Raw genomic sequence first — 57,671 nt, 5'->3', positions numbered from 1 at the left:
CGACCAGTCTCATTAACCAACCCAATGAGCAGGGTTTGTAACCTATCAAGCGAACCGATCCAGATAGCGCCGGACATGTCTCATTAACCAACCCAATGAGCAGGGTTTGTAACACCGTGAAATGCGCTTGGTGCTGACCAATATTGGCGGTCTCATTAACCAACCCAATGAGCAGGGTTTGTAACTGGCGTTCGCCTAAGTCACGAGAGGCGAGGCATTGTCACCTATTTTGCGAGCGGTGTCATTTTCGGCCATTTTAGCACGTTGAAATCTCCCGGTTTTCTCTGGTTTATCTGAGATTAGCACTGCACCGCTCGCGTGGTTTCGGCAGTTAATCGCAGCGTTTTCGTCCAGCTCCAATTCGGAACCGCAACTTTTGCAAGTAGCGTATTGCGAGCCGCGAAGCCTTTTCTCGGCGACGTAGCCGCATTTGTGGCATGTCGCCGTCATTTTGCTGGTGATCGTTTCGACAGTTGATCCGGTTTTTGCCGCTTGTTTGCCTATCCATTCTTTCAGCGAGTAGATTGCGGCGATTACGCGATTTCTCCGGGCGGATTCGGGCAGCGCATTATCGACAGCTAAATCGTCTTTCGCCTTGGTTCTCGACATCGTACTGAGCGGCGTATCGGTTACCGCTAGAACGGCATAGCGCTCTGCCAGTTCTTTGGCGATGTGGCGATAGATTTCCTCCCGCCATTTCACGGCGTTTTGCCGGCATCCAGTATATGATCGGCGCAATGCGGCATCTGACTTTAGCCACGCTGCGTAACGCCTTGACTCTTCTTGGGCAAACACGCATTCACGCCAGATAGTCATCAAATGATTGGCGGCATCTACCGAAGGCCTATTTCTCAGCAATCCTTGGATCGACTCGCGCCATTCTTGCGGCGCCTCGTCTCGGTTATCCTGGTAGAAGGTGCGTAGCCAAGACAGCATTTCATTTCGGGCATCGTCTGCGGCTTTTTGGATTGTCTCGGCAGCTTCGAATTTGCTAACCAATTCTGCCGGAACGAAATATTCGGTTTTTTTGCCTGCATCATCGACGACAACGGCAACCCGTAGACGCCCGCCGAATTGCCGCCAGCCAAGATTAACCCCGGCAATGTTCCGCTTTGGATGCTTGATGTCAACCTCTGGCAGGGCAACAGTAAAGCAGGCGTGCCATTTGTATTTCTGCTTGCCGTCGTGCGGCACTTTGACGACTTCGACCGCCTTGATAACTCCGTCCGCTGGTATTGGCCGGTGGTAATTGATTTCGCTGAACAGTTGGCGGCGGAACCGCTTGCCTGCGTCGTCTTTTCCGGTAAAAGCGGTGAATGCGAATCGACCCTTGGTTTTATTGGTGGTGACCAGGTTGGTCAACTGCGCTTGCGAGTGACTGCCGGCCAGTAATTCGGTAACAGTCATCCCACCCTGAATTTGGTTGACGAATCGACCTGAGCCGTCGAAGGACTTGAAGTGCAGCCGGCCGCCGTCTTTGATTGCCTTTGATTTCGCTGTTTCGAATGACTCGATCACAGCGTTGTAATTTCCCCAAAAGCAACCGCTTTGCTGGCGGGCCAGTTTCACATTGGTCTTGTAGACTTCATTTATCGGTGCCTGAGATTCTTTCGGGATCGCTTTCTGAATGGCTTTGCAGATTTCCCAAAGCGCCTTTCGCCGGCCTAGTAGCTCGTCTCTTCTGGCGCGCAATTCGTCTGACGGCTCTTTGCTTCGGGTGGCAATGCGTTCAGCTCTGATCGCATCGTAAAGATTGTCAATCGGTTCCCGCAACGCTTCGATTTCGTCTTGCGCTGCGGCATATTCCGCCGACGTGGATCGGCATAAATCCTTAAATGACCGCTCTCTTTGCCGATCTATCTCAATCAGCCTGTTCCATAGATCGTTCATCCGGCGAAGCTCATCTTCGCAGTCTTCGGCGAAATTTTCTGGCGCCTTGAGGCTATATTTGTAAGTTCTAATCATAAATGGACTTTCAGATAAATATCACAACCAACGACGAATGACCCAGTTAATTTCCTTGAAATTAATCTTGTGACCAGGAATGAAGCTTTCGGTTTGCCCAGATTGCGCCAGGCCGGACGAACCAATGTCGCCAATGCCTTGCAGTCGCATGTTTTCGCGAGCAACGTCGAAGCCATCGGTATGGCGCACCAGAATCTCCAGGCGCTTTAGCGAGTCCGGCTCAATGTCCTTGGGAAAATACAAATCGCAGCGGCCGAATCCGCCAGCCCTGGCCACTCGGCCGCGAATTTGATGCAAGGTATTGAGGCCGAGCCGTTCCGGATGGACGATGACCACATGGCGTAGTCGCGGTAAATCGATACCGGTCTCGATCGCCGTGGTGCTGATAAGCAGGTCCGCGTGATTGTCGCGCATGGCCTGTACCGCATCCAGCTTATCAATGTCAGATAACTTGCCATGAATATACCGTACGCGTCCTGGAAATATCGTGTTCCAAAGTTTGAATGCGCCTTCTGCGGATTTACGGTCTTTGATCGACTGAGTGGACGATTCCGCCAAAGGATACACTGCTAAGGCTTGATGGCCGGCCAAAATAGTACGCTTAAGTGATTCGAACAATTGATTGCGATGGGTGCGGGTAACTAGTCGCGTTTTGATTGTTTTTTGGATGTGCGGTTTGGTTAAGCGCGAAACATTCATGCCGGCGAAGGTTACCAGAGCCGCTGTACGCGGAATACAGGTTGCTGTGCAGTTTAGGAAATGGGTTCGATCGCCAATTAATGCCTGGATTTGAGCGAGTCCAAACTTCTGCGATTCGTCACAGACGAGCAAGTTGATCAATCGGTTTTTCGGCATGCGATGCAAAAGTGCTGTGGTGCCGATTACAAAGCGGGCTTCAAAACCAGAATTTCCCTGACTTCCAATCACCAACGACGGCGCAAGGTCCGGCCACCATCCGGAAATCGCGTCCCGCGTTTGTACAGCGAGTGGTTGATTGGGACATAACCAAGCCACGGTGCCACCAGATCGGAACACCGCGGCAGCGGCAGCGGCCGCCACATAGGTTTTTCCGAAGCCTACGTCAGCTGACAACAGCCGGTTCATTGGAATATCCGAGCGCATGTCTTGGCAAATTTCCTCGACAACCATTCTTTGTTCTTCGGTCGGTGTCAAAGATGTTTCCGATAACAATCGCGCTGGCAGTCCGGATTCGATCGCTAATGCTGTATGGCTGTTTGGCGGCCTTTGCGCCTCGCGTTTCGCGCGTTGCAGTACATTCCATGTCGCCACCAGTTTTAGCAGCTTAACTGCATTGGTACCGATTTCAGGCGTCGGTGGACTATGAATTGTCCTTAACAAATCGGACAGTTTGGCGCCACCTTTGCCGGTGAGTACCAAGCCGACTCTTGCGGATTCTTCGTCAAGGGTCCAATTTAATTCATCTATCAACCTTTCCGCGCACATTGGTATTGCTTCGGGGAGCAATTCTTGCATCTGATCGAATACCTTTTCGGGTTTGATGACGCTGGTTTTTCCCGGATAGATTGGCATTATCCTGCCCACGTTAACCTCATTCAGCCACTGAGGATTTTTTAGGATAGGCAAACCTGAGAAATAACCCATCGTGCCAGTAACTACTATCGGGCGATTTATTTTCACAGCCACTATAGACAGATGGTATTTAGTGTTACCGAAAAAAGTCGCGCTAATTGAGCGATCAGCTATATCGACCAGTTTGAGGGTGAGTCTACTCGGTACAACGCCATTTGTGGCCGTATAATTTGACAATATTCCACGTACAACACAATCCTTTCCTTCTTGCCAGTCGGCGTACGAATCAACGATGGCCTGTTCTCGCAAATCAATATACGTCTTCGGTAGTAATAGTGGCAATTGCCATGTCGCAGAAATACCGAGTGATTTTAGTTTACCCAGTGTCATGGTTTTAATCCTCTTTCACTTATTTTGTCTGAGCAGGATTAATGCTCTCATGACTTAAGATATATGCAACTATTCAATATTTGTGTCTGTTTGTCTGATTCTGACAAGGCTGTTGCAAATTGAGCCGTGCTATTCCCGCCGCTTGTTGATCGGTTTACCCCATTGCGTATTTGTCCATCACGAGTACTTTGTGCTAGTGGGATTAACTTAATTTAAGCCTAGCGCCCCGGCCTTAAACTTCAATTTAACTTTGCGAGACACTAATGGATTCAAATACCCCTATTACCAGACGAAAAACACTTTCCATATTACTCCGGTCCTGGTGTGGCCTTTATAACCATATCAGTCAATGGAGTTTGCTATCAAATAATGTACTGTCCTTACATGATAACCAATGAACGGGCGAAAACAGACTATCACCCATTACAAATAAGACTGGTGAAATGTTTTGTGGGGAGTGTTAATAATGGCGATCCAATTTTTGAATGTGTTTCGTTATTCGACGGTTATGAAGGTGCTAAGAGATTGGTCTATTCTCTTATTAAAGGTGAGCAACCAGAACAATAAAACAGGGTTGCATAGTTTTGGTTTTGTATTAACGTGAAAACATTACTTAATCACTACAAGGTATCACTATATGGTTTCTCTTGCGAATCTTAAAACAGCTATTACTGATCGATTGAATGAAATGGTTGAATCGCGATTCGAGCTGATAAAAAAAGCTCAATTCCTGAGCGTTTTGGGTATCGATAATAAAACGACATCCGCCTATTACATTGGAGATTGTATAGAATCTGTCGCTGAACTGGTAATTAATGAACTTTGCACACAACTTACACGGCAGCATTCGAATGGAACACCGGCAAGAATTAGCGTTGACACCGGTCTATATAAAATAATTTCCGATCGATATAGCAATGCTTCTATTCGCGAGTATTATTTCCGCCACTCGGAAGGCGATCTGAATGAAGACAAAAACCTAGTTTCGGTTTATCTGTCATATGTCGATTTTGCCGGTATCACCCAATCAATCAAGGAGCAGATCAAAAACTTAGAAAGCGAAGGACTGTCAATGTTGGCAACAAGTATTGTCGATGAATTCGGATTAAAGCATTTTGACCGACATTATTCGTTTTATGCGAAAAACGGCTGGTTCATTTGCCAAACCTATGCGCCGAATTGGAATCATAGCTTCGATAGGAAATGCCATGATCGATACGGTAATATTCTTAACGCATTTCGATTAATTCTAAACGATACCGGTATCGATTTAGAGTCCAGTTTTGCGCAGTATGTTAGCGCTGTTAAGGGATTAACTTATTCATCTTCAAAGATTGAGTCTCGAACCGTGTTTGGTAAAGGCTCTTCGCTACAAATCGCCTGTTTTAAAGACAAGGTGGAGTATCGTTTCACCCGCAGCGCTTTTGAAGCCTTAACCGCTTTTTTAATGCTCAACGGTTTCGAGACTCAAGCGGCGGCGATCGTCGCCAGAATGAATACCTTGCAGGCGGCGTAAGATGGAGAAGGTGTATTTACCCGCCGAATTGGGCCGATTGGTTTCCAGAGGTAGCCAAGCAGAGAAACCCGGTTCGCTGGCCGGCTTACACGAGACACGGAAAGAAACACTATCGCAGTTTTTTACGCCGGCTTGGCTGACTCGCTACCTGTGGAACGTTATACAACCAGCGTTCGATGACCAACAGCGGTACCGCTTGCTCGATAACAGTCTCGGCAATGCCGGGTTGTTCCGGTTTGCCGATCCGAAACGCTTCCATTTATGCGGCTTGGATGTCGACGAAGCGTTGTTAAACCAGGTCATTCGAATCATCGACACCGCAAAATTCGAAACGGATTTCGTTGCCGCCGGTATGGAGAACGTAGAGCTAGACCGATTTAGCGCGGCGCTGATTAATCCGCCTTTCTCGATCACGCTATCCAGCCCGCATATGCACGCTTACGAAGGGATCACGCATTACGGGAAATACGGCCCCAACACCTCGGCTTTATCCCATGAATACGCACTCGCTCAAGCCCTAGCCCATTGCGATATCGTCGCGGCCGTGGTGCCGGCCTCTGTCATGGCCTTAGTCGAATCGATCCCGGCCTATCGTGCCCGGCTCCGAGCGGTATTCGTTCTACCCCGCGATACGTTTCAGGCTGAAAATGTCGAATCGGTGAACACGGTATTACTCATTCTCGGCTCGGAGGACCAACGCAATCCAGCGCATGGTCAACGCATTGTTCGGGAAACCATCACACCCGAATCGATACCGCCTTATTTGGAAAATTTGTCCTGCCGTACCTGTGAAGAGTTAGGGAAATCGACCTTCCCGATTCGTCCTGTGTTGGTGGAAAGTAGCAAGGCGGTCGTGACGACGCCGCTCAGCGACGATAAAACGGTGATCCTCGGTCGGGCTGGACGCTGGATTAAGCTCAAATTTCGCGATGGCGCCACCGAAGGCCGGGTTATGAATACCTTGTATCGGAGCCGTCTGTATTCGACAGAAACTCACCGCTATCCAAGATCGACCCGCTATGCTGGTCAATTTCAAATCAATTTAGATGTAATTAGCCTTCAGCCGGATCCTTTCCTGGCTTTGCGGCAGGTCTCGGAAACCATACGCGCTGCCGGCGGACAACCGATCATTTCAACGGAACTGATCGGCGGCCTGAAAGCGATTATTCGGGAAAACGCCAAGATGCAAATCCCGTTCAGTCGCACGGTGTACCGAAAAGGCACACCCCAATTTAGCGCCATTGCTGGCAAGATGGGTTTCATCGATCCCGCTGAACCGGTGTCGGTGGTTCGTAAAGGCGATACAGTTCAGGCAAAGCGAGAATCATCCGGGTTTGTGGTGACCACATCGCGCGGCGCCTTTACCTGCGACGAAGTGCGGTTTTTCGATTACTTTGTGCCGCAAAGCGAGGTAATCGACGCCGGTTACTGGGAAACGATTTATCCTCCGATCGCGCATAGCTTTCCCCGCGATATCGACCGGTTAAAAATCAAGGCCCAGGCATTAGGGATTGATCGCTGGTTAACCTGGGATTTTCAGCTAGAGGACTTATGCGAATTGGCGTTTAAGCCTCGCGGGGCGATCTGTGCTTGGCAAATGGCGCTTGGTAAATCTCGGCTGGCCATTTCATTGGCCTTATTACTGGAGGGAAGATCACTCATCGTGCTGAAATCGCGCTTAGTGGCCGAAATGGAAAATGAACTTCAAACACTGGGATTCAACGATTATACGATCATTCGGGAGCGTTCCGATCTTTCCGCACTTAACAAACTTAATGTCATCAGCTATGAACGCCTAAAGCGCCCTTTTGACCCACGCTATCCGAAATTAACCCTGGCTAAAGCCCTGAGAAAACGGATTAAGAATGTGATTTGCGACGAAGGCGGGCTACTGTCCAATCAATTTTCGCAGCAAAGTCAAGCGGTGTGGTGTTTGGGCGCCAAACGTCGGTATATATTCGATGGCACGCCGTTTCCTAACTATGTCAGAGAATCGCAAAGCCTGGCGGCATTCACCGCTGGTCAGGAGCGCGCCTATCAACCTTTTTCCTTAAAAGGCGGCTTTCTGGAGCGGCGCTTGTTCACCAGTGCGGAGTTTCAACCGACCGGCCGGGATGAATTCGCCAAACGCTATGTAACGCTGGAATGGGCAACCAACGAATTCAAGGATACTCACGAACGGGGCGCCAAGCGTGAAATACCGAAAATCAACCCGGCCTATCTCAACGATTACCGAGCCTGGATAGCCCCATTGGTTAAGCGCCGCGTGCAACAAGAACCGGACGTGGCCAAGTATGTTCGCTTTCCGGAACCTAGATTACACCCGCCGATTAAGGTCGATTGGGCAATCGATCATTTAGTACTCTACATCAAAACCGCTGAGGAATTCGCCAGTTGGTACCGGCAATACGCCAAGGCACAAACAGACCAACAGAAAGCGCTCAATTTAACCATGATCCTGGCACGGCTTGAGGCCTGTTTCAAGGCGGCCAATACCCCTAGCATCGTCTCCGGCTACGGCCGGGGTTTCACGGAGCTGACCACCAAAGAACTGGCGTGTATTGAACTGGTGAAACAGCAGGTCGAACAAAATTTGAGACCGATTGTTTTTGCGCGCAATCCTTTGGTGCTGCGCAGACTGTCAAAAGCGTTAGACCAAGCCGGGATTAGTCATTTGGTGTTTTCCGGGGAGGAAACCATCGACAAGCGGATTAGCCGGCTAAACGACCGCATCCGCAACGGCACCGACCAGGTCATGCTGGCCAGCTTGGGTGTCACACAAGACGGATTGAATTTGCCGATGCTCAATAGTGTCATCTTCTACAACCGCAGCTATAAGGCGAGAGAAGAAAGCCAAGCCATTTACCGATTAATTCGGCCCCAACAAAAATATGCGGTGAATTGTTATTTCCTGGAATTAACCGGCAGCATCGACGAGTACATGAGTCAATTGGTGTCGTGGAAGAAAATCGCCAGCGAAGCCGGCTTGGATTACGGCGATCAGGTCGACGGCGCCGATTTTGTGCATTTCGACGCCTTCATTTACCGCTTCATTAACTCGATTCCAGAACTAAGAGAAACCTTGGCTTGCATTAAACAGGCGGCGTGAGACGATAACTAAAAGCCCATCTATTTTTCAAGCACTGATTATGCGGCTGTTAGCTTGTACATACGGAGATATGAATTATGTTTTCTGTTAGTTATTATTTCAACCCTGACACTCCTCTATCAGACCTTGAAGTGAATAGCTCCCATCCTCATAGGGTGCTAAATGGCGGCGGCTCTGGCTGCGCAAATGATTATCCTGACGAGCTGTGGGCTCGCGCACAACAGCGTCATGCCGAGTTGCTATTGTTTGCCCAGAATTGCCAAAATAAACCGACAGTCCGCTTTGAATGGAAAAAGGGCTGGCCTGCTGGACATGTCGTTTGTGAAGGCTCGTTCTGCTCCCTTGATGGTCACCCCGATGAAATATCATTGCCTATAATACCGAGCGACAAAACACCAAGAGTCCGTATAGAAAGTTAATAATGAATGCTTTAAAACCATACAAAACCATTAATGAAATTCAGATAGTTCCTGATGAACATGGTCTAGCTGAAACCGTCTATATTCGGCTTTCTGGACTTTCTATGGCGATCACGGCTAAATGCCTTGAGATTAGAACGGACAAGCAAGGTAATATTGCCTATATTTTATTAGACCGGTTAATTCATAGCGATTCTGATATCGGCTTTGAACTGCGACAACCTGATCACGATAATATTTATTATGCTGTAAGTGGGTGTTATGTTAGCGAATTATGTAGGATTGATTAAAGTTAAACTTAAGACGTATGTATCTTATAGCGCATTGTCAGACCATTTTAGACGTCTGATATTAGACTATTCGCCTTTTCGCGCCGTTTATGTTGAGAATAATGATTCGATCGGTTGTCTTACCCCGTTCGCCGCCATCAAGGAAGCAAAGAATTGGAAGCTTGATGAAGAACGAATCTGGGAGACGGATTGTGGCGATTTCGATGTACGCTTATTTAGTTTCCTTATTAAACGGTTCTGATGGAATATCAATTATTAAACTCTGTATTTCTATATAAACTAATGAACGGCTAATGAAACTAATGGTTGATATTCTAATTTCGATTGCTATCGTTTTCGCCGCGTCCTTAGTCTTAGGTAGGCCACCGGAATGGCTGAACGACGCTGCAAATGATAATCCCGTATTAACGGCTACATTCTTGATCTGGTGTAGTTTCTGCTCATGGATGATGACTTTTGTGCCGAGTCGAAGTAATGATTAGGTATATCTATCCAGATGGCGGTGAAGGTTACGAGTACCAAGTTGGCGACTTGGTGATTGTAACTCCGGATCACTACAATCAAACCCGATGTGAAGCCGAAATTGAAGCGATAGGTGAAGTAGTTAGCCTATTGCCTTTTATTGACGAATGGAATCGCCACACTGGAACCTATCTTGTTAGGTCTCCAGTGTTTTACGGGGCTGATAAATGCGTTGGCTACCAACTTAGGCCTACCGCAGAAACCATAAAAGTCGCAGAATTAATTTTCGTTGACGTTAAAACTATCCCTAAAAACAATTGAGAATGAATCAGATCGAAGGCAATAGTATAGGGCAAATGCAAGAATTGGAAAATCTGGTCGAACGTGAAAGTACAGGCTTGGAATTTTGCCTTGGACGGTGGGTTGTTGTGGCTGGGGTAGAGCAAAACAACGAATCATTCTCCATAGATAATTTGAATATGGATAATGGTAGATGGATTGGCTGCATCATGCACGTGGGGTCGAATTATGTGGATGTTAAAGAACCTCATACCGGGGCACAAAGTTGGCGTACTCGACGTGTCCATTTCGGTGATGTTTGGAAAATTCTAATGCCGCTTGAAAACTGAGCCTCTTATGCCTTTTGCTCAGAAGATCGTGAACAGGTTCTTACGGGTTTAGATTACTCCCACCGCGTAGAATGAATGCCCCGTGCATCCTGCCATCTCAAAGGCTTCTTTGAACCGCTCGGAGACATAAAAAGCGGCTCTAGCTTCCATCAACCTAACAACTTCCAGGCCCTTGAGTTTCTCAGCCTGAAGCACCGGAATGCGAATGCCACGTACTTTTCCCACTCGCTCAGGAAGAAAATAATCAGGAGGATAAACATCGTAGTCCGAATGTTCCAAATCCAGCGCCCCCTCGACCAAGTTCACGATGTTGGCGATGGAATAACCAGGAATTTCCTTACCGTCCGGGCGCAACACATGTAACGGTAGCCATTGAATACCGCCGATACCGGCATTTTCCAGCGCTCGACGTAGACGGAGGGAGTAAATGGGGAAATGAAGATACGTCTGGAGAGCGTCGTCTGGATCACCATCATCTTCTGGAGTGCTTGCCTTTATCCAGGCGGCCTCATTCCAATCAGCTACTAGAGGTGTACCCCCCCCACAAATCCTCCTCATCAACGCCCATCAAATCTCCTTTGTCGGCGATATAAGGTTTAATGACAGTATTGTCATGACGAATTACTTTGTACCAATTCATTTGTTGATTCCGTTTCCTTTAACGATATCTGGATTTTTAAGCAACTCCTGTTTAAGCGCATCCAGCTCAGAACGCAAGGCCTTCTCATAGTTACTACCAGATAACCCCCGCGTCGCATCTTGTAGCCTTCCAACAATACCTTGTTAGTGAGGTCGTTAAGATTCATTCCAGCCTTGTCGAATATCTCTTTGAATTGTGCTGTGTAACCAGTCTTAATCGCTTTGTCAGTGGCGATATGGTGCAATTGCCCAATACCCTTAACAGGTTGGTGAAAAACCATATTTGAGACGCTAATTTTGCTCAATCGAACCAGTATTTAGTAGGAAAATAGCTTCATCGGCACTAAATATAGAGTCATTCAACGCCAAAAAAGAGTTTTTCACCAACCTGTTAATCACCCCGCCCGCAATCACTCCACCGAGCTTCACCTCTGGAGCGACCATAGTTGAACCAACATTGGTACCTAATCCCAGCATCTCTAAAGTTGCGGTCGTACTCGATTTTGCGGCCGTCTTCGGCGGTGACGCTCAGCAACTGGTGACCGTAGTCCCAGACGTAAGTCAGGGTGTGGCCGCCCGCGCCGGGCGTTTGTTGGGTCTTGACGTTGTTGTTCAGGTCGTAAGTGTACGTCGTGACCTGATTGTTGGCGTCGGTCTCGCTGAGTTTGCGGCCGAAGTCGTCATTGACGTAACTGACTTGGGTCGTCACCGTGTCGCTGGCCGATACGCCGCTGTCGGCGTTGATGGCCGTGCCGCCGTCGGCTGTGGTCTGGCCGGCCTTGATTTCCGTCAAATGGCCCAGGTTGTTGTAGACGGGGCGGATAGTTTGGTTGAAGGTGACGCTAGTCGGGTTTTGATCGACATAAGCCGGCCCGGCCACGCGGATCAAGCGGCCCAGGGCGTCGTAGCAGTTCAGGGTATCGCGGACCGCTTCCGTGGAGCCGGCAGCCGGGGTGTCTGTGGTTTTGACGATTTGCCCCGGCGCGTCGTAGTCGAACTGGCGAACTTGTCCCAGGGTGTAGCTGCCGACCTTGGGCTGGGTGACGCTTTTCAGGCGGCCATCCTGGCTGGCGTTCCAGTAACTGTAGAGCGTGCTATTGCCGTTGGGATTAGTGACCAACTTGACCCGGCCTGCGGCATCGAGCTTGCGCTCCACAGCGTGACCGGCTTTATCGTAAGCCTTGCTCCAACGGTTGACGGCGTCGTAATCAAAGCCCAGCGTGTAGTTGTCCGGGTCGGTGATTTGGGTCAGGTTGCCGGCCGCGTCGTAGCGGTATTGGCTGACGTGGCCGCCGGCGTCCAGAGTTTGCGCAAGGCGGCCGGCGCTGTCGTAACGGCGAAAGGCGGAGTCCCATAGCCGGCTTTGCCCGTTTTGGTTCAATACCAGTTCCTGGCCCGTCAAACGGCCGTCGCCGTCGTAAAAATAGTCGCGCGGCTGGCCGGCGGCATCAGTGCCGGTGATGGGCAGGTTATCGGCATCGTAACTGCTACTGACAGTCTGCCAGTCGCTGTCTATACCTATGATCTGCCGGCCCAGGCTGTCGAATTGCAGCGTGGCGCTGTCGGCCGGGTCGGCGGCGTTGATCACGCCGTCGCCGGTCTTGTCGCCCAACCGCGCGATCTGGATTGGATACAGGGTGCTGGCATCGTACGTGGTCGTGACGGTCGGTCCGGTGCCGCCGGTAAAGTTGCCCAGCGTGGCGCCGCCGAAGTCGCGCAGGGTTTTGCTTTGGGTGGGTTGGCCGGTGGCGGCATCGTAGTTGCGCTTGCTCCAGGCCGCAATGTCAGCCAGGGCCGGCGTGCTGCCTGCGGTCGGCACTTTGCCGGTTTTCAGTTTGACCGTGTCGGTCAGGTTGCCCTTGGCGTCGTATTTGAGCAGGGTCCAATTGCCCAGCGCGTCCTTGATCCGTTGCGGAGCGTTGAAGGCAGTGAAGTTGTAATATTCGGTGGTGGCGCCGGAGGGCTGGGTGATGCGGGTAACGTTGCCGGCGACATCGTATTGGTATTGGGTGCTTAGACTGGCCGGGTCGGCTTCGCTCAGGCGGTTGAAGGGATTGGCGGTATCGTAGCTGTAGGTATGGGCGGCGCCGGCTTCGTCGACAATGCGTAGCGGGTTGCCGTTGGCATCAAAGGTATGCCGGCGTTCGAAGCCGCGTTCGTTGACGGTGACGGTTTCGCGGCGAAAGTCCTGGTAACGGAAGGTGGTGGTTTCCGGCAGCAGCGTGCCGTTGTTATGGCGCTGGTGGCGGAACACCCGCCGTCCACGTAGTAGGAAAACCGCATGCCTTCGCCTTGCGGCGCGCTGGTGGTCTTCAAGGCATGGTTCAGGTTTTGGCCGTCGGCGCTGCTGTAGTAGGCATACGCGACCGGGGCATGCTGACTGGCGACGGCCAGCGGGCTTTTGTAGCTGATCAGGTTGCCGTTGCCGTCGTAACCGTACTGGTGGGTTGCCAGCACCGCGCCGCCGATGGCGAGCACTTGTACTTGGTCGATGTGATTCGTCGTGTAATGAAACGCCAGTTTACGTCCCGGACCGTCGGTCACTGTGCACAAATAGTTGCCGCAACCGGTGTTGTAAGCCAGGGCCAAGGTGTTGAGGTTGCGGTCCTTGATGGTCAGCAGCTTGGCCAACGTGCCGGCGTTGCTTTCAAAACCGTAGCGTAGGCCGTTCTTCTCGGTGACGCTCCAGCTGCCGTCGGCTTCGCGTTTCAAAGTGGAATACACGCCCGGTGCGGCTTGAAACGTGCTATTGGCTGGGACACTGCTGCCCGATAAGCGGAAGAAACGCTCGGCGCCGGTGCCGTCCAGCCAGCCGACCTTGATGTAACCGGATTCGACGCCGTAAAAGTTCAACTTGTGATTAAAGCTATGAGTCCAGCCGAAGCCCAGCGGGCCATCCTGGGGTTTACGACTGTTATAGTTGCGCTCGAATACCAGCGGCAAACCGCGGCCCGGCAGCGAGAGGTCGCGCTCCGCGTGGTACAGATTGCCGGTCGCCAGATTGACCGGGTCGCCGCCCCAGCTTTGCAGGGCGTTCAGGCCGTTGGACAGCGTGGTGGAGTTGGCCGGTAAATTGCCGAAGAAGTTGGCGGGCAGGTAGGTTTCGCGGGGGTAGTAGGTAGTAACCGGGGTGGGGAAGATCAATGGCTAACCGCCGCCTAGACCACCATCGATCATCGCGGCCATGTAGCTTTTACTTTGATTCTCAACCATGTAAACCCCGCCGTTCCAGGTTTTCGGCTGATTGCTACCATCGGTGTAGGCTATTTTTTCTTGGGTACGGTTACCGTGGCACCATCGGCGACGTAAGTCGTAATTTTCGTTTTATATGGATCCATGCTGCTATCCATCAACGTTGCCCAGTTACCGATATTCGCCGAGGTGAGCGTCACCAAGGGATTCGTGCCGGCCGATTCCGCGGCAAACTGCATGCCGCGCACCATGGACACCGCATCGGTACGAATCAGCTCCTGCCAGATGAAGTGTTCGTAAGCCGATGCGCTATAGGACAGTAGCTTGAAAGTAGGCCATGTTTCGGCCACCCTGGCAGCGGTATCGGTTGCGGTCGTATCCAGTTTGACTACACGGAAGAGATTGCCAAGTACGTCGATGTACGGTCCGCTTGGACTGACCGCAAACGGCAGGTCGAATAGGTAATCCACTTTGAGTCCGGCGGCGGTCAAGCCCAGGTGGACTCCGCTTTCGGCGCTGACACCGTTTAGTTCTCCCAAGTATCGGCTGGCATCCGTAACGTAACGCAGGTATTTCAACAAGGCGACGTGTAGTAACTCGCCTTCGGTATTGTCGTAAGCGGCGGCGTTGGCAGGCGTCGGCGCGGTAGGTACGGATTGAACGGTTTGAATTAGTTTGTCGACTCGTTCGCCGATTAATCTATCCGAGCCTTGGCGAGCATAAGCCATCAGCGCGTGATGGGCGCCGGCGATAACATTGGTGTAAACGGTTTTATTGGCGCAATGTTGATCGGGGTCTAGCGCACTGTTGGCGGGATCGTCATTGGGACAGAACGGTTGTTGCGAGGTGTCGTCCAGGATCACCTTCATAATCAGACGATGCTTGGTGCCCAAGGTGACTGACCCGTTACCGGTCGCTTGCGTCATACCTTCGACTTTTATGACCGGTTTTAGGTTGACCAAGTTGGGCGGTACGGCTAAATCGCCGTTCCAAGCATTCCAAATCGTTTGCGACGCGGCATCGGCCGGTATGTAGGAGAGCGTCAGGCGCTGATGGGCGATGGACGGTAACGACCGGTGTCAATGTCAGAAGATGACTGCACCATCTTATTGGGCTAGAACCACTTAGTGCAGTCAACTATTGAGCAAAAAAATATCAATAGACATCTGCACAGCGCGTCATTATGCTCAATACTTCTCTTGACAGAAGTGAGTATTTGGTATGGAACCCGAGTCCACTAAATTCACTGAACAGGGAGTGTTGACTTTATCTCAAGAACATTGGGAGTTGGCTCGTGAGCGAGCCAGTATCATTGGCCGACTCGCGGCCTTAGAAATCGTTGGACATCAATCAGCCGATGAAGCCGCCCAAAAATTGGGTATCTCCCGAAGACAAGTTTATGTCCTCATTCAAAGATTCCGGCAAGGTACCGGGTTAGTGACGGATCTTGCCCCAACACACACCAGTGGGGGCAAAGGTAAAAAGCGATTAGTCGAAGCGGTAGAAAATATTGTCTGTGAATTGATACGGAAAAAGTTTATGACTCGGCAAAAGCTGACTGTCGCGAAACTTTACCGGCGTATTAAACAGGAATGTAAGACTAGAGGATTACCGGTTCCCGCCCGTAATACGGTTGCCCTAAGAATAAAATGGTTGAATCCAGTGCAGGTGAAACAAGCACGGGAAGGAGCCGATGCTGTTCGATCTTTGTTGTCAGCCGGCGGTACGCCGCCAGAAATCACCGCCATTTTGGAAGAAGTTCAGATTGACCATACGGTAATCGACCTAATTGTCGTTGACGAACGCGACCGCCAGCCTATTGGTCGACCGTACCTGACCATCGCTATTGATGTCTTTAGTGATTGCATTGTCGGTATGGTTGTGACGTTAGAGCCTCCATCCACCGTTTCTGTCGGACTCTGTCTAGCCCATATGGTTTGCGATAAGCGTCCTTGGCTTGAGCAATTACAGTTAGAAGTCGATTGGCCTATGAGTGGAAAACCCGGGTCAGTTTATGTGGATAATGCGCCGGAATTTAAAAGCGAAGCGTTGCAGCGGGGCTGTGAACAACATGGCATTTTGCTGAGTTATCGTCCGCTAGGGCAACCGCATTATGGCGGTATTATTGAACGGTTGATAGGCACCATGATGGGGGATATTCATGAGCTCCCCGGTACCACCTTTTCAAATCCGCAAGCTCGCGGCGATTATGATTCTGAAAAAAAGGCCGCGTTAACACTCCATGAATTGGAACGCTGGCTAACGATAGCGGTCGCTTATTATCATGGTGAAACCCATTATAATGATCTACAAGAACCCCCGGCAAAGCGTTGGTCCAAAGGGCTTACCTTAAATGGCCCGCCGCCTGTTGTCACTAATGCAAAAGCATTTCTGATCGATTTTCTGCCGATTATCCGACGCTCCTTGACGCGTACCGGTTTTAGAGTCGACTACATTGATTACTTTGCCAATACGTTAAAGCCGCTAATTGCCCGGCGGAAGAAGGGCGGCACTATGTTCCTGATACGTCGCGATCCAAGGGATATTAGCCGTATCTGGGTATTGGACCCGGATAGTCAAAAGTATCTGGAAATTCCTTACCGCTCCTTGGAAAACCCTGCCATTACGTTGTGGGAACATCGTCAAGCCATCAAACGGTTGCGAGCTGAAGGTCGGGACCAAGTGGATGAAGTTTCTCTGTTTCGGATGATCGACCAGATGCGCGATATTGTCCACGATGCCCAAAAAGCCACGAAACGAACTAGGCGAAATAATGAGCGGCTTAAACACTTAACGCATTCGACAAAGAAAAGTAAACCCCAGATACCGCCTGATCCCGACCAATCGGAAATTAAGTCTGCCGTACCCTTCAGCGACATTGAGGAGTGGTAACGATGAAAGACAATTCTAGTTTAGACCTATCCCATTTGACCCCTTCCGCGCAGCGCTTGGCTCATCTCGCTTCTGCCGAGCGGATCATGCATACACGTGCTGAACGATGGATCGGTTACCCGCGCGCGGTGGACGCAGTCAATCGGTTGGAGGCGCTGTATCAATGGCCGGCGAAACAACGCATGCCGAATCTCCTCATTATCGGGACGACCAATAATGGAAAATCCATGATTGTTGAAAAGTTTCGGCGTCAACATCTACCCAGTTCAAGCCCGGACGCTGAGCATATTCCTGTTCTTTGTGTGCAAATGCCATCCGAGCCCTCAATACTTCGCTTTCATATGGCCTTGCTTGCCGCGATGGGGGCACCACTAAGATCGCGTCAACCTATCGCAATCTTAGAACAACAAGCACTGAGCTTAATGCGCCGTATCGGCGTCAAGATGCTAGTGATTGATGAACTGCATAATATTTTGGCTGGTAACAGCAACAGCCGGCGGGAATTTCTTAACTTGCTGCGGTTTTTAGGGAACGAACTTCGAATTCCCTTAGTGGGCGTCGGCACTCGTGACGCCTATTTGGCTATTCGTTCCGACGATCAACTGGAAAATCGTTTCGAGCCCTTGATATTACCGTTATGGCAAGTTGACAAGGATACCTGTTCGCTGCTGGCAAGTTTTGTGGCGGCATTCCCCTTGCGCCGCCCGTCCAATATTGCGACCGACGACATGGCCCAGTATCTTTTAGCTCGCTGTGAGGGCACGATAGGTGAGCTGGCATTGTTGCTGACCAAAGCTGCTATTGCCGGTATCGAAACGGGTGATGAGGCCATCAACCAAAGGACATTAGCATTAGCTGATTACGCCGGCCCGAGCGAACGCCGCCGGAAATTTGAAAGAGAGCTCAATTGAAATCGGCTCAACGATGGCCGATACATCCGATCCCCGTCGAAAACGAAGCCTTATCGTCCTGGCTGTATCGAGTTGCCAGGTGTTACCAAATGGACTTGGAACATTTATTGGTTTATGAATGGGGACAGGGGCAATTGCTGGATATCGATATTCTTCCCCCCATAGGTTTTCTTGAACTCATTGCCCAACGTAGTGGTGTAGCATTGGAGAGACTACGTTTGATGACGATGTCGGGCTGGGTGCCTTGGTTATTGGACAGTCTGGACCCTGATCCTGATTCATTCGACAGTTATGTTCATCAAATGTCGGTTTTATTTCCCCACCCAAAGCATCAGCACAGATTGATACCGAGATGGCGAGCTTGGTTGCCCAAGCAAACCTTACAGCGAGCCTGTCCTAGCTGTTTGAATGAATCAGTGGGTCACGAAACATTTAAGCTGATGTGGCAGTTCCCTTTATTTATCAGCTGTCCCATTCACGGATGCTGGCTGCAATCTTATATTGGTGATGGCCAGCTGAGTTCCTGGCATCAACCGGATGCGGCATTAATACGTGAAGCTAGTGGCGCGATCAAGACAATGGATAGGCGAACCGAGCAAGCATTGACGTGTGGGCAAGTTGACTTGCCTAGACGACCTGTACATGCCGGCATTTGGTTCCGGCTGTTACGGGCGTTAATTGAAGAATTGAGTATGCCAATTTATATCAGCAGACTGCAATCGAAAGACCTTGCAAGGATATGGGCAACATGTGGCCACCCTGTTCGAGCAGGGAAAACTCGCCAGTATCCATTCGAAATGTTAGACCTTACGGAGCAATTGCAGTTTTTGGAAGCCTCTGCGGTGGCAATGAGCATGATAGAAAACCAAGAAATAAATGCTCGGGGCAGTCTAGCCACCTTATTTTGGCCTGAACCGGATCAAATCGTTGATGCTGGTCATCCGCTGCCTGAGCCTTCGGAATTGACTGAGAAAGAAATTCACTATTGGCGGATAGTGGAAAGATCGTTAGCAAAGACTATTGACGAGGCTCGAAAAAACCCAGTAGTCGCAAAAGCGTTGTTTACGGTTCTGCTGTTTGGTCGTCAAGATGCCAAGACCATACGAACAATCCGAACACATCTAACCGCTTTTGGGATTCCCGCGAAATGGTGTCACAATAAACCAAATTCTTACCCTTTATAACACATAGATTATATTACGGGTTATATGACATTTTTTGACGGCACTGACGAAGTCTTTTAAACTGTCACATAAACGACCGTATAAGTGACAGGTGAAGAAATGCTAATTGGATACATGCGGGTATCAAAAGCGGATGGTTCTCAGGCATGCGATTTGCAGCGCGATGCACTCTTAGCCGCCGGCGTTGACCCCGCACACATTTATGAAGACCAGGCTTCTGGAAAACGGGAAGATCGCCCAGGTCTAGCCGCTTGCATCAAAGCATTACGCGAAGGGGATACGCTGCTGGTCTGGAAGCTGGATCGGTTAGGTCGTGATTTGCGGCATTTGATTAATACCGTGCATGATCTAACAGGCCGAGACGTCGGTCTAAAAGTTTTAACAGGTCAAGGGGCAGCCATCGATACCACGACCGCCGCTGGGAAATTAGTCTTCGGAATTTTTGCAGCACTTTCCGAGTTTGAACGGGAGCTGATCTCAGAGCGAACAGTCGCCGGTTTGGCTTCGGCTCGTGCCCGCGGGCGAAAGGGAGGACGCCCCTTTAAAATGACAGCCGCCAAACTGAGGTTAGCCATGGCGGCTATGGGGCAGCCGGAGACTGTGATCGGAAATCTATGTAAGGAATTGGGTATTGCCCGGCAAACTTTATATAGACATGTTTCACCCAAGGGGGAACTGCGACCAGATGGCGTGAAACTCTTATCTAATGGTTAGAAAATGGGTGGTGACTTCTCTTACCGGCAAAATCGGCCACTTTGCGACATTCACGTGGTTAGAATTTAAAGATTACGGACGTCAGGTTTTGGATATGGAGCGGACTTTACGAGTCTCCAAACTCTTTCTGTGTCATTTGACGCGCAATGGAGAACTTGGATATCAACTCAAAATCACAGCGGTTATTTGAGCTAGCATCAGCTAACCTACTGATTCATGGTAGATGACACCTGTTCTTCAAAGCGATCTCCACCAAATCGTTTGGCGAACATTCAAGACATCCCGCTGAGGCCGGATAACTCCCGGCACAAAAAACTTCTGATGCAATTCTTTGAGGTTGCGCCGATCAACTATTCCCGAAAATAACAGCAGTAATCGCCGCTCTGACGCCATTTTTCATAAGCGTGCCTCGACTAATTCTAAAAATAATTTCCGTTAAATTTACCTTGTACTAAATCGTCATTGAGCAATGAAGGAAAATTTCAACCGCCTTGTGGGTAAGTAGACTTTCAATAGACTTATTACGTTTTAAATTCCATTCGTTAAATACCCTCCTTGTGGAGGGCGAAATCTCCAAGGTCATCAGTTACTCTAACCCTTAAGAACATTGCCCTTATTTGACACTGGTTGAAGAGAAGCGATTACACCTTACTCCGTTTACTCGCTGCTCATCGAAAATCGAGGAGAAATGAATGATTCATATCGTACAGTATTTAAAAGACAGAGCGAGCTTGCAACTGAACTTGGAAGTAGCCGAAAAAATCTTTGTCTTAATAGGCCATAAGCTGGATTGCTGTTTGGGTGGTCTCGTATGAGCAATAAATCAGGAACTTCCAGCCAAATCATAGACCTGCCCCAAGGTGGCGGAGCGTTGCATGGCATCGGCGAAAAGTTTTCGCCTGACTTGCACACCGGCACCGGCAACTTTAGCGTGCCGATTGCGCTACCGGCCGGCCGCAACGGCTTCCAGCCCAATTTGAGTCTGGTTTACAGCACCGGCAACGGTAACAGCCCGTTCGGTTTGGGCTGGAGTCTGAGCATCCCTGGCGTGATACGGAAAACCTCGGACGGTTTGCCGCGTTACGACGACAGCCTGGATACCTTTTTACTGTCCGGCGCCGAAGACTTGGTGCCGGTCGATCTGCAAGCCAATCTGACGCATTACCGTCCGCGCACCGAAGGCCTGTTCGCCCGCATCGCCCATCATCGCGACGCCTCGCAAAACTACTGGAAAGTGGAAAGCAAGGACGGTCTGACCAGTGTTTACGGCACGTCGGCAAGCGCCGGCCGCGACCCTGCCGTGCTTGCCGATCCGGACAATGCCGGCCGGGTGTTTGCCTGGAAACTCAGCCGCACCGTCGACGTATTCGGCAATCGCATCGACTACCTTTACGAACGCGACGCGCAGCAAACGGACGGCCCGCATCGCTGGGACCAGCTTTACCTCTCGGAAATACGCTATGCGGACTACGGCGATCCGGCCAATCCGCAGTTCCTGGTTCGGGTGAACTTCGTTTACGAAGATCGCCCGGACCCTTTTTCCGAATACCGTGCCGGTTTCGAGATGCGCACGATACGGCGCTGTAGGCAAATCCGGATCTATACCCAAGCCGACCAAGAGCGCTTGACCCGCACCTATCATCTGAATTACTTGGACCAACAACCGCACGCGGTTTTGCCGCTCAATCAGGCTTCTTTGTTGCATCAAGTCCGCGTGGAAGGCCACGACGGCACGGCATCCGAGTTCTTACCGCCCCTGCAATTCGATTACAGCCGTTTTACCCCGGACCAGCAAAAATTTTTCTCGGTAACCGGCGAACTGCCGGCCGGCTCGCTGGCGCGGCCGGAATACGAACTGGCCGATTTGTTCGGCAACGGCCTGCCGGACATTCTGGAGATGAAAGGCACGGTACGCTATTGGCGTAATTTGGGCAACGGCCGCTTCGACAAGCCCCGCGAAATGGCCGAAGCGCCGGCGGGCTTGCAACTGGCCGATCCCGGTGTGCAAATGATAGATGCCGACGGCGACGGCCGTATCGACTTGCTGGTCAGCCGGGCCGGACTGGCCGGCTACTTCCCATTGCGTTACGACGGCTTGTGGGATCGCCGATCGTTCCGGCCTTACGAATTCGCGCCCAGTTTCGATCTGGAAGATCCCAACGTCAAACTGCTTGATTTGACCGGTAACGGCGTGACCGACGCCATTCGTTCCGGCACGCGGCTGGAATACTTCTTCAACGACGCCGAAAAGGGCTGGCACGATAGCCGGTCGGTTGAACGCAGGGCACTGGCAGACTTTCCTAACCTTGATTTTTCCGACCCACGGGTCAAATGGGGCGATTTCAGCGGCGACGGCCTGCAAGATGTGGCGGTGGTTTACGACGGCCATGTCGCATACTGGCCCAATCTGGGCTACGGTAACTGGGGCAAGTGCGTCGTAATGCGCCATAGCCCCCGACTTCCTTATGGTTACGACCCGAAGCGCATCCTGATCGACGACATCGATGGCGACGGTCTGGCCGATTTCATCTACGTGGACGACCGCAAAATATTGTTGTGGATCAACCAGGGCGGCAATGGCTGGAGCGATGCCATCGAGATCGGCGGCACCCCGGCAGTCAGCGACATGGATGCCGTGCGGCTGGTCGATTTGCTAGGCAGTGGCAACCGCGGCCTGCTGTGGAGCCGGGATGCCGACGGTAGCCATCGGCCGCAGATGCATTTTCTGGATTTCACCGGCGGCAGCAAGCCCTATTTGCTGCAGGGCATGGATAACCATCTAGGCGCCATCACTCGCGTCGGCTACCTGCCATCCATCCATTTCTATCTGCGGGACCAACCGCTGCCGGCTACGCGCTGGCGAACCCCGCTGCCGTTTCCGGTACAGGTGGTGGCCAGGGTCGAGGTGATCGATCAGCTTTCGAACGGGAAACTGACCACGGAATACAGCTACCACCATGGCTATTGGGATGGCGCGGAACGGGAGTTTCGCGGTTTTGGCAGGGTCGACCAGCGCGACAGCGAAAACCTGCAGACGTTTCACGCCGGCGGCCTGCATGCAGGGCAAGCGTTCAACGCCGTCGCCAGCGAGCGCTTTTCGCCGCCGCTGGAAACGCGCACCTGGTTTCACCAGGGCCCGGTCGGCGACGAATTCGGCGGCTGGCGCGAAGTGGATTTCAGCGCTGAATTTTGGCCCGCAGACCCGCAAGCCCTGTCGCGGCCAGCAGCGATGACCGCAGCGCTCAACGCTCTGCCGCGCCGCCGCAAGCGCGACGCCTTGCGGACCCTACGCGGCAGCGTGCTGCGTACCGAATTGTATGCACTGGACGGTAGCGAACGCCAGCATCGGCCCTACACCGTCACCGAGGGGCTGCAAGGGGTCCGCGAAGAAGCCGCGCCGCCGGCCGGCGATGCACGGCGAGCGATTTTCTTCAGCTTTGCCTTAGCGCAACGCACCACCCAGTGGGAACGCGGAACCGAACCGATGACGCAACTCGCCTTGATGGGAGAGTACGATCAATACGGCCGCTTAAAGTCGCAATTAAGCGTGGCGGTGCCGCGCGGACGGGATTACCGGCTTGCTGCTGCCACGGCGGAACCCTATCTGGCCAGTTACAGCGAAACCGACTACCTGCAACGCGACGACGCCCAGCGCTATTTGATCGACAAAGTCGCCAGGACCAGCAATTACGAAATCATCAACGACGGCAAAACTACGGCGTTCGCGCTTTGGGAAGCGGTGAAAGCCGGCAGCGCAGGTAAAAAATTGATCGGCCAAGCCTTGAATTTTTACGATGGTCCCGGTTTCCAGGGCTTGGCATTCGGCCTGCTGGGCGATTACGGCGCTTTGGTGCGTTCCGAAAACCTGGTTCTGGACGATGCACTGCTGGCCGAACTGTACCGCAGCGGCGACAGCGTGCAAACTCCGCCAGAGTTTCCGTTATATCTGAAACCCGGTGCGCCGGCATGGACGGACGAGTACCCGACGGAATTCCGCAAATTGGCGGCGCAGGCCGGTTATCTCTACCGTAAAAGCGGCGCTGGGGCGATTTCCGCGCAGGGCTATTTCGTCATCGCAGCCCGCCATTTGTACGACTTTCAAGTCAGTGGATCCAACGGCAAGGGCCGGGGGTTGCTGGTGCAGCAACACGACCCGCTGGGCCGGCGTACCATTGTCGCTTACGACCGTTATAGCTTGCTGCCGGAACGCGTGATCGACCCATTGGGCTTAAAAACCGAAGCTAAATACGATTACCGGGTATTGCAGCCGGAACTGGTCGTTGATGCCAACGCGAATAGCCGGCGCTTCCTCTTCACGCCGCTGGGATTACTCAAGGCCTCGCTGGTTCAGGGAAAATCCAACATCGCGGAAGGCGACCGCAAACGGCCCAGCATCGAGCTCAGCTACGACTTGCTGGCGTTCAGCGAACGCGGCCAGCCCGTGTCGGTGCGCAGCAAACAATATCAGCATCACGACAGTGACCTCGATGTGCCATTGCCGCAACGCGACGAAATTATCGAAACCGTCGAATACTCCGATGGCGTCGGCCGCTTGCTGCAAACCCGGGTGCAAGCGGAGGAAATCCGTTTCGGCGATGCGGCTTTCGGCGGCGGCATTTTGCTCGCCGATCAGAACGACGAGGCCGGCAGCAAGCTGGAATTTGCCGGCGTCCGTAACGGTGATGCCAATCATCCCAATGTTTTAGTCAGCGGCTGGCAGATTTACGACAACAAAGGCCGGGCGATCGAAATATACGAACCGTTTTACAGCCAGGACTGGCAATACGCCGCGCCCGGCGAGGCGCAACTCGGGCAAAAAGCCGTGATGATTTACGACCCGCGCGGCCAGTTGATCCATACGCTAAACCCGGACGGTTCCGAGCAGCGGGTGATTTACGGCATCCCTGCCGATCTGGCCGATCCCGAGCAATTTGCGCCGACCCCCTGGGAAGCCTACACCTACGACGCCAACGACAACGCCGGCCGCACCCATGCCGCTTCATCGCAAATCTTTCAAAACCATTGGAATACCCCGGCCAGCATCGTCATCGACGCCCTGGGCCGCACCGTGCAAGCCACGGCGCGCAACGGCGCCAATCCGCAAACCGATTGGTATGTTACCCGCTCCAGTTACGACATTCGCGGCAATCTGCTCAGCGTGACCGACGCGCTGGACCGGGTAGCTTTCCGCTACGGTTACGATTTGTCCAACCGGCCCTGGCGCAACGACAGTATCGACGCCGGCTTGCGGCGCACAGTGCTGGATGTACTGGGCAACCCAGTCGAAAGCCGCGACAGCAAAGGCGCGCTGATCTTGACCGGCTACGACGAAGGCAACCGACCCAATCGCCTGTGGGCGCGCGATGGCTTTAATCAAACGTTGACCCTGCGGCAAGTGCTGATCTACGGTGACCGGCCCGACTCGGGCTTGAGCGTGGATGTTGCGCGACAGAAAAATCTGCTCGGCAAACTATATCAACATTACGACGAAGCCGGACTGGTCAGTGTGCCGGGCTACGATTTCAAAGGCAATCCGCTCAGCCAAAGCCGGCAAACCCTAAGCGATGCGGTGTTACTGAGCGCTTACCAAAACGGCGCTGAGCGCAACTGGGCCATCGACGCCTATCGCATCAACTGGCAGCCGCCGGCTGGCGTCACACTGGCCGCCCATGCGCAAACCCTGTTGGACGCCAGCGTCTACGAAACCAGCTCGCGCTTCGATGCCTTGAACCGTATCAAGCGCATGCAATACCCTAAAGACGTCAACGGCCAGCGCCAGGAATTACTGCCGATTTACAACCGCGCCGGCGGTCTGGCGCAAGTCAAACTCAACGGCCAGACCTATGTGCAACAGATTGCTTACAACGCCAAGGGCCAGCGGGTATTGGTGGCTTACGGCAATGGCGTAATGAGCCGTTATACCTACGACGACAAAACTTTTCGTCTGCTGCGCCTGCGCTCCGAACGGTACAGCCAGTCGCAAGCCGACCGCTTCCAGCCGGCCGGAGAAGCCTTGCAGGACTTTGGCTACAGCTACGACCTGGTCGGCAACATCCTGCAAATCGACGACCGCGCCCAGGGCAGCGGCATCTTGAACAATCCGGCGGCGGCTACCGCCAGAGACACCGCCTTGGCACAATTGCTGACCTCCGGCAATGCTCTGCTGCGCCAGTTTGATTACGATCCGATTTACCGCCTGCTGTCCGCCACCGGCCGCGAATGCGACCAAGCGCCGGAAGCGCCGCCTTGGCTGGATCAACCGCGCTGCACCGACCTGACCCGCACTCGCGCCTACAGCCAGCACTACCGCTACGACGCACTAGGCAATATGCAGGAACTCAAACACCAGCTGGCCGACGGCGCCCGCAACCGGCTGTTTACGACGGCCGCCGGCAACAACCGGTTGGACACGGTGACCATAGGCCAAAGCGTTTACCGTTACGCCTATGACGCCAATGGCAACCTGCTGTCCGAGCATCAGACCCGCCAATTCGACTGGGACCACAGCGACCGGCTGAAAGCCTTCCGTACCCAGACGGCCGGTAGCGAACCCTCAGTACATGCGCAATATCTGTACGACGCCGGCGGCCTGCGGGTGAAAAAGCTCACCCGCAAGCAAGGCGGCCAGTACACCGTGACCGTCTACATCGGCGGCCTGTTCGAATATCACCGCGCGGTGCAAGGCACCACCGTGCAGGAAAACAACACCCTGCATGTAATGGACGACCAGTCGCGCATTGCCTTGGTGCGCGTCGGCACAGCATTCCCGGACGACACCACGCCGGCGGTGAAATACCATCTGGGCGACCACCTGGGCTGCAGCCACGTCGTGATCGGCGGCGACGGCAGCTGGCTGAACCGCGAGGAATACACGCCCTACGGCGAAACCAGCTTCGGCAGCTTTGCCCGCAAGCGCTACCGCTTTACCGGCAAGGAGCGGGACGAGGAAAGCGGCTTGAATTACCACGCGGCCAGGTATTACGCGGCTTGGGTGGTTAGGTGGGTGAGCGGGGATCCGATAGGCGTTAGGGGGGGAATAAATTTGTATGGGTACGTGGATGGCAACCCGATCAGGCTGGCAGATTTATCAGGGTTGAATCCTGATAAGCCGAACACTTCCCAAGCTGAAGTATGTCGCCCCCCTGGATCACCAGACGATTACGTTGTTGCTTTCGGTAGAGCGGAGCGTAATGTCGATTATCATCAAACAGCTGCCAGCAATACCGGCCTTAAGCCTATCAACATCCAAGGCAGGGTAAATGTTGCAAATGGTCGTGGTATGGATTTCTTTCCGTCAAGCTGGAAGTTGGAAGAAACGTTCTTGAAACCAAACGGGCGACTAGAGCCTATGTTTTCTGGGGTTATGACACAGGAGGCACTACAAGGTGAGTTTGCTCGCACTGTGCATTTCGATGCTCGCGGTGTTGAGGTCATGCCCAAAATTCCAAAAGGCGAGGCTCCAGGCTTTTCCAGCGCTGATTTTCACTCATCTTCAGAACTACGGCAGTGTCTTGTCCATTTAAGTTCAACTGGTCCTGGTGAGCGAAAGGTCGATGTGGTAATCCAGCATGAAAACGGCGTAAGTAGAATCGCTCGCACATCAAATACTGTTCAGGGTGACAGCCTACCTGAACGATTAGCAAAGCATACTCCGAACCTTAAGAATCCTAGTGGGCCATCTGCCGTGGGAGGCAGTGTAGGAAAAGCACCAAGTAATGGCAAGAGCACGAAGACTGCTGGATCAGTCTCAGGATATGCCAAGACGGGTTCACCGTCGTTTAAATCTGACAATCCATTGGGACGCGTGAGGCTAGGAGGTACCGGTGCACTGCCAATGATGAATGAAGGCCCGGTCGATCTGAGTGACCTTAGGATATACGGGGAATTATATTGGCTTCAACTTCGTTATATAGGCGGTCCTCTTTACGATCCTGCTGATCCACGTTCTATTGCTGATCCAATTGTATATCGGGAAGCTGAAATCAATATCCTGGGGCATCCTTAAAACACACAAGGGAAAAGAAAGGGCCGTAGGGCCGACTAGCAATAGCGTAATCGGACGCATTGTGGCATTCGTTCCTCCGATTACGCTGCCGCTTTTATGCCCTAGGGTAAATTGAAGCTTAAACACAAAACCAAAACATTACGGGGAATAAACCATGATCAAAACCAAACACATCAGCAGCGGCGACTGGCGCACGCTGGAATCGTTCTGGAACGCCAAAGGCATTGCCTTTTTCAAGTCTCCGCCCGGCGCGCAAATCAAGGTGCGCTACGGTTACGGTTGGCTCGGTTTCGATCGGCAGAAGCAAACCCTGGACGGTTTCGACTACAAAAAACTCGACGTCGGCCTCGGCTCGCTCGGCTACGCGCGGATGCAAATCAAGGTCGCGCAAACCACTGATGTCACTTACGACGTCTATGGCGACGGCGTGGCCAGATTGTCGCCGGAGATAAAGTTTTAGAGTCAAAACGATGTCGGACCGACTGTTCCGATGGACGGTAAAGCCGTCGGTAAAAGCAGGAAATCACTTGATCGCAATTGGAAAGGTTGGCTGAAAAGGGCCGGGTTTAACAATAAACCAACACATTGCCGTCCCAGCGCAATTCGCACCAACAAAGATTTAAACCCGCCGTTCTGGGCTATTTTTGCCCGCGAGCGACCGTAAATTCGATAGCACAACGGAGTCACTTATGGCTGTTCCAACCATCAGGTACTACCTGGTTCCCTCGGTTCAGATCACTGCGCCAGCAGCGAACGCGGTCCTGAACGGGAGTTTTAGTTTAACCGGCACTGCATCCTGCGTATTGTTAAAAGACATACCCGGAGAAACGGGCCTGTTTGTAAGGGATGCAACCTACAACATTACCAATGTCAGCGTGCGGCTTGGTAATGCCGCGCCGGTTGCGGCTACCCCGACTGGGCCGGCGGAAACGCCTTGGTCCAATTGGTCGTTGATGGTGAATGGCGCTATCGATGGGCTGCTGACCATCACCGCCACGGTATCCGCCGCCGATTCGCCCAATGAGGCTGGGCAAGCTCAAGACTCGCAAACCGTAACCATCGATACCAGGCCGCCGACCCTACTCATCAATCGGCCAGCCGACGTCGTAAGACCAGCACCACCCTATATCGCCACCATTACCGGCACCGCCAGCGATAATGCTGCCGGCGTGGCGGCCGTGGAGTGGCGCGTTGGCGATGGCGTGTTCAGCCCTGCCAGCGGCACCACTAATTGGTCGGCCTCGGTCCCCTTGCTGGGTTTGGGCGTACACAATGTGGAGTTACGCGGGCGCGACAACGTGGGTAATATCGGTCCGATCCAAAACGTTGCTGTGCGCGTGGGCGACATGACCGCGCCAACCCTCAATATAGACAGCCCGTATGAAGGCGAAACCTTCGTACTGGCAAACGGCTCGGTCAGCATCGCTTTGCGTGGCAGCGCAGCGGATACCCAGACCGGCGTCGCGCGGGTGGAATGGTCGCTCGACGGCCAATCCGCCTATACCGCCGCCACGCCCAGGGCTGACGGCGATTGGTCAACCTGGAGCGCGCAAGTTCCGGTCACCACTGCCGGCAATCGCACCATCACCGTGCGCGCGATGGACAAGGCTACTGCGGTCGGCAATGTCGTCACTTTGCAACTTGGCGTCGTGGTCGCCGAACCGTTCCAACCCAAAGATCCCGAGGCGGTGTTCAGTCAGGCCGCCTATCTGGACGATCTTTTGGAATTCGCCACCCATCGCATCAAACGTGGAGACGATGCGCCGTTCATCGACCGGCAACTATTGGCGGATACCTATCATCAGCGGTTTACGGAATTGGTCACCCGCGACAACCGCGTGGTTGCCAATCGAGTCACCAGCCAAGTCCGCTTGAGCATTGAAGTGTTGCGCCGCTATTTATCGCTAAACGGTCGGGAAATTCCTGCGCCAGCCGAGGCAGTGTATCGTCAGGCAGCTTATTTCGCCGCGTTGCGTCACTTGGGCGTTTCCTTCGACGACATCCGCCTGGCACGGGTCGCCGATGAGCCGGCGCGCCGGGCATTGGCCAACCGGCTCGGGATCGAACTGGCCGGCTTCCGCCCGGACCGGCTGGATCAACTGTTGCTTCAACCCACCGACATCAGCGAGGATAAACTCAAAACCCTATTCGGTCTGGAAGAAAGCACCGTCAAACCGCTGGCTGACAGCCTGCTGCCGGAACCGCAATTACTGGTTTGGCAAAAAGAGCAATTACGCAACGGCTGGCAACAACAGGACGATGCCGCGCAATCGGCTTTTGGTACGCCTTTACCGATCATCGACCCCGATCTTCTGGGCATAGTCGATTTTCGCACCCCAAGCGCCGGTCAACCAGCCTACGACCTTTGGCTGGCGCGCGCAAACGATCTGACGGCGCATGTGGCGGCACTGGATACAGCGCGTAAAGCGCAAGCCAGCCAACTGGCCGCATTCGACCATATCGTTGCCGAAGTGCTGGGCCCAATCGAAGCATTATTGTTGCTGGCCGAACAACGCCAGCTTGGCAATGCGATCGATTTGGCGCTGCGCGAGAAATTGCTGACCATCCTGTCATTCCTGCATTTGCTCCGAATTCGCCAGCTGGCCGCTGCCGAAAGTGTGCTGGACGCCGAATGGCAGGATGTCTACGCCATTCTGTGTCAGGTTCGCAAGCTCGGCTTGAGCGCGACCTGGCGGGCCGAAGAGCGGCAAAAGGGTCTGATCCTGGGGCCGGACCATTTCGAACTAGCCGCTCCAGCGCGTTCGGCTCAGGTAGTGTTGCCGAAATGGCGGGCAAGCTTGCAAGCCCGTCAAGCTTGGCGTCGCACCCTGGATGCGCGGCAGCAACAAGAACAAACCTTGCGCGAAGCGATGCAAGCCGTAGTGGAGGCTACGGAAGCGGAGGCATTGCCATTATTGAGACAAGCCTGTATCGCTGCCATTGCTCGTGATCGCGATAGCCAGAGTATCGCCGAACTGCTGACGCGGGAGCTGGGTATCGACTGCAAAAGCAGCGGCCAGCAGCGTACCACTCGCGCGCAACAGGCGCTGGAAACCTTGCAGGAAACCATGCTGGCCCTGCGCACCGGTCGCGTCAAGGATCAGGCACCCGTGTTGGGCGCAACCAATCCCGCTGCTGGCTGGGTTTTGGCTATCGATCCGGCCAAGCCTTATCACGAGGCCGATTTCGACGAAGAATGGCGCTGGATGGGGGGGTACGCCACCTGGAACGCGGCGATTCGCGTGTTTGCTTATCCGGAAAGTTTTCTGTTGCCGGAACTGCGCCCGGCCGCCGCGCAAAGCGAGGCTTACCGAAAGTTGATCGCAGATCTGCGCAACTTTCCCCGGCTGACGCCAACCCAGGCTCGAAAACAGGCCGACCTCTATCACCAGGCGCTGACTGCAGAATTACTGGCCGATTTGCCGCCGCCGTTACGCAAAGGCACATTGGTGATCACCGAACAGTTGACCGACAGCGAATTGGCCAGTCGCCGCGACACGCTAATCCGCGATCTGTTCGGCAGTATCAGCGATCCAGCCTTGGTTCCCAATTATCTGCGGGAGATTTTTTACTTCGTACCGATGGCATTGGCCTTGCAATTGCAGAAAGCCGGTCACTTTCTGACGGCGCTGGATTGGATCGAGACCTTCTACACCGATCATCTGGCGCTCGGCCAACGCAAGATTTATCGCGGCTTGCTGCTGGAGGAAACCATACCGACCCAGTATCAACGCAATCCCGACAACTGGCTGCGAGTGGGACTTAATCCGCACGAAATCGCCGCATTTCGCGCCAGTGCGCATACGCGCTTTACCCTGATGACGTTGGTTCGCTGTTATCTGGATTTTGCCGATGCCGAATTCACCCGCGACGAAGGGGAGTCTTTGGCTCGGGCGCGCACATTATATGCAACCGCTCTGGAATTGCTGGCCTTGCCGGAAATGCAGTCGCCAACCCCGGCCAACGCCACGTCTCATCCGTTTCCGCCCAACCCGGTACCGCAGGCGTTGAAAATGCGGGCAGAGCTCAACCTGCTGAAACTGCGTAGCGGTCGCAACATCGCCGGCATAGAACGCCCGACGGCGCCGCCGGTTCAACCATCATTGTCGCTGGATCGCCTGCCAACCACTGGCGAACAGCGCCTGTTCCGGCCTACGCCCTACCGCTATGGCGTATTGATCGAGCGGGCCAAAAATCTGGTGAGTATCGCTCAACAAGTTGAACAAGCTTTCCTGGCGGCTATGGAAAAACGCGATGCCGAATCCTACAGCCGGCGCAAGGCCGACCAGGATTTGAAGTTGGCCGATGCCGGCAAGGAGCTTCATGGCTTGCGAATCAAGGAAGCCGACCAAGGCATTGGTCTGGCCGAACGCCAGCGGGAGCGCTCCGCCATCCAGCGTGATACCTATCAGGATTGGCTGGACGAAGGTTTGAATGGCTGGGAACAAACCATGATAGGCAGTTATGTGGCAGCAGGGGGGTTTGGCCTTGCCTCGGCGATGATGGATGCCAAGCTGACGATTGCCCAAACCGCGGTAAGCGCCGCAGCAGGAGGGGTGACTGGCGGAGGGGCGGCAACCGCGGCGGCTGCGGCGGTGATTATGGCTACGCAGGAAAAGCTGTTTGCCGCATCGGGGCAGATTGCCGCCGAAACGCTGGCGCAAGTCAGTTCAGCGAAAGCCAGTTTCGAACGCCGGCGCCAGGAATGGCAGTTGCAGCGGCAATTGGCCGACAGCGAGATCGCCATTGGTGAGCAACAAGTGCTGCTGGCCGGTACCCAGAAGGACATCGCGCTGAAAGAACAACTGATTGCCGATACCCAATACAAGCAGGCCCAGGCCACGCTCGATTTCCTGGCAACCAAATTCACCAACGAAGAGCTATATAGCTGGATGAGCGGCATACTCGGCGGTGCCTACAGTTATTTTCTGCAGCAGGCAACGGCCATGGCGCAACTGGCGGAGTATCAATTGGCATTCGAGCGCCAGGAAACGCCGCCGGCCTTCATCAAGGGCGACTATTGGGAAGTCGGCGACGATTCAGGCCAAACGACCGGCAATCAAAACAATCAGCCGGATCGGCTGGGTTTGACCGGCTCGGTGCGCTTGTTGCAGGACATCACCCGCCTCGACGAATTTGCCTTTGAAAGCAATCGCCGCAAGCTGCAACTGGCGGAAACCTTTTCGCTGGCCCGCTTGTTTCCAGCAGAATTCCAGCGCTTTCGCGACAGCGGCCGCCTGCCTTTTGCCACGCCAATGACACTGTTCGATCAAAGCTTTCCGGGACATTATCTGCGCCTGATCAAACGCATTCGAATTTCCATCGTCGCGCTGGTACCGCCGGTGCAAGGGGTTCGCGCCACCTTGATCGCCTCCGGCATTTCCCGGATCGTCACAGGCGGAGACATGTTTCAATCGATCCTGGTGCGCCGCGACCCGGAACTGATTGCCTTTACCTCGCCCAGCAATGCCACCGGCCTGCTGGATCTCGAGCCGGAAGCCGGCATGCTGTTGCCTTTCGAAAGCATGGGCGTCGATACCCACTGGGAATTGCAACTGCCCAGGGCGGCCAATCCCTTCGATTTTCGCAGCATTGCCGATGTCCAGTTTACGGTGGAATATACCGCGCTGCAAAACTTCACCTATCGCAAACAGGTGATCCAGCAGCTGGACGACAGCATCAGTGCTGAACGGATGTTCAGCCTGCGCGACCAATTCGTCGATGCCTGGTACGACCTACACAATCCGGAACAAACAGCCACGCCGATGGCGATAGTTTTCAGCCTCCGGACGGATGATTTTCCGCCGAATCTGCAAGATGTACGAATCAGACAAGTGCTGCTTGCCTTCGTCAGAAAAAACGGCCAGGGCGACGAGATCGGCAATATCCAGCTTCTACTGACACCCGACGGCGAAACGCTGGCCATCGGCGGCAGCGTGGACGCTACGGTCGACGGCACGGCCAGCACCCGTCGCGGTAATGCCAGCGCCTGGATACCGTTGATCGGCAAATCGCCGGCAGGTCAATGGCAATTGAAGCTGCCCGACACCCCCGAGATGAGGACTCGCTTCAAGAACGAAGAGTTCGACGATCTGTTGTTAATCCTGACCTATGAAGGCAGTACACCACTCTGGCCGCAGTAACCCTTCGATCAATTCTGTCCGCCGGTTTTTCGACTCCCCGCTTCCCCGTTTCGATAAACCGGCGTTCAAATAGTTTGAACAAGGTAAGAGCCTTTTTGTTTTCATAGTTCAGACTATCGAAAAAACCTAATTTTAAAACGCTGGAAAATCCGGAAGTTTTAGTGCGAATAATCACACGGTGAAGTACCAGGCCCAGCGCAATTTACCCTACCTGAGGGGGGTAGCAGGGAATAGGGTTTGACGCTATTGTAATGCCGCCGAGAAAAACCGTTAGAAAAGACGGTTTTAGCTCGGTAAAGCACGGTCTGCCGTAAAGGCGTCCGATTTTTTCAGATTTACATTTTGGAGCAGGTTATGAAACAGAAATACACATTAATGATTATCGCCTCTTTGTTCTGGGTAAGTTTGGCCAACGCCGCTGAAGCGGAGCAACAGCCCAACTTCTACGAGTGTACTGGCAGAGGCGCGAGCCTGACTTTAAGCATCGGCAGCAAGGCGGAAGTGGGCATTATGCCGGCCGCTACGGTCCTGAATCTGGAGTTGGGCAAGCAAAGCTATTCCTTCAAAGAGCAGGACATCACCGTGGAATTGACTCTGATCGGTGAATTGTGGGAAGCAGTGCTGCAGCACGTCCCGGATTCGCACATCAACCACGCCTCGGTCGTGATTCCGCAAATCAATCTAGGCGGGGAAGCGAAACGCTTTGCCAGCCAGCTGATATTGACCAAAATTTCGACGCCGTTTACCGGCCAACCGTTTAACGGCGTGGTGAATGCATCGAAATATATTGATTTAAGTTGTACGGCTTCTCTGGTCTATTACTAGACGCTGCAGACGCCATCCAATTAGGTTGTTGCTTATGACTGTTCTCTCTCTCGTCATCGCCGGCATGGCTTATTTTGCATTGGGTGGTATCTGGTTTTCTCCACTTTTCGGCAAGCAATGGGATAAAGCCGTCGGCTTTGCCCGCCCCGAAAAGTGGCGTCCGGCCGCCGTCTATTATCTTGGCCCCCTGACGGGCTGCGTAAAAACCAGTTTTGCCACCGCATTTCTGTTCGATTTAATCCAGCCGGCATCGCTAATTCAAGCATTAAAGCTCGGTTTTCTGGTCGGGGCCGGATACGGCGCCAGCATCACCGGTATCAATGCCATCTCGCCTAATATGCCGAAACCCGCCCTGTATGCCGCCGTGGTCGGCGGTTATCATCTGACGGGCTTGCTATTGAGCGCCGCAATTTTGTATGGCTTGCCATAATTAGTTTACCGCTTGGTTGCTGCGCAAAAATCCATGCCGAAGACCACCCGCCGCTATTGGAATCCACTTTGGCCAGCCAACCGGGATGCTTGGCAAGCCGTCCCGGGTCTGGAAGGCATAGCGGAACAACTGACTCTGAGTATCGACGCAAAAACCGGCGAGTACACGCGTCTGACCCGGTTTGTGCCTGGGGCCGACACTACGCCTTTTGGCGGCAAACGCCACGTTTACCTCGAAGAGGTATTTGTTGTCAGTGGCCGACTTTACGACGCCGCTTGCGATTTGTGGCTGGAAGCCGGCCACTACGCCAGCCGTCCGCCAGGCGAATTACATGGCCCCTTCAAAACGGATACCGGCTGCGTCGTTCTTGAGATTTCGTTTCCCAACAGGTGCGGATGAATAATAAGCTTGCAAACTTGATATTCCATAGCCCAAAACAATGTGTGAACCGAGTAATAGTATGAGTGGCGATATAATTATTGAAAGAGCCAATATCGGCGATTCTTTTGAAGTTGCTGTCATGGTTGGTGAGTTGCTGACAGAAATTTCGGACGCTATTGGCGTCAAGGCGTTTAATTTTGAATTGGATAACACGGCAGTCCGCCTCCGGGATTTCCTAAAACGTGACAAATATTTCGTATTTGTCGCACGGCAAGGTAGCATCAAACCCATTGGTTTTATAACCCTCTATGAAAGCTACGCGCTTTACGCTGAAGGTATCTTTGGCACACTACCCGAGCTTTATGTTCGTCCGGCGTACCGGTCGAAAAACGTAGGCAAGCAGCTGATTTCTCGGGCAAAGACTTTCGGGGAATCAGGCGGATGGAAACGTTTGGAGGTGACAACCCCGTCGCTTCCGCAATTTTCCAGGACCTTAATTTTTTATGAGCGCGAAGGCTTTGCCGTTACCGGTGGCCGTAAGTTAAAGCTTGTATTGTGAGTTACAGACCCACACAGCGCTCAACGACAACCTTCCCGTTACATAAAATTGCAGATACTTTTCGCCATCTTTAGCTATTTTCATGCTAAATGGCCTATTCCTAGCGTATATCACGTTCGAAAAACAAATATAGACTCTATGTATTCACCGAATACCCTCCTCGAGGAGGGCGATTTAACCCCCTAAGATTGCTACCTTACAACCTAACGAGCCAACTCGGCTATTTAGGTTTTCATAGTTCTATAAGGAGTAATCATCATGTCCTCAAATTTCTTCCAATTTCGTAATTCATCAGTTCTATTCGGATGGCTGGGTATTGTCGTTTTTAGCGCGATCATCGCTACGGCTAAGGCCGGTCTCCAGGCAGATCCCGGACAGAACGAATCGGCCAGTCAGATACTAACAGCCCCGCCACTGGCTTGGGGTAACGACGACGATCCCGACGAAGGGGGGCAATGGGCTTAATTGAAACCAAGTTAACGCGACTATTTGCTGCACCGTAAACCGGTATCCGCTTGATAAACATATCGCAATAAAAAAGCATCAGGAGAACGCTATGCGCATATTAGTTTTCGCTGCCTTTTCTGGTCTGACCCAACACTTTTACAGCGAATTAAGCGATACCGGCTATGAAGTGTCGGTGGAATTGCATCTGCGAGACGAATCGCGTCTGCAGCCCCGGTGTATTCGATCAAGTCTGCGGTCGGCCATTTTATTTGTTCAACGCCCATGCCGACGGCAAGAACATCAAATTACTACTTATCCTGAAGTCGGTCGGCACGCCGCCAAGGCCTGATTCTCAACCCTAGCGGCCTCGCCATAACGCCCGGCCGCACCTTATTCGAGGACTTTTATGAACGTCATATCTTCACCCCTATTTCAATGCCGCCGGGTATCGCTCGCATTGCTCGGCGCCGGGTTAATCCTGGCAGCGCCGGCCAGAACCGCGCCGCGTTACGCTTTTACCGGCCTCGGCTTGCACGGCGATCAAACCAGTGTGGCGCGCGATATCAACGATCAAGGCCAAATTCTGCTGGTGAACAATTTACCCGGCAAGGATCGCGAGGAAAGCACGGCACGTTCCTACATTTACCGCAACGGCAGCATCCGGGAAATAACCGTGGATGGCAAATCCGCCCAGGGCTATGCGATCAACAACCGTGGCGAAGTCCTCGCCTCGGCCAATTTCGACGCCAACGATCCTTACAGCGGCAAGGTGTTTATCTATCGTTCTGACGACATTGAGATGACTGGCTTGTTTACCGATACCCGCAACGTTGCCGGCTGGGTAATCAATGACCAAGGCAGCGTGGCCGGTACCGATCATGCTATCGGAGAGGAGCCTGGGGCTGTGATATATAGTAATGGCGCTATCAGCCAAGTCGGCCGGCATGCGATTAGCGACCGGGCCAGCGTTGCCAACGCCATCAATAGCCGCGGCGATATTGCGGGTTATCTCATAGATGCGAACAACATTTATGGGACCGCATACATCTACAGCCACGGCCGTTTGGAGTTGCTAGGCGCCTTGCAAGGCGGTTTATTCAGCGAAGTCAATGCGCTCAACACCAATGGCGAGGCGGTGGGCTACAGTGAGGTCGCCATCGATCCGACTTACAACGCCCGGCACGCCTTCCATTACGCCAACGGCCGCATGCAAGATCTGGGCAGTCTGGGCGGCGACAGTAGAGCCTGGGACATCAACGACACCAGCCAGATTGTCGGTTATTCGCGCACCGCCGATAACAGCCTGCACGCCACGTTGTGGAACGATGGCCGGATTTACGATTTGAACCGGCTGGCTGGCGACGGTTGGATCTTGCATAACGCGCTGGGCATCAATCGTTTTGGTCAGGTAGTTGGCGTCGGCTCGCACGACGGCGCGGAGGCCGAAGGCTTTTTGTTGACCTTGCACCCGGAATGGCAGGGCAACGGCAATGGAGTCTGGGACGATGCGGCACGCTGGAATTACGGCGGTTTCGGCAGCTTCGGCTTCGCACCCGGGCAACCGCACGACGTCGTCATCAACCCGGGCGGCAACGCCACGATTCTGGGCGGCGCCAACGCCAATGTGCGCAGTCTTGCCGTTAGCGGCGGCGCCGGACGGACGGTGGCATTCAATCTGAACGACGGTTTCACCGCAGCCGAGGACGGTACGAACTTGAGAAACGCCACATTGATAGGCAGCGGCACGCTGGACGGTGGTCTGCAAATCGACGCAGCCAGCAGGGTTGAGGTCGGCGGCGGCCAGCAAATGCGGCTGGTAGGCGGTGCGACCAATAACGACGGAACCATCAAACTGATCGGCGCTGGCGGCAGTCTGGCGAGTTTGCAGACCGACCATTTATTGCTCAATCAAGGACAACTGCAACTGCAAAACGCCGACGCCGATTTTGCCGGCGGATTGGAGAACCATGGCCAAATCCAAATCGGCTTCGGCTCCAATAGCGTATCCGGCAGCGTTATCAATGCCAAAGACGGCCAAATCGTATTCTCCGGAAATGGCGAGACCGCCTTCTGGGACGCCGTAACCTTGCAATCCGGCAGCGAAATGCGTGTCGCCCGTGATGCTGCCGCGGTGTTCTTTAACCAAGTGGTGGTACGCGGCGGTGCGTTGCTGAGCGGCGCCGGCAATCGCTATTACGAAGGCGGGCTGTCGTTGGGCGATTCGCCGGCAATGGTTAGCCAACAAGGCAACGCCAGCTTCGGCAGCGAGAACATGTATCTGGCCGAAATCGGCGGACTAAGCGCCGGCAATCAGTTCGACCAACTGCTGGTAGCCGGCAATTTGAATTTCGGTGGCGTGCTGCAACTGATGTGGTGGGACGACTTCAACGCCAAGGTCGGCGACGTGTTCGATTTGTTCGATTGGGGCAGCAGCTCCGGCAAGTTTGCGCGGATCGATACTCAATTCGCCACCTTGGCCGATGGTTTGCGCTGGGATTTTTCCAGGCTTTATACCACCGGCGAAATCGGCGTCGCAGCAGTGCCGCTACCCGGTTCTTTCTGGCTGTTCGGCTCGGCTTTAATCGCGATGATCGGCCGCCGCACGTTTTAACGTCATTCTGTGAGGAGAAAATTATGCAACACCTTGATTTACGCAAAATAACCGTTCGCCGCTTGGCCGGCATCACCTTGTTAAGCCTCTTGGTTTGCGTCGCTGCCGAGGCCCGCATGCCGGGCCGCGGATATGGTGGCAAGCCTCCCACTAAGCCTACCCCGGCCCCCACTCAGCAACACCAAGCGCAAAGCAGTTGTTCGCCCGCCGGAGGCGTGGGAGTTTTTCAGGAGCTTTAGATGCGCCGGCAAACCCTGATGGCATTCTAGCCCGGCGCCGGCTCCTCTAAGCCGGCGCTGCTTTTTTTACCGATGATTCGGATGAAGATTACTATGAACACCCTATTTTTCCGCCGTCTGTTAGCCGTATTGGCATTGCTGGCGCTTGGTGCCAACACAGCGTCGGCCGAACTGATCAGCCGGCGAGGCGGGACAATGATCTACGACAGCGATACCAACTTGACTTGGTTGGCCGACGCCAATTTGCTTCGCAAGCAACTCGCACAAGACCCCGACTTGGTGGGTAAGATTATTCAGTCTGTCGGCACCGTGTACACCAATTGGGGCGATATCGAGGTGAAGTACGATGACTTCATCGATCAAGATTATCCCTATTTGCGCGACGGCAAAGTGACCTTGATCGGCGCGCGGGCATGGGCGAGCTATCTCGATTACGGCGGCTTCGACGACTGGCGGTTGCCGGAGGACGGTAGCGGTTGCACCGGCTATTATTGTTACTTTTACTCGGAAATGGGCAGTTTGCTGTATGAAGGCCTATTAGGCAGGCCCGGGGTTCCGATCGACAAAGCACACGGCCCGAACTACGGGCTATTCGAAAATATACAAATCGGCACCTATTGGCTGGGTAATGACGATCGCACTTCCGCTCGCATATCCAGTTATTCAATGTACACTTATTCGAATTTCCAAAGCACAACGTTATACCGCGATGGCTTTAATAACGGATCCTGGTATATCTATGGTCACGCTTGGGCCGTTAGACAAGGTGATGTCGGCGAATTGCCTGCAGTCCCGTTGCCGGGCTCGGCGTGGCTATTTCTGACCGGCTTGCTGCCTGCTTTACAACGATGCCGGCGTTTAGACGCTTCAAGGAGATAGTGTCCTCAGTGCGAATGAATTCGCACCTACGGAATTCTTAACTTAATCGCATTGCTCTACCCTCACCGGGTAGAGCGAAACAAAACCACGAAATCGGTAATTTTGCCGAACCAAAATCGTTGTCTAGGCAGGTGGCGGCAGTTTCTTGAAGGTGACTTAGTAAAATTTGAATGGATGCCAAAGTTGTGAATAATCGACAATACATTACTCGCTTTTCGCTGTTATCAACCAACTCTGCATGATCAAGCCGAGGTAATGCTTATGATCCCCATGGAAACGAAATATCATAACGAGATCGAAGTGGAACGTTTGTGGGTGACGACAGCCCTAGGCAAGTCGGTATTGTTGCTAATGCCTTTTTCCTTGTTAATTGTGTTCGGTTTGTGGAATACCAAACCGCATGCGCAATTGCTGGCCTGGTTTGCGTTTTCTTCGTTCACGCATTTGTTTCGCTGGTCGATTCTGCATTACTACCGTTCCCGTAAACATCGATTAGCCGCAAACGTCAATCGATACAAAACGCTAGTGCTGTTGGCGGGACTGGTCACTAGCGCCAGTTGGGTGTTGAGTGTAGTGCTATTCCTGGATGTCAACGATCCGGCCAATGTGCTATTTATTTGTCTGCCGCCCATCATCCAGGCTGTTGGCGCAATGATGACCTGGTTTGCATATTTTCCGGCGGTATTGATGCTGTCGATACCGAATGGACTGATCGTGACGTTTTTACTGCTACACGACGGCGGCGTGCGTTTTTTGGCGGCGGCAATCACCATCCTGATCTTACCCATGCTGAGTTACTACTACACACAAAAATTCTCCAACATGCTCAATCATGTACTGGAACTAAGTTTCGAGAACGCCACACTACGACAAGAGTCAGAAGAAAAGTCAGACCAGCTGGAAACCGCGCTGGAAAACATGGGGCAAGGAATTGCGATGTCCGACAAGCATGATGGACTGAGGATGTGGAATAAACATTTCAGTCAATTGCTGGCTAACGCCGACAGCCGGGTACACGCCAATGCCCAGTTGACGCAGCTTTTGAACTCAGCAACGCCGCCGGTGCAGATCAGCGCAGAGGGCACCACCCAATATCGCCTGGCGGACGGCCGAGTGTATGAAATTCGGCAAGTGCCGCTGACGCACGGCGGCAGGGTGATTACTTTCACCGACATCACTAGTTTGATCAAACGCGAAACGGCCCTGGAAAACGCCCGTAAGGAAGCGGTACGGGCCAATGCGGCAAAAACCCGCTTTTTGGCTTCGGCCAGCCATGATTTGCGCCAACCGATCCATGCCTTGGGCTTGTTTTTCGGGGAGTTGTCGGAGCGGGTGCGCGATAGGGATACCGCGCAATTGATAGCCCAGGTCGACGATTCGATAGCCGCCATCAATTCGATGTTGAATGCGCTGCTGGACGTATCGAAGCTGGATGCCGGCGTGGTCAAGCCGGAGTTTCAACCCTGTTTGCTGGCCGACATTTTCGCCCGGCTTAAGACCGAGTTCCAACCGCTGGCTCAAGAGAACCTCAATGCCGTCCGTTTTAGACCTTGCCGCTATTGGGTTGAAACCGATCCGGCCATGCTCGAGCGTATGTTGCGCAATCTGATCGGCAATGCCTTGCGATACACCGAAAACGGCCGGGTGTTGGTTGGTGCGCGTTTGCGCGGAACTCAAGTGGAAATTCAGGTAATCGACACCGGACACGGCATACCACCCGATCAACTCAAAGAAGTCTTCGTGGAGTTTCATCAGTTACACAACCCGGGCAGGAACCGCCAGCGAGGCCTGGGGCTTGGGCTGGCCATCGTCAAGAGACTGGGAAGTCTGTTGCATCACCGGGTTGCAGTACAGTCCAGCCTGGGCAGGGGATCCTGTTTCTCGATTAACATACCGCTGGCGGTCAAACACAGCCCTGTAGATATGGCGCACGAAACCCGGCCGGCACCGCCAACTGCAGCCTTGCAGGACAAGCGAATTCTGCTGCTGGATGACGACGACAGCGTACTGGCAAGCATGAGCGGCTTGCTGGCCCGCTGGGGCTGTAAAGTCCAGTCCGCCCGATCGCACGAGGAAGCCATGCGGCAACTGGCGGACTGCAGGGAAGGTTTTGATTTGTTGGTTAGCGATTATCGGCTGGCTGACGACGTTACCGGCGTCGATGTGGCGCGAGACATGCTTCATCGGTTCGGATACCGGTTTGCGGTGCTGGTGATTACCGGAGACACCGACCCCGAACGTCTGCGTGAAGCGGAGGCCAGCGGTTTTCCGTTATTACACAAACCCGTTCATCCCGCCAAATTGCGCGCCACGTTGCAACATCTGCTGGGCAATGCGGCGCCCATCGCTATACATCCATGATGGTATATTGAATCTACCAACCGAGACTTAGTAATGTACAAAAAAATATTTCGCAGCAATTTGACTACTTGTTTGCTAGCCAGCGCCACACTTCTGTCGAACACTGCGCAAGCGGCCTTGCTGAATTTCGACGACGGCGTCGCCAATGAGTTGATAGGCGATTTCTATACGGCCCAAGGCGTTAGCTTCGGCAACGCCCAACGTGTCACCAATTTTGGATTAGCCGGTTCGTCGGGTCCTTACGGCATTCGCGCAAGTAATGCCGACGCTTACCAGTGGTTTGCCGATAATCCGGTGCAGGCCTATTTTTCCGGTACTGTCAATTCCGTTAGCCTGATTGGGGTGGACGTTGGCGAGAATGGATTACGGCTGGAAGCTTACGACGCTGACGTCGGCGGCACTCTACTGGATTTTGCCGAGGCGTTTGGCACCGGCTTGGGCAACAATCAGTTTTTTACGCTGGCGGTGAACGGCGCAGCCATCAAGCGCGTGGCCTTCTATCAAATTCGAAACGTGTCGATAGACGGCATTGTGGTGGAGGATTTGCAGTTTTCCAACCGTGTGTCAGTTCCCGTGCCTGCATCAGCGGTGCTGATGGGTATGGGCTTAGCCGGGCTAAGGCTTTTGACGCCAAAAAACAAACGAACTTAATGGTGGTCGGCCAGCAACTTTGGCAATAATTCATCACGCTGGCGAATCTCCAATTTGTCATAAATTTTGCCGACGTGGTCCTTGACAGTAGTGTATTTGATGCTCAACCGCTTGCCAATCTGCTCGAACGAGACGCCTTGGGCCAAGAGTGCACCGACTTCTTTTTGCATTGGAGTCAGCGGAATATCGCGCATGGCTTGCAATATCTTTAGCAGCAATGGTTGCCGATGCTCCACGGTCATGCCGATCAAGTTTTGAGGTCCGCTTTCACCGCCATTCAACCAATATGCTCGAAACATAAACTGTCCGTTTGGGCCGTTATGGATATGGGAGGGTGGCGGGGCGTCGTGGCCACGGAAAATCCGCTGTAAATTGCCGCATAATTCGGCCAGTTTGGCCAACAGCCGGTCCTGTTGTCGCATATCGATCTGAATTCTGGGGAAACGTGCCTGTTCCAGCAATAATCGAGCTTCAGGGCTTTGGTATTGAATAGTTCCGTTGACATTAAAAATCAACATGCCGGACGAGCTATTCGGAGCAACATCGCACGGCGTGTCGTTAGCCCTATAAGCATGAGCCAAATACCGCAATAGCGACATTATTTGCATTTGATCTTTGTTATCGAATGGTTTTTGCCCAGGCGTTCGATACATCCCCAACACACCGGCACTGACGCCATCCAATGGAACCGGCACCCAAAGCAAATGATGCATATCGTATCGCCGGTAGATCAGGTTATATAAATCCGTCATGTAAAACGACTTCTCCATGATTCTGGGATCGTGGATAGTGGGATGGCTGGCAAACCACGCTGTAGCGCGTTGCTGCCGCTCCGAGGTGTGGTAGTCGGCGATAATCCTGGGCGCTATGCGAACCATGTCGGATATGTCAAATCCCGATAAGTGGTAGTTTGGAACCAAGCCTATGTCGCCGATGGAAAAAGTATTGCTATTAGAAGGAATAAACATCGGCAATGATTTCAGAAACTCTGTAATCGCGACTTCTTTGCTCAAACCTGAGCAGCATAGCTGGCGCAAATAGGTCAGGGCGTGGTTTGCTTTCATTCAGATACTCCGTCCTAACGTGTTATAGATAAAGTCTTGTGGCACGAAACCGACGCATAAACCTACAAAGTCATTGAATTCAAATTTCTGTTTTTGAGGCTGATTATGCCTGGCAGAGTATTTAAATCGTTACCCAGCCCTCTGCAAGTAGGTTGACTCCCGTTAGCTAACTGATAATTTAATGCGCTTACCAATCTTGGCGCAACCAGTTCTCCCGATTGGCAACCGACTGCGTTACGGCCGAACACCATTGTTGCGGGATGATGATTTTTTTCCGTCGCGGACACTAACTGGCCATCGCCAATAATTTCGGTAGTAATTCTTCTCTTTGGCATATATCCAGTTTCGTATATATCTTGCCGACGTGATCCTTAACAGTTGTTGGCTTAATATGCAGCCGACGACCAATAGTTTCGAAAGGCATGCCTTGAGCAATGCACTGAGCCACTTCTTGTTGCATCGGTGAAAGAGCCAATGCCTGCATGGCGCGCAATACCATTAACGCAACCGGTACTTTATGCTCTATGGTCAGTCCGATCAGGTTTTGCTGGTAGTCGCTGTGTTCTTGCAATCTGTAAGCCCGGAACAGAAACCGGCCATAGGCATTGTTATGGCAGTGGCTGGGTGGCGAGGCCTCTTCTCCACGGTAAACTGCTGCTAATTGACTGCACAGTTGCGCCAACTTGGCCAGCAAACGGTCTTCGCTACGGGTTTCGATCACGAGTCTCGGATAACGCGCCATGCTCATAAGGCGCTCGGCTTCCAGGCTTTGACTGATAATTTGCCCTCTCGCATTCAGGATCATCATGCCTGTGCGACCGCTGTCGCCACAAGCATTGTCTTCGGCGGCTTTTGCATTCAGGGCATGCGCGACATATTGCACCAATCGGCCTAATTGCTCCTGTTCCCGACTTAAAAACGGTTTCTGCGTTTTCGGGCGATACAAACCCAGTACACCAAGGGGTTTGCCGCTTTGAGCAACCGGCATCCACAATACATGGTGCATATCAAAGGTTTTATAGACCAGGTTGTACAAATCGCTTTGATAAAACGTTGGCTCCAACACTCTAGCGTCGGTCATGGCCATATGGTTCTTGAACCAATCGATTGCACGACGCTGCCGGGCTGACGTGTGAAATGAGGCAGCAATATTGGGGATGATTTCCCGCATATCGCCAATGTCGAAACTGGCGATATGGTATTTGGGATAGAGTCTATCATCGGTGCCTGTGAAAGTGTTATTGTTGGAAGCTATCAGCGTTGGCACTGCTCTGAGAAATTCTTCGATGACGATTTCCGTACTTAGTCCGGAACAACATAAACGGCGTAAATGCGCAATGGCGTTGCTATGTTTCATTGAGGTAACTCATTATTTTTAGTATGGTAAGTTCAGCGTAGGTTGAGTTCACACAGCCTTGTGCTCAGTTATGGATTTATCGATCATTGTTAATCCCCGGTTCGAATGACACGTCTCGACAGCCATTTATGCAGGCTTCGATTAACCCGGCACGAAATACTTAAGCCTAGGAATTTAAACCGTTGACAACGATTCGGAGCCGCAATCGCCAGAATCAAGCACCCGGATTCAAGACCGATTTTTTATCCTTGGGTAAAAGTATATGTATTTACTGCAAGTTTTAAAATATGGATTACTGTCTATATCTTTCGATATATCGGATGAATTATTGACATGAGTTATCGAATGCCTAGCATCCGGATAAGCCTATGGATATAACAAGTCATTATGTGTCTACCGCTGCAAACAACTTGTTATTTTTGATAAAGCATTGAAGTTGCAAGCCACTTTGGGGTCATAGCTTTGTTCGTTTGGCAAGGCGTTAAATGAATTTAATTGATTTTGCTACGTTTACGCTATCCAAAAGCAATAGGCCATATTATCAATTCTCGCGTAGCGGCATTATTATTATAATAATTACCGCCTGATCTTAAAATACGATACTTTTCAGTTTAATAAGATTTGCCGCACTCCATTGATTCAGGATGGCAGCCATGAAAACACCAGAACAACAACTCAGCGATGAAATAGAAGTCGAACGCCTGTGGGTAACAACCGAGCAAGGCGAATATGTGGTTTTTACCATGCTGCCTATCTCCATAATATTAATGTTTGGGTTGTGGGGTACGGTGTCAAATGCGCTGCTTGTTCTGTGGTTTTTTTTACTGACGATCTGCAATTTATTTAGATGGAAGGTATTACGCTATTACAACACGCACAAGGCGTCTCTGGTTGCGGGGACAACTAAATTTAAACGCCTTATGCTGCTCGGTTCAGCGCTAACGGGTGGATGTTGGGTATTAGGGATAACTTGGTTCCTGGTGCCTTCCGAAGCAACGAATATACTGGTCATCAGCATTACCTTGGTTATTCAAATAGAGGGCGCCATTGCCACTTGGTATAGTTATTTGCCCGCAGTGATTGCAATAACTTTTCCACCGTTAATATTACTGATAGCCTTGCTATTTCTGCAGCATAACAATATATACATAGCTGCAGGGCTTATATTTTCATTGATGGCGGTTTTGATTATTATTACCAGCATTAAGCTCGCAAAAATGCTCAATTATGCTTTACGACTGAATTATGAAAATCAAACGCTTCGCAAGGAATCGGAGGAAAAATCCATACTACTCGAAACGGCTCTGGAAAACATGAGCCAAGGTATCAGCATGTCGGACAAGAATGACCGTCTACATATGTGGAATCGGCAGTTTGTCAAAATGCTCGGGGATGCGGGCGCGTTGGTCTCGAGCAATGCCGATCTGGCAGAGATTCTCACCGCCGCAGATTCTACCGACCCCACCCGCTTAAAAATTGCCGACCGGGTGTTCGCCAACCAGTTTGAACCGGACTCTTCCCAACGCTCCCTTTGTGCAAAAACCTGGAAAAACTACCATTTGAAGACGGATCAGATTTATGAAATTCGCCAATCGGAACTGAGCCAGGGTGGCCGCGTATTAACGTATACGGATATTACCGAACAGGTTAAACGTGAGCAGGCACTGGAAAAAGCCCGCAAGGAAGCCGAACAGGCCAATGCCGCCAAGACGCGCTTTCTGGCGGCGGCCAGCCATGATTTGCGCCAACCCATCCACGCCCTGGGGCTGTTTTTCGCTGAATTGTCCGATCAGGTGCTGAGCCCGCAAACCGCAACTTTAATTGGGCAGATTGAGGATTCCATTGCCGCTATTAACTCCATGCTCAACGCTTTGCTGGATATTTCCAAATTGGATGCCGGCGTGATCAAACCGACCATAGAACCATTGGTTTTGGAGGAGCTGTTTGAACGGTTGCAGACGGAATTTCAGCCGATTGCACTGGAAAGCCATAACAAGTTACGTTTTCGTCCGACTGACGCAGTGGTCAACACCGATCCCGCCATGCTGGAACGGATGTTGCGTAACCTAATCGGAAACGCCTTGCGCTACACCGATAACGGACGCGTTTTGGTGGCGGCCAGGCCGCGCGGAGCAAGCCTTGTTTGCCAGGTGTGGGACAATGGCTCGGGCATTCCGAAAGATCAGCTTAATGATGTTTTTATCGAATTCCATCAATTGCAAAACCCGGCCCGAGACCGTCGGCGTGGACTGGGTTTGGGTTTGGCCATCGTTAAGCGCTTGGCCAAGTTGTTACAGCACGAGATCAAGGTGACTTCGCAATTTGGCCGGGGTTCTTGTTTCTCGATTACGTTGCCTATGACCGCCAGAAGCGCAGCGCGGCAATTGCCGCAACCGTTCGACAGCGTAGCATCAACGAATTACGCATTAAGCGGCCGGCACATCTTGATACTGGACGACGACATTTCTGTATTGGAAGGTATGCAAGGTTTATTGCAGCATTGGGGCTGTCTGGTGACCACGGCCAATTCGCCGGCCGAAGCGGTCGACAAACTGGCATCCGGCGCGTTGCGCCCGGAATTGTTGATTATCGATTACCGCTTGACCGACAATGTCTCCGGCATTGATGTCGCCAGAAGTTTGCAAAAGCGCCTAGGTTACCCAATCGGCGTACTGATTATTACCGGCGACACGGGGCCGGAACGTTTGCAAGAGGCCGAAGCCAGTGACTTCCCGTTGTTACACAAACCGGTACATCCGGCCAAGCTGCGCAGCACGTTGCAATATTTAATGAGCAATCAGGCTTCGCCGTTACTGTTGGACAATGAAATGGGTACGCAATGATTCCACTATTTGTTCACTACCACTGCGAGAAAGCAACTCAAAGGTTTTGACCATTCACCGGTGGCAGCAATACCCCCCGCCTGACGGCTTCGGTAACCGCCTGCGTCCGATTTCCCACGGCCAAAGCGCGCAGAATGGCGGCTACGTGTAGTTTCACCGTTCCTTCCGCCAGATTCAGGTTTCTAGCGATGGTCTTGTTGGGCAGGCCTTTGCCCATTAGTTCCAGTACTTCTATCTGCCGCGCCGTCAGCAGAGTTTGCGTGGCGAGGATTTCGCCATCAAGCGTATCGATTGGTGACTGCCCCCCCAGTTTACCCAATAATCTGGGGGGGATGTAAATGTCGCCTTGCAATACGATTCGCAATGCGGTCAACATTTCATGGCCACTGCAGGACTTAGGAATATAGCCGACCGCCCCCTTATCTAATGCCGTTTTTACGTGTTGCGACATTTCCGATCCCGACAACACCACAACTGGTATCGTTGGCGCCAACGCCCGCAGTTCGGGCAACGCGGTTAACCCATCCATATCGGGTAGATCGATATCTAGCAGCACCATATCCAAATTGCGGGTATGAGTAATTAACTGCACGGCCTCTGTGGCGTTAGCCGCCTCATACACCAACACATTGTCAGCCAATTGCTTGAGCACATGCAGCAAAGCTTCTCTAAACAGGGTGTGGTCGTCAACCAACAGGATATGCATAACAGTCGAACTCCGGATCGATTAACGCCAGTTGCTCATCGATAACCTATACAAAATGTTTAAGCCAGTCGGTCAGGCTGTACGAATGAAAACATGGTGGTGTGCAATCCGGACAACACCCTGGACGGGGCGGAGCAACGGGGCAGTTTTGCCGGTCAATTAACCTTCCTTGCAGAGAGCGAAAAGCCCTCTCAATTGCAGTAATTTTAACACGCTGCCGAATATAACTGCGAGCGGATTATCTGGTGTACGAGATCAGTATAACCCCGCCACTTTGCGCCGAACAATAACTGCTGTACTCGCAACTATAACAATTGAGCGCATATCATGAAAAACATTTTTAAAAAAATGGCTTCCTATCCAATACTAATGGCTGCGACTGATTTGTTAGCGTTCTGGAGGACTTGACCGACAGTAATGTCGACATTTTAGCCTCGGATGCTTTTTCTGCGTCAGCAGGGGATCAGCGATAATAAAGGCAGCACCGAAATATTGAACAGCTTATTAAAAGAAAATCCTTCTACTTTTGAAAGTTCGAACGGACGTAGAGATAGTGCAGAAGATTCAAAAAAACTAAAACATCCCTCCGAATGACGGAAACAGGACCAAAACCGGCCCGACAAACCTTATCAATATCTATGGCCGGTTTGGGTCGAAATGCCACATTCGCAATCTCCCCGTAAGATATTTCTAACCAATCCACCCTATTAAAGTAGTGCAGTCGTCTTCTGATATTCGTGCAGTCGTCTTCTGACATTGACAACCGGTTTCGGACAGGCTTTAAAAGGCATGTACTAAAGTAGGCCAATTGGATTACGGACATGTGTTATAATTCGTACATCCCTTTCGGACGGAATTAGCGCATGTCACGCGTCTTTGCTTACTGTCGAGTATCGACCACAGACCAAACCACCCAAAATCAAAGCCGGGAAATTCAATCTGCCGGTTTTGCCATTCAGCCGCATCGTTTGATTGAAGAAAGCATCAGCGGTTCAGTCGCGGCTAAAGAACGACCTGGCTTTAATAAATTGATCGACCGGATGGAATCGGGCGATGTATTGGTGGTGACCAAACTGGATCGGCTCGGTCGTAACGCCATGGATGTTAGAGCCACGGTCGAACACCTTTCTGAGTCCGGGGTGCGGGTCCATTGCCTGGCGTTAGGCGGGGTTGATCTAACCAGTTCTGCCGGCAAGATGACTATGCAGGTCATTGCAGCTGTCGCCGAGTTTGAGCGTGACTTGCTGATTGAGCGAACCCAAGCGGGCATTAGTCGCGCGAAGGCCGCGGGTAAACAGTTTGGTCGTCCGCCGGCACTCAATGCGGAAGATCGTGCTGAAGTTGTCAAACGATTGGCCGCTGGCAGCACCGTTTCGGAGTTAGCTCGGGATTTTAAAACTACCCGGCAAACCATTATGCGAATTCGGGAAGCGGCGTTGAAATCACCGCAAACTGACAATACGGTCCACTCTTCTGGGGAGTAACTGATGAATCATCTATATCTTGAAAGACATGATACCGAAAACAACATGCATCGTTTTTACCAGATGTTTGTGACACCCGGTCTATTTGATGATTGGTCGCTGATCAAGGAGTGGGGCAGGGTGGGTTCTCCGGGTACGGTGAGGAAGGAATGGTTCGACACCCAAGAAGAAGCCATAGTCGCCAGGAATAAATTGTGTACTGCCAAATGTAAAAAGGGCTATCACGCTATTCGCATATAAAGATGACACTGGATATTACATCTGGCTATGTAATCGGCTTAAATCGGTAAAAATCGGTTAAAATCCTGTAGAAATATTAGATATTGGCATGAGTATCTGCTTAGTCCCCCTAATCGTCCTCGTGGAGCTTCGTGTATGAATGATATGGAAGATCGCTGGTTATCTATGAGTGACATCAGCAATTATCTTGGCGTAAGCAATGACACTATTTACAAATGGATCGATAAGCAGGATATGCCTGCTCATCGCATGGGCCGCCTTTGGAAATTTAAGAAGAACGAGGTTGATAATTGGGTAAAGACTGGTGGTGCTGCGGCTGAACCATCTGCTCGGAATCTGGAGTCGGAATGAGCGAAGCTAGATACAGCATGTCATTTACCACGGGTGGTCTCTTCCGTAATGAATCCTTGAAATTGATCGCTCTGTATCTTGAACTCGGCGACTGGGATGCCGTTCGTGACAATGTCTCCACTAACAATATTTTACAAGCTCGTACCATCAACTCTTTAAGGCGTGTTAGTCGTGAAATCATCTCGCGGCTCAAAACCCTCAGTCCCGATGAAATCAAGTTGTTTACTGGCATATCGCCTCAAGAGCAGAGCTATTTGTTGTGGCTAGCGGTATGTCGTCGCTATCGATTTATCGCCGACTTTGCTGTTGAAGTATTACGCGAGCGATACATCAGCTTAAAAAATGATTTGAGCTACGAAGATTTTGACTCGTTTTTCAATAGAAAATCGGAGTGGCATGCCGAACTTGACGGAATTCGACCGGCTACCCGGCATAAACTGCGTCAGGTACTTTTTAAAATGCTTCGGGAAGCCGACCTTTTGACATCCAAAAACATCATTATTGCAGCTGTGCTCAGCCCAGACATTATCCGAGCCATACCAGCCGAAAATCGACAGGATATTTCGTGTTTTCCCGTTTTTGAATCTGACTTGAAGGACATCTAAAGGTGAATGCCGACACAAGGAAAATGTCCATTCAGGAGACATTTCAACACCTATTTAATGTGATCTCGGGAACTCGTTTTTTAAACAAACAAGGCCTGGGTAACGAAGTTCCGTTTTTTATCTGTCCTTACGAGCCGGAAAAAGCTGTTGAAATGGAGCGGTTGCAACGTCAATTGGTTAACCGCCTAGAGCAATCAGGCGTCAGAGTACTAGAAATCAACCTCTATGACCTATCGATTGAAATTCTGAAAGGCCGTGAGATTTGGGAGCAAATACTAGAGTTAGAAGGCTCAGTCACCAAAGATGAGCTCAAAGAATTATTACAGGGTGTGCTTGATCCAGAAGCTCATCTTGCGCCCGCCATCGCAAACAAGCTGGCAACCCACGAATTCGATGTTCTTTTCCTTTGCGGTGTAGGCGAGGTGTTTCCTTATATTCGCTCACATAATGTCTTGAATAACTTACAGAGCACCGCAAAAGAAAAGCCCACTGTCATGTTTTTTCCTGGTGCCTACACCCACTCGCTTGAGTCGGGAGCCTCGCTCGACCTATTTGGCAAACTCCATGACGACAAGTATTACCGTGCATTTAACATATTTCATTGTGAAGCATAAACGAAGGAAGCGTAATGACTCTTAAGACCATTTTCCATAAGCCGGTCGACCGTCCAATAGAAGGCGTTATCAAAGCCGATGATGAAGCAAGCCTGCGTCTTGAAATCGAAGAGTACGTCCTCACCAACGAGGTTGAAAAACGCCTAGAGTCTTTTCTTGATGCCTATAACAATTACGAAGGCGCCAATGGAGTCTGGGTATCAGGCTTTTTTGGATCGGGTAAATCGCATTTACTGAAAATGCTGGCCTTGCTGCTAGAGAATCGCCAAATAGATGGTGTTACCGCCCTTGAATTGTTTTTACCTAAGTGTGGGGAAAATGAAATTCTTCGCGGCGACCTCAACCGAGCCGTAAAGATTCCTTCCAAAAGTATTCTGTTCAATATTGACCAGAAAGCGGATGTCATCAGTAAAACCCAAATTGATGCACTCCTAGCTGTTTTCGTTAAAGTCTTTGATGAAACCTGCGGCTACTACGGTAAACAAGGGCATATCGCACAATTCGAACGCGACCTCGATAGCCGTGATCTGTATGAGCCATTTAAAACGGCTTACCAAACACTCGCCGGTAAAAGCTGGCACAAAGGTCGCGAGCAAGCATTGTTGGAGGCGAAAAACATTGCCAAAGCTTATGCAGAAGTTACGTCTGGCGATGAAACTGCCGCACTCGGCATTCTCGATAAATACCGAAGTCAATATCGTGTATCCATCGAGGACTTTGCTGAGCAAGTCAGTGCCTACATCGAAAGGCAACCCGCCGAATTCAGGCTGAACTTTTTCGTCGATGAAGTTGGGCAATATGTCGCCGACAATGTGAAGCTCATGACAAACCTGCAAACCATCGCAGAAAGTTTAGCTACTAAATGTCGTGGGCGAGCTTGGGTCATCGTCACAGCCCAAGAGGACATGGCCACTGTTGTCGGTGAGATGGGTAAGCAGCAAAGTAACGACTTTTCCAAGATTCAGGCTCGGTTTGCCAATCGCATGAAACTAACCAGCGCTGACGTGGCTGAAGTTATCCAAAAGCGCCTACTCATGAAGAATGAGGAAGGTGTTCAATTGCTAGGCGACATCTACCACGCGCAAGCGAACAATTTCAAAACCCTGTTCGATTTTGCAGATGGCTCTCAGACTTACCGCAACTTCCAAGATCGGGATCACTTTATTCACGGCTACCCGTTCATCCCTTACCAGTTCGCTTTATTTCAATCAGCCATTCAGAACCTGTCGCAGCACAATGCCTTTGAAGGTAAACACAGCTCGGTTGGTGAAAGGTCGATGCTGGGGGTGTTTCAGCAAGTAGCGATTCAGATTGGTAACCACCAGATCGGCCAGCTCGCCACATTTGACTTGATGTTCGAGGGTATCAGAACAGCCCTTAAAGCCAATACTCAGCGGGCGATTCTTTTAGCGGAAAAACAGCTGGATAATACATTAGCCATACGCCTACTAAAAGCCCTCTTTCTGGTTAAGTATGTCAAAGCATTTAAACCCAGCTTACGCAACCTTTGCGTTTTGATGTTGGAGGCTTTCAACCAAGATCTACCCGGACTACGCAAAAAAGTTGAAGAGGCTCTAAACCTGCTGGAGCAACAGACTTATATTCAGCGTAATGGCGAGCTTTATGAATACCTCACGGACGAAGAGAAAGACGTTGAGGAAGAAATTAAAAATACCGAGGTCGAGTCCAATGATGTTGCTGCCGAACTCGAAAAACTGGTATTCGACCATGTCATAAAAAATAAAAAAATCCGTTACGACGATAATGGCCAGGATTACCCCTTTACTCGAAAATTAGATGAGCGCTTATTCGGTCGTGAATCCGAACTGTGTATTCATATCATCAGCCCTTTTCATGAGTTTGCCGATAACCAAGCCTCGTTGGTCATGCATTCTTTTGGCAGGGATGAGTTATTGGTCGTTATGCCGCCTGATGATCGCTTGGTTCGTGACATTCTCATGTACAAGCGTACTGAGAAATACATCCGTCAAAATATCTCCATCACGCAGCAGGAAGCGATCAAACGAATTCTGACCGATAAAGGGTTTCAAAACAGGGAACGATATGACGACTTACTAAAGCGCGTGCAAACACTCTTAGGTAAATCCAAACTCTATGTCGCGGGAAACGAAATAGAAATAGGCGTCGAAGATGCCCAGTCTCGACTCATTAAAGGTTTCCATGAACTGATAACACGCACATATTCGAATCTGCGGATGCTGCGTGGTATTACCTATACCGAAAATGACATCGCCCAATGCCTTAAAGCCTCTCAAGATGGGATTTTCGGTAATGATGTCGCCGCCTTAGCAGAGTCAGAGCAAGAATTATTGGCGTTCATCCAAAGCAATAATCGGGGCGGTGTGCGTACTACCGTAAAATCCCTATTGGAAAAATTCGAACGCAAGCCCTACGGCTGGTATTTTGCAGCCGTACTTTGTACCTTGGCTAGCCTTTGCGCGCGTGGAAAGGTTGAAATGCGCGTTGATGGCAATCTTCTCGAAGAAAATGAATTGGAACGGGCGCTTCGCAATACCCATGGGCACGGCAATCTGGTGTTGGAGCCTCAGGTTGAATTCACCGCTTCACAGATACGTGCGCTCAAAGAATTTTATGAAGATTTCTTCGATACCCCACCTCGTGCGAGCGAAGCCAAAGCCCTTGGCAGTGAAACCGCTGAGGCATTCCAACAGCTAACCCAGCAGCTCTCCAGCCTAAAGGCTTTGGTCTCTCAATATCCGTTCTTGAGCGCACTGAACCCAGTGTTAGATAAGCTAAAAGAGCTGAATGGTAAACCCTACATCTGGTATCTAACTGAGCTTGCCCGGCAAGAAGACAGTCTGCTTGCCATGAAGGAAAGCGTGATCGATCCTATCCGCAAGTTTATGAGCGGCCCGCAAAAAGGCATCTTTGATGACGCGCACAAATTTGTGCAAACGCAAGAGCCTAATTTCGCCTATGTCGAAAGCGATGAAGCCTCGCAGATTTTTGCGTGCCTGACCGATCCGGAGTGTTTTAAAGGCAATCGGATGCAACAGATCAAGGCCCAGGTAGAAACGCTGCAAGAAAAAGTTAATACTCAGATCACAGTAGAAATAGCCCAAGCCAAAGAAGCCGTTGCTGCGCTTAAAGACCGCATGTGTGGTATGAGCGAATTCGGCCGGCTGAACGCAGAACAGCAGGAACACCTCGCCAAACCATTCAACGAGTTTTCTAATGCGATTGAACGGCAACCTTTGATTGCCGTCATTCGTGACACGCTGCGTAGGTTTGAGGAAAGCGACTACCAGCGTCAACTCTCGCAAATGACAACCTGGGCGCAACCGGCACCAATCCCAAAGCCAGCGTCAGGACCGGACGGAACATCCTCATCGGAAACCGGTATGGACACTAAATCGCCAGCTAAAACGGAGCCGCGCATCGAATATGTTGTTAGCCGCGCCGTGAAGGTTTCGTTCGATAAAGCCTGGCTGGCTGATGAAGCTGACGTCGAACGCTACCTGGAATCCATGCGCGAAGCACTTCTGGAAGAAATTCGAAAAGGAAAAAGGATACAGATATGATTGAATCGCTCAAGCTAAAAAACTTTTCCAAATTCTTGGATTTACCCATTCAATTTTCGCCAAAGATCAATATTATCATCGGTGAAAATGGCACAGGTAAGACCCAGCTCTTGAAGGCTGCTTATGTTGCCAATTCCATGTTGAGCGATGAGCTTCAGGGTGCAGATTTAGCCAAACGGCTTTGCAGAATTTATCGCCCCGCTGGCGATAGCTTAGGCAAGCTGGTCCGACATGGGACTCAAGCGGGAGTTCATGCCGAAATTGACGCCAATTTCGCTGGTGGTCAACGTTTACAAGCTAAATTTACCTCAGCTTCGAAAACGGTTGCCCTTCCAATCAGCATCGCTCAACCTGCGCTAAGTTCACCTCTGTTTTTACCCACCAAGGAGATACTGTCCTTGCTGCGTGGCATCAAAAGCAAAGAAGCCGACGCGAAAACCATTGAATCTATCTTCGATAGCACCTACTTGGATCTATGCGATAAGTTATTAGCCAAAAAGCCAATCAAAGTTGAAGAAGTAATCGAAAGTGATCCAAGGTTTGGTTCAGTATACGAAAAATTAGTTAATACCTTGGAGGGGCGCTTCAGTCTGACTGAGTTTGTCGGAACGGTGACCATGTCCTTTGATCCAGGCCAATATCAGGTTCAGAGAGACAAGGATCAGCACGATTTAAATACCCGCATGCAGGTCAAATTTATTGCCAACAATGGCGAAAGCATTTCTGCAAATATGGCTGCCGAGGGCATCCGCAAACTGGGTATCATTCAATTGCTTATTCAAAATCGACAACTTGACCCTGGGCGAACCGGTACTTTGTTTTGGGACGAGCCTGAAACCAACATGAACCCGAAACTCATGAGAATGTTGGTAGAAATCCTGCTTGAATTATCCCGTAATGGACAGCAGATCATCTTGGCAACCCATGATTATGTATTGCTCAAGTGGTTCGATTTGCTCATGGACACTGACAAGGATGACCATGTGCGATTCCACACTCTTTACCTTGATAAAGACACGTCTGCGATCAAAGTCGCTTCCACCGAGGATTACCTGAAAATCACGCCGAACCCGATTGATGAAGCCTTTGGGTTTCTCATCAACAAGGAGATCGAAAACGACATGGGGAGCCTAGGTAAATGAAGATTGTCGAGGCTGATGGTTTTGAGTTTCGTTTTACTGACGCCCTGGATGCGTTCGTCTTCGACGAGAAAGATAGAACCAAACCAACATTCCACGGTGCGCCCATGAAAGGTGTCGACATCATCGCTGTGTTCGAAGAGGCCTATGTCTACGTGGAATTGAAAGACTATGACGACCCGTCGATTTACGATGTTCTTGGATCGACGAGCGATGACGAGAAAAATTCACGGCAAGACAGCTTTAAGTGGCTGAAGAACTACCTGAAATACAAGTTCAGGGATTCCTACCTCTACCGGCATGCCGAACAA

Annotated in this window: 43 protein-coding genes, 1 pseudogene and 1 CRISPR repeat array (2 of these 45 cut by a window edge); of the genes and pseudogenes, 34 read left to right on the top strand and 10 right to left on the bottom strand. The window is 51.8% G+C overall.

Annotation, left to right across the window (positions count from 1 at the left end):
* A CRISPR array of direct repeats spans positions 1–185; the repeat unit is 36 nt; unit sequence GTCTCATTAACCAACCCAATGAGCAGGGTTTGTAAC (it extends 426 nt beyond the left edge of the window).
* A gap of 10 nt (positions 186–195) precedes the next feature.
* Both QLH52_RS05965 and QLH52_RS05960 read right to left on the bottom strand, forming a co-directional pair.
* On the bottom strand, positions 196–1,965 hold the full coding sequence (locus tag QLH52_RS05965) for a zinc ribbon domain-containing protein (protein WP_319960910.1): 1,770 nt from the start codon (positions 1,963–1,965) through the stop codon (positions 196–198).
* Between the two features lie 21 nt (positions 1,966–1,986).
* The gene (locus tag QLH52_RS05960; RefSeq protein WP_319960909.1) at positions 1,987–3,906 is read right to left on the bottom strand and encodes a helicase-related protein; all 1,920 of its coding nucleotides are present in this window, start codon (positions 3,904–3,906) and stop codon (positions 1,987–1,989) included.
* A 637-nt stretch (positions 3,907–4,543) separates the two neighbouring features.
* Here QLH52_RS05960 and QLH52_RS05955 point away from each other — a divergent pair.
* The 6 genes from QLH52_RS05955 to QLH52_RS05930 all read left to right on the top strand — a co-directional run bounded on the left by QLH52_RS05955 (position 4,544) and on the right by QLH52_RS05930 (position 10,331).
* Positions 4,544–5,422, top strand: a complete 879-nt coding sequence (locus QLH52_RS05955) for a hypothetical protein (RefSeq protein WP_157770368.1) — start codon at positions 4,544–4,546, stop codon at positions 5,420–5,422.
* Position 5,423: 1 nt separating this feature from the next.
* A complete protein-coding gene (locus QLH52_RS05950; RefSeq protein ID WP_319960908.1) occupies positions 5,424–8,531 on the top strand; it encodes an SNF2-related protein in 3,108 nt (1,035 codons plus the stop codon).
* Positions 8,532–8,608: 77 nt separating this feature from the next.
* Positions 8,609–8,950: a hypothetical protein gene (locus tag QLH52_RS05945; protein ID WP_157770369.1), complete on the top strand. Its 342-nt coding sequence runs from the start codon at positions 8,609–8,611 to the stop codon at positions 8,948–8,950.
* Positions 8,951–8,952: 2 nt separating this feature from the next.
* Complete coding sequence (locus QLH52_RS05940; protein WP_157770370.1) at positions 8,953–9,240, top strand: hypothetical protein; 288 nt, start codon at positions 8,953–8,955, stop codon at positions 9,238–9,240.
* A 474-nt stretch (positions 9,241–9,714) separates the two neighbouring features.
* A complete protein-coding gene (locus QLH52_RS05935) occupies positions 9,715–10,023 on the top strand; it encodes a hypothetical protein (protein ID WP_096876845.1) in 309 nt (102 codons plus the stop codon).
* Between the two features lie 2 nt (positions 10,024–10,025).
* The gene (locus QLH52_RS05930) at positions 10,026–10,331 is read left to right on the top strand and encodes a hypothetical protein (protein ID WP_157770371.1); all 306 of its coding nucleotides are present in this window, start codon (positions 10,026–10,028) and stop codon (positions 10,329–10,331) included.
* A 48-nt stretch (positions 10,332–10,379) separates the two neighbouring features.
* On the opposite strand, the gene QLH52_RS05925 is transcribed toward QLH52_RS05930, so the two are convergent.
* The 5 genes and pseudogenes from QLH52_RS05925 to QLH52_RS05910 all read right to left on the bottom strand — a co-directional run bounded on the left by QLH52_RS05925 (position 10,380) and on the right by QLH52_RS05910 (position 15,088).
* Positions 10,380–10,889 (bottom strand): imm11 family protein, encoded by a 510-nt coding sequence (locus QLH52_RS05925; protein WP_319960907.1) that lies wholly within the window; start codon positions 10,887–10,889, stop codon positions 10,380–10,382.
* Positions 10,890–10,942: 53 nt separating this feature from the next.
* Positions 10,943–11,251 (bottom strand): AHH domain-containing protein, encoded by a 309-nt coding sequence (locus tag QLH52_RS24585; protein ID WP_096876847.1) that lies wholly within the window; start codon positions 11,249–11,251, stop codon positions 10,943–10,945.
* Positions 11,252–11,361: 110 nt separating this feature from the next.
* The gene (locus QLH52_RS24710; protein ID WP_482194188.1) at positions 11,362–13,224 is read right to left on the bottom strand and encodes a hypothetical protein; all 1,863 of its coding nucleotides are present in this window, start codon (positions 13,222–13,224) and stop codon (positions 11,362–11,364) included.
* 593 nt (positions 13,225–13,817) lie between these two features.
* Positions 13,818–14,114 (bottom strand): annotated as a pseudogene (locus QLH52_RS24705) (DUF6531 domain-containing protein); the annotation flags it as partial.
* A gap of 119 nt (positions 14,115–14,233) precedes the next feature.
* A complete protein-coding gene (locus tag QLH52_RS05910; protein ID WP_319960905.1) occupies positions 14,234–15,088 on the bottom strand; it encodes a hypothetical protein in 855 nt (284 codons plus the stop codon).
* Between the two features lie 295 nt (positions 15,089–15,383).
* On the opposite strand from QLH52_RS05910, the gene QLH52_RS05905 reads away from it, so the two are divergent.
* The 19 genes from QLH52_RS05905 (at position 15,384) to QLH52_RS05815 (ending at position 43,394) form a co-directional block, all read left to right on the top strand.
* A complete protein-coding gene (locus QLH52_RS05905; protein ID WP_319960904.1) occupies positions 15,384–17,054 on the top strand; it encodes a Mu transposase C-terminal domain-containing protein in 1,671 nt (556 codons plus the stop codon).
* A 2-nt stretch (positions 17,055–17,056) separates the two neighbouring features.
* Positions 17,057–17,965: a TniB family NTP-binding protein gene (locus QLH52_RS05900; protein WP_319960903.1), complete on the top strand. Its 909-nt coding sequence runs from the start codon at positions 17,057–17,059 to the stop codon at positions 17,963–17,965.
* Positions 17,962–19,149 carry a TniQ family protein gene (locus QLH52_RS05895; RefSeq protein WP_319960902.1) on the top strand — a complete coding sequence of 396 codons (1,188 nt, stop codon included), beginning with the start codon at positions 17,962–17,964 and terminating at the stop codon, positions 19,147–19,149. The genes QLH52_RS05900 and QLH52_RS05895 overlap by 4 nt, the downstream gene beginning before the upstream one ends.
* An 84-nt stretch (positions 19,150–19,233) precedes the next feature.
* The gene (locus QLH52_RS05890; protein WP_482194187.1) at positions 19,234–19,863 is read left to right on the top strand and encodes a recombinase family protein; all 630 of its coding nucleotides are present in this window, start codon (positions 19,234–19,236) and stop codon (positions 19,861–19,863) included.
* Positions 19,864–20,674: 811 nt separating this feature from the next.
* On the top strand, positions 20,675–27,868 hold the full coding sequence (locus QLH52_RS05885; protein WP_319960901.1) for a SpvB/TcaC N-terminal domain-containing protein: 7,194 nt from the start codon (positions 20,675–20,677) through the stop codon (positions 27,866–27,868).
* 154 nt (positions 27,869–28,022) lie between these two features.
* Complete coding sequence (locus tag QLH52_RS05880; RefSeq protein WP_319960900.1) at positions 28,023–28,328, top strand: hypothetical protein; 306 nt, start codon at positions 28,023–28,025, stop codon at positions 28,326–28,328.
* A gap of 30 nt (positions 28,329–28,358) precedes the next feature.
* The gene (locus QLH52_RS05875) at positions 28,359–28,532 is read left to right on the top strand and encodes a hypothetical protein (RefSeq protein WP_319960899.1); all 174 of its coding nucleotides are present in this window, start codon (positions 28,359–28,361) and stop codon (positions 28,530–28,532) included.
* A 25-nt stretch (positions 28,533–28,557) separates the two neighbouring features.
* Positions 28,558–34,011, top strand: a complete 5,454-nt coding sequence (locus QLH52_RS05870; protein ID WP_319960898.1) for a Tc toxin subunit A-related protein — start codon at positions 28,558–28,560, stop codon at positions 34,009–34,011.
* Between the two features lie 354 nt (positions 34,012–34,365).
* Positions 34,366–34,836 carry a hypothetical protein gene (locus tag QLH52_RS05865; RefSeq protein WP_319960897.1) on the top strand — a complete coding sequence of 157 codons (471 nt, stop codon included), beginning with the start codon at positions 34,366–34,368 and terminating at the stop codon, positions 34,834–34,836.
* 34 nt (positions 34,837–34,870) lie between these two features.
* Entirely contained in the window at positions 34,871–35,266 is a 396-nt protein-coding gene (locus QLH52_RS05860; RefSeq protein ID WP_319960896.1) for a DUF1761 domain-containing protein, read from the top strand.
* A gap of 33 nt (positions 35,267–35,299) precedes the next feature.
* Entirely contained in the window at positions 35,300–35,665 is a 366-nt protein-coding gene (locus QLH52_RS05855; RefSeq protein ID WP_319960895.1) for a cupin domain-containing protein, read from the top strand.
* A gap of 61 nt (positions 35,666–35,726) precedes the next feature.
* Positions 35,727–36,206: a GNAT family N-acetyltransferase gene (locus tag QLH52_RS05850; protein WP_319960894.1), complete on the top strand. Its 480-nt coding sequence runs from the start codon at positions 35,727–35,729 to the stop codon at positions 36,204–36,206.
* Between the two features lie 258 nt (positions 36,207–36,464).
* A complete protein-coding gene (locus QLH52_RS05845; protein ID WP_319960893.1) occupies positions 36,465–36,671 on the top strand; it encodes a hypothetical protein in 207 nt (68 codons plus the stop codon).
* Positions 36,672–36,762: 91 nt separating this feature from the next.
* The gene (locus QLH52_RS05840; protein ID WP_319960892.1) at positions 36,763–37,002 is read left to right on the top strand and encodes a formyl transferase; all 240 of its coding nucleotides are present in this window, start codon (positions 36,763–36,765) and stop codon (positions 37,000–37,002) included.
* 57 nt (positions 37,003–37,059) lie between these two features.
* Entirely contained in the window at positions 37,060–39,264 is a 2,205-nt protein-coding gene (locus QLH52_RS05835) for a hypothetical protein (protein ID WP_319960891.1), read from the top strand.
* Between the two features lie 23 nt (positions 39,265–39,287).
* The gene (locus tag QLH52_RS05830; protein WP_319960890.1) at positions 39,288–39,503 is read left to right on the top strand and encodes a hypothetical protein; all 216 of its coding nucleotides are present in this window, start codon (positions 39,288–39,290) and stop codon (positions 39,501–39,503) included.
* Positions 39,504–39,596: 93 nt separating this feature from the next.
* Positions 39,597–40,382: a hypothetical protein gene (locus QLH52_RS05825; RefSeq protein WP_319960889.1), complete on the top strand. Its 786-nt coding sequence runs from the start codon at positions 39,597–39,599 to the stop codon at positions 40,380–40,382.
* A 270-nt stretch (positions 40,383–40,652) separates the two neighbouring features.
* Complete coding sequence (locus QLH52_RS05820) at positions 40,653–42,743, top strand: ATP-binding protein (protein WP_319960888.1); 2,091 nt, start codon at positions 40,653–40,655, stop codon at positions 42,741–42,743.
* A gap of 33 nt (positions 42,744–42,776) precedes the next feature.
* Entirely contained in the window at positions 42,777–43,394 is a 618-nt protein-coding gene (locus QLH52_RS05815; RefSeq protein WP_319960887.1) for a hypothetical protein, read from the top strand.
* Here QLH52_RS05815 and QLH52_RS05810 read toward each other — a convergent pair.
* A complete protein-coding gene (locus QLH52_RS05810) occupies positions 43,391–44,458 on the bottom strand; it encodes a helix-turn-helix transcriptional regulator (protein WP_319960886.1) in 1,068 nt (355 codons plus the stop codon). The genes QLH52_RS05815 and QLH52_RS05810 overlap by 4 nt on opposite strands.
* Positions 44,459–44,744: 286 nt before the next feature.
* Entirely contained in the window at positions 44,745–45,815 is a 1,071-nt protein-coding gene (locus tag QLH52_RS05805) for a helix-turn-helix transcriptional regulator (RefSeq protein WP_319960885.1), read from the bottom strand.
* Positions 45,816–46,468: 653 nt separating this feature from the next.
* Here QLH52_RS05805 and QLH52_RS05800 point away from each other — a divergent pair.
* The gene (locus tag QLH52_RS05800) at positions 46,469–48,658 is read left to right on the top strand and encodes a hybrid sensor histidine kinase/response regulator (protein ID WP_319960884.1); all 2,190 of its coding nucleotides are present in this window, start codon (positions 46,469–46,471) and stop codon (positions 48,656–48,658) included.
* Positions 48,659–48,695: 37 nt separating this feature from the next.
* On the opposite strand, the gene QLH52_RS05795 is transcribed toward QLH52_RS05800, so the two are convergent.
* The gene (locus tag QLH52_RS05795; RefSeq protein ID WP_319960883.1) at positions 48,696–49,364 is read right to left on the bottom strand and encodes a response regulator transcription factor; all 669 of its coding nucleotides are present in this window, start codon (positions 49,362–49,364) and stop codon (positions 48,696–48,698) included.
* Between the two features lie 863 nt (positions 49,365–50,227).
* Here QLH52_RS05795 and QLH52_RS05790 point away from each other — a divergent pair.
* From QLH52_RS05790 to QLH52_RS05755, 8 genes are all read left to right on the top strand, one after another.
* On the top strand, positions 50,228–50,848 hold the full coding sequence (locus QLH52_RS05790; RefSeq protein ID WP_096876848.1) for a recombinase family protein: 621 nt from the start codon (positions 50,228–50,230) through the stop codon (positions 50,846–50,848).
* A 3-nt stretch (positions 50,849–50,851) separates the two neighbouring features.
* Complete coding sequence (locus QLH52_RS05785; protein ID WP_096876849.1) at positions 50,852–51,088, top strand: WGR domain-containing protein; 237 nt, start codon at positions 50,852–50,854, stop codon at positions 51,086–51,088.
* A 135-nt stretch (positions 51,089–51,223) separates the two neighbouring features.
* A complete protein-coding gene (locus QLH52_RS05780) occupies positions 51,224–51,439 on the top strand; it encodes a helix-turn-helix domain-containing protein (protein ID WP_096876850.1) in 216 nt (71 codons plus the stop codon).
* A complete protein-coding gene (locus tag QLH52_RS05775; RefSeq protein WP_096876851.1) occupies positions 51,436–52,044 on the top strand; it encodes a DUF1819 family protein in 609 nt (202 codons plus the stop codon). The genes QLH52_RS05780 and QLH52_RS05775 overlap by 4 nt, the downstream gene beginning before the upstream one ends.
* Positions 52,045–52,046: 2 nt before the next feature.
* On the top strand, positions 52,047–52,658 hold the full coding sequence (locus tag QLH52_RS05770) for a DUF1788 domain-containing protein (RefSeq protein WP_319960882.1): 612 nt from the start codon (positions 52,047–52,049) through the stop codon (positions 52,656–52,658).
* A 14-nt stretch (positions 52,659–52,672) separates the two neighbouring features.
* Positions 52,673–56,221 (top strand): BREX system P-loop protein BrxC, encoded by a 3,549-nt coding sequence (gene brxC, locus QLH52_RS05765; RefSeq protein WP_319960881.1) that lies wholly within the window; start codon positions 52,673–52,675, stop codon positions 56,219–56,221.
* Complete coding sequence (locus QLH52_RS05760) at positions 56,218–57,363, top strand: AAA family ATPase (RefSeq protein ID WP_319960880.1); 1,146 nt, start codon at positions 56,218–56,220, stop codon at positions 57,361–57,363. Before brxC ends, QLH52_RS05760 begins: the two co-directional genes overlap by 4 nt.
* Positions 57,360–57,671, top strand: partial view of a hypothetical protein gene (locus tag QLH52_RS05755; RefSeq protein WP_319960879.1) — the 5' portion only. 225 nt of this gene lie beyond the right edge of the window; 312 of the gene's 537 nt are visible here — the first part of the coding sequence; the start codon lies at positions 57,360–57,362; its stop codon lies beyond the right edge, outside the window. Before QLH52_RS05760 ends, QLH52_RS05755 begins: the two co-directional genes overlap by 4 nt.

Source organism: Methylomonas defluvii (genome assembly GCF_033949435.1).
GTDB classification, from domain to species: Bacteria; Pseudomonadota; Gammaproteobacteria; order Methylococcales; family Methylomonadaceae; genus Methylomonas; species Methylomonas defluvii.
Note: the sequence above shows the minus strand (reverse complement) of the source record. Positions and strands in the feature narration are given on the sequence as shown.

Bases quoted from the DNA above. Each gene is read 5' to 3' on its own strand.
- QLH52_RS05965 (WP_319960910.1), bottom strand. From the start codon at position 1,965: ATGATTAGAACTTACAAATATAGCCTCAAGGCGCCAGAAAATTTCGCC.
- QLH52_RS05960 (WP_319960909.1), bottom strand. From the start codon at position 3,906: ATGACACTGGGTAAACTAAAATCACTCGGTATTTCTGCGACATGGCAA.
- QLH52_RS05955 (WP_157770368.1), top strand. From the start codon at position 4,544: ATGGTTTCTCTTGCGAATCTTAAAACAGCTATTACTGATCGATTGAAT.
- QLH52_RS05950 (WP_319960908.1), top strand. From the start codon at position 5,424: ATGGAGAAGGTGTATTTACCCGCCGAATTGGGCCGATTGGTTTCCAGA.
- QLH52_RS05945 (WP_157770369.1), top strand. From the start codon at position 8,609: ATGTTTTCTGTTAGTTATTATTTCAACCCTGACACTCCTCTATCAGAC.
- QLH52_RS05940 (WP_157770370.1), top strand. From the start codon at position 8,953: ATGAATGCTTTAAAACCATACAAAACCATTAATGAAATTCAGATAGTT.
- QLH52_RS05935 (WP_096876845.1), top strand. From the start codon at position 9,715: ATGATTAGGTATATCTATCCAGATGGCGGTGAAGGTTACGAGTACCAA.
- QLH52_RS05930 (WP_157770371.1), top strand. From the start codon at position 10,026: ATGAATCAGATCGAAGGCAATAGTATAGGGCAAATGCAAGAATTGGAA.
- QLH52_RS05925 (WP_319960907.1), bottom strand. From the start codon at position 10,889: ATGAGGAGGATTTGTGGGGGGGGTACACCTCTAGTAGCTGATTGGAAT.
- QLH52_RS24585 (WP_096876847.1), bottom strand. From the start codon at position 11,251: ATGGTTTTTCACCAACCTGTTAAGGGTATTGGGCAATTGCACCATATC.
- QLH52_RS05910 (WP_319960905.1), bottom strand. From the start codon at position 15,088: ATGACGCAAGCGACCGGTAACGGGTCAGTCACCTTGGGCACCAAGCAT.
- QLH52_RS05905 (WP_319960904.1), top strand. From the start codon at position 15,384: ATGGAACCCGAGTCCACTAAATTCACTGAACAGGGAGTGTTGACTTTA.
- QLH52_RS05900 (WP_319960903.1), top strand. From the start codon at position 17,057: ATGAAAGACAATTCTAGTTTAGACCTATCCCATTTGACCCCTTCCGCG.
- QLH52_RS05885 (WP_319960901.1), top strand. From the start codon at position 20,675: ATGAGCAATAAATCAGGAACTTCCAGCCAAATCATAGACCTGCCCCAA.
- QLH52_RS05880 (WP_319960900.1), top strand. From the start codon at position 28,023: ATGATCAAAACCAAACACATCAGCAGCGGCGACTGGCGCACGCTGGAA.
- QLH52_RS05875 (WP_319960899.1), top strand. From the start codon at position 28,359: ATGGACGGTAAAGCCGTCGGTAAAAGCAGGAAATCACTTGATCGCAAT.
- QLH52_RS05870 (WP_319960898.1), top strand. From the start codon at position 28,558: ATGGCTGTTCCAACCATCAGGTACTACCTGGTTCCCTCGGTTCAGATC.
- QLH52_RS05865 (WP_319960897.1), top strand. From the start codon at position 34,366: ATGAAACAGAAATACACATTAATGATTATCGCCTCTTTGTTCTGGGTA.
- QLH52_RS05860 (WP_319960896.1), top strand. From the start codon at position 34,871: ATGACTGTTCTCTCTCTCGTCATCGCCGGCATGGCTTATTTTGCATTG.
- QLH52_RS05855 (WP_319960895.1), top strand. From the start codon at position 35,300: ATGCCGAAGACCACCCGCCGCTATTGGAATCCACTTTGGCCAGCCAAC.
- QLH52_RS05850 (WP_319960894.1), top strand. From the start codon at position 35,727: ATGAGTGGCGATATAATTATTGAAAGAGCCAATATCGGCGATTCTTTT.
- QLH52_RS05845 (WP_319960893.1), top strand. From the start codon at position 36,465: ATGTCCTCAAATTTCTTCCAATTTCGTAATTCATCAGTTCTATTCGGA.
- QLH52_RS05840 (WP_319960892.1), top strand. From the start codon at position 36,763: ATGCGCATATTAGTTTTCGCTGCCTTTTCTGGTCTGACCCAACACTTT.
- QLH52_RS05835 (WP_319960891.1), top strand. From the start codon at position 37,060: ATGAACGTCATATCTTCACCCCTATTTCAATGCCGCCGGGTATCGCTC.
- QLH52_RS05830 (WP_319960890.1), top strand. From the start codon at position 39,288: ATGCAACACCTTGATTTACGCAAAATAACCGTTCGCCGCTTGGCCGGC.
- QLH52_RS05825 (WP_319960889.1), top strand. From the start codon at position 39,597: ATGAACACCCTATTTTTCCGCCGTCTGTTAGCCGTATTGGCATTGCTG.
- QLH52_RS05820 (WP_319960888.1), top strand. From the start codon at position 40,653: ATGGAAACGAAATATCATAACGAGATCGAAGTGGAACGTTTGTGGGTG.
- QLH52_RS05815 (WP_319960887.1), top strand. From the start codon at position 42,777: ATGTACAAAAAAATATTTCGCAGCAATTTGACTACTTGTTTGCTAGCC.
- QLH52_RS05810 (WP_319960886.1), bottom strand. From the start codon at position 44,458: ATGAAAGCAAACCACGCCCTGACCTATTTGCGCCAGCTATGCTGCTCA.
- QLH52_RS05805 (WP_319960885.1), bottom strand. From the start codon at position 45,815: ATGAAACATAGCAACGCCATTGCGCATTTACGCCGTTTATGTTGTTCC.
- QLH52_RS05800 (WP_319960884.1), top strand. From the start codon at position 46,469: ATGAAAACACCAGAACAACAACTCAGCGATGAAATAGAAGTCGAACGC.
- QLH52_RS05795 (WP_319960883.1), bottom strand. From the start codon at position 49,364: ATGCATATCCTGTTGGTTGACGACCACACCCTGTTTAGAGAAGCTTTG.
- QLH52_RS05790 (WP_096876848.1), top strand. From the start codon at position 50,228: ATGTCACGCGTCTTTGCTTACTGTCGAGTATCGACCACAGACCAAACC.
- QLH52_RS05785 (WP_096876849.1), top strand. From the start codon at position 50,852: ATGAATCATCTATATCTTGAAAGACATGATACCGAAAACAACATGCAT.
- QLH52_RS05780 (WP_096876850.1), top strand. From the start codon at position 51,224: ATGAATGATATGGAAGATCGCTGGTTATCTATGAGTGACATCAGCAAT.
- QLH52_RS05775 (WP_096876851.1), top strand. From the start codon at position 51,436: ATGAGCGAAGCTAGATACAGCATGTCATTTACCACGGGTGGTCTCTTC.
- brxC (WP_319960881.1), top strand. From the start codon at position 52,673: ATGACTCTTAAGACCATTTTCCATAAGCCGGTCGACCGTCCAATAGAA.
- QLH52_RS05760 (WP_319960880.1), top strand. From the start codon at position 56,218: ATGATTGAATCGCTCAAGCTAAAAAACTTTTCCAAATTCTTGGATTTA.